The organism is Lentzea waywayandensis (genome assembly GCF_900115955.1).
Taxonomy (GTDB): Bacteria; Actinomycetota; Actinomycetes; order Mycobacteriales; family Pseudonocardiaceae; genus Lentzea; species Lentzea waywayandensis.
On record NZ_FOYL01000004.1, the window covers coordinates 282449 to 339359 of the forward strand.

53 protein-coding genes, 4 tRNA genes and 1 other RNA gene (2 of these 58 cut by a window edge) are annotated in these 56911 nt (G+C 68.4%); 18 read left to right on the forward strand and 40 right to left on the reverse strand.

The genetic code is table 11. The features are described 5' to 3' along the window. The 3 genes in view from BM417_RS17025 to BM417_RS17035 are tightly spaced (at most 42 nt apart) and all read right to left on the reverse strand, a layout consistent with a single transcriptional unit that may run on beyond the window. Nucleotides 1–405, reverse strand: the 5' end (the start) of a protein-coding gene (locus BM417_RS17025; RefSeq protein ID WP_177320469.1) for an ABC transporter permease. It extends 519 nt beyond the left edge of the window; only the first 405 of its 924 coding nucleotides appear in the window; it begins with the start codon at nt 403–405; its stop codon lies off the left edge, out of view. Between the two features lie 5 nt (nt 406–410). Continuing rightward, on the reverse strand, nt 411–1415 hold the full coding sequence (locus tag BM417_RS17030; protein WP_093594526.1) for an ABC transporter permease: 1005 nt from the start codon (nt 1413–1415) through the stop codon (nt 411–413). A 42-nt stretch (nt 1416–1457) separates the two neighbouring features. Beyond that, nucleotides 1458–3137, reverse strand: coding sequence for an ABC transporter substrate-binding protein (locus BM417_RS17035; RefSeq protein ID WP_093594529.1), 1680 nt, complete (start codon nt 3135–3137; stop codon nt 1458–1460). Between the two features lie 216 nt (nt 3138–3353). Between BM417_RS17035 and BM417_RS17040 the strand changes: the two genes are divergently transcribed. Then, complete coding sequence (locus tag BM417_RS17040) at nt 3354–6632, forward strand: AfsR/SARP family transcriptional regulator (protein WP_093594532.1); 3279 nt, start codon at nt 3354–3356, stop codon at nt 6630–6632. Here BM417_RS17040 and BM417_RS17045 read toward each other — a convergent pair. From BM417_RS17045 to BM417_RS17080, 8 genes are all read right to left on the reverse strand, one after another. After that, nucleotides 6608–7084 (reverse strand): uridine kinase family protein, encoded by a 477-nt coding sequence (locus tag BM417_RS17045; RefSeq protein ID WP_245821963.1) that lies wholly within the window; start codon nt 7082–7084, stop codon nt 6608–6610. The genes BM417_RS17040 and BM417_RS17045 overlap by 25 nt on opposite strands. A gap of 41 nt (nt 7085–7125) precedes the next feature. Then, the gene (gene recR, locus BM417_RS17050; RefSeq protein WP_093594538.1) at nt 7126–7734 is read right to left on the reverse strand and encodes a recombination mediator RecR; all 609 of its coding nucleotides are present in this window, start codon (nt 7732–7734) and stop codon (nt 7126–7128) included. A 3-nt stretch (nt 7735–7737) separates the two neighbouring features. After that, a complete protein-coding gene (locus BM417_RS17055) occupies nt 7738–8040 on the reverse strand; it encodes a YbaB/EbfC family nucleoid-associated protein (protein WP_093596082.1) in 303 nt (100 codons plus the stop codon). Between the two features lie 537 nt (nt 8041–8577). Then, the gene (locus BM417_RS17060; protein ID WP_093596084.1) at nt 8578–10632 is read right to left on the reverse strand and encodes a DNA polymerase III subunit gamma and tau; all 2055 of its coding nucleotides are present in this window, start codon (nt 10630–10632) and stop codon (nt 8578–8580) included. Between the two features lie 30 nt (nt 10633–10662). Beyond that, an RNA gene (gene ffs / locus BM417_RS17065) (signal recognition particle sRNA small type) lies at nt 10663–10759 on the reverse strand. A 188-nt stretch (nt 10760–10947) separates the two neighbouring features. Then, nucleotides 10948–11520, reverse strand: coding sequence for a maleylpyruvate isomerase family mycothiol-dependent enzyme (locus BM417_RS17070; protein WP_093594541.1), 573 nt, complete (start codon nt 11518–11520; stop codon nt 10948–10950). After that, a complete protein-coding gene (locus BM417_RS17075; protein ID WP_093594544.1) occupies nt 11517–12695 on the reverse strand; it encodes an RNA polymerase sigma factor in 1179 nt (392 codons plus the stop codon). Before BM417_RS17075 ends, BM417_RS17070 begins: the two co-directional genes overlap by 4 nt. 6 nt (nt 12696–12701) lie before the next feature. Further along, nucleotides 12702–13040, reverse strand: coding sequence for a YciI family protein (locus BM417_RS17080; RefSeq protein WP_093594547.1), 339 nt, complete (start codon nt 13038–13040; stop codon nt 12702–12704). A 130-nt stretch (nt 13041–13170) separates the two neighbouring features. Between BM417_RS17080 and BM417_RS17085 the strand changes: the two genes are divergently transcribed. From BM417_RS17085 to BM417_RS17095, 3 genes are all read left to right on the forward strand, one after another. Further along, nucleotides 13171–13255, forward strand: a tRNA-Ser gene (locus BM417_RS17085). A gap of 57 nt (nt 13256–13312) precedes the next feature. Next, nucleotides 13313–13975, forward strand: a complete 663-nt coding sequence (locus BM417_RS17090; protein ID WP_093594550.1) for a GOLPH3/VPS74 family protein — start codon at nt 13313–13315, stop codon at nt 13973–13975. Beyond that, entirely contained in the window at nt 13975–14619 is a 645-nt protein-coding gene (locus BM417_RS17095) for a GOLPH3/VPS74 family protein (protein ID WP_093594553.1), read from the forward strand. The genes BM417_RS17090 and BM417_RS17095 overlap by 1 nt, the downstream gene beginning before the upstream one ends. Nucleotides 14620–14645: 26 nt before the next feature. On the opposite strand, the gene BM417_RS17100 is transcribed toward BM417_RS17095, so the two are convergent. Then, entirely contained in the window at nt 14646–17081 is a 2436-nt protein-coding gene (locus BM417_RS17100; RefSeq protein WP_245821964.1) for an endonuclease/exonuclease/phosphatase family protein, read from the reverse strand. Nucleotides 17082–17281: 200 nt separating this feature from the next. Between BM417_RS17100 and BM417_RS17105 the strand changes: the two genes are divergently transcribed. Beyond that, nucleotides 17282–18055: a maleylpyruvate isomerase family mycothiol-dependent enzyme gene (locus tag BM417_RS17105; protein ID WP_093594556.1), complete on the forward strand. Its 774-nt coding sequence runs from the start codon at nt 17282–17284 to the stop codon at nt 18053–18055. 172 nt (nt 18056–18227) lie between these two features. On the opposite strand, the gene BM417_RS17110 is transcribed toward BM417_RS17105, so the two are convergent. The 5 genes from BM417_RS17110 to BM417_RS17130 form a co-directional block, all read right to left on the reverse strand. Beyond that, nucleotides 18228–18419: a hypothetical protein gene (locus BM417_RS17110; protein WP_093594559.1), complete on the reverse strand. Its 192-nt coding sequence runs from the start codon at nt 18417–18419 to the stop codon at nt 18228–18230. A gap of 41 nt (nt 18420–18460) precedes the next feature. After that, nucleotides 18461–19099 carry a hypothetical protein gene (locus tag BM417_RS17115; protein WP_143138679.1) on the reverse strand — a complete coding sequence of 213 codons (639 nt, stop codon included), beginning with the start codon at nt 19097–19099 and terminating at the stop codon, nt 18461–18463. Nucleotides 19100–19610: 511 nt separating this feature from the next. Further along, nucleotides 19611–19695, reverse strand: a tRNA-Ser gene (locus tag BM417_RS17120). 32 nt (nt 19696–19727) lie between these two features. After that, nucleotides 19728–20159, reverse strand: a complete 432-nt coding sequence (locus BM417_RS17125) for a nucleoside deaminase (RefSeq protein ID WP_093596089.1) — start codon at nt 20157–20159, stop codon at nt 19728–19730. 14 nt (nt 20160–20173) lie between these two features. Continuing rightward, entirely contained in the window at nt 20174–20662 is a 489-nt protein-coding gene (locus BM417_RS17130) for a tRNA adenosine deaminase-associated protein (protein ID WP_177320470.1), read from the reverse strand. A gap of 60 nt (nt 20663–20722) precedes the next feature. Between BM417_RS17130 and BM417_RS17135 the strand changes: the two genes are divergently transcribed. The 5 genes from BM417_RS17135 to BM417_RS17155 are packed head-to-tail and all read left to right on the forward strand — an operon-like array spanning nt 20723 to nt 27402. Beyond that, nucleotides 20723–21928, forward strand: a complete 1206-nt coding sequence (locus BM417_RS17135) for a M20 metallopeptidase family protein (protein ID WP_093594567.1) — start codon at nt 20723–20725, stop codon at nt 21926–21928. Between the two features lie 4 nt (nt 21929–21932). Beyond that, nucleotides 21933–22901, forward strand: coding sequence for a prephenate dehydrogenase (locus tag BM417_RS17140; RefSeq protein WP_245821965.1), 969 nt, complete (start codon nt 21933–21935; stop codon nt 22899–22901). Nucleotides 22902–22910: 9 nt separating this feature from the next. Next, entirely contained in the window at nt 22911–24455 is a 1545-nt protein-coding gene (locus BM417_RS17145; protein WP_093594570.1) for a fibronectin type III domain-containing protein, read from the forward strand. A 19-nt stretch (nt 24456–24474) separates the two neighbouring features. Next, a complete protein-coding gene (locus BM417_RS17150; protein WP_093594573.1) occupies nt 24475–26199 on the forward strand; it encodes a hypothetical protein in 1725 nt (574 codons plus the stop codon). Nucleotides 26200–26217: 18 nt separating this feature from the next. Further along, nucleotides 26218–27402 (forward strand): thiolase family protein, encoded by a 1185-nt coding sequence (locus BM417_RS17155; protein ID WP_093594576.1) that lies wholly within the window; start codon nt 26218–26220, stop codon nt 27400–27402. Here BM417_RS17155 and BM417_RS17160 read toward each other — a convergent pair. After that, a complete protein-coding gene (locus BM417_RS17160; protein WP_093594579.1) occupies nt 27399–28109 on the reverse strand; it encodes a helix-turn-helix domain-containing protein in 711 nt (236 codons plus the stop codon). The genes BM417_RS17155 and BM417_RS17160 overlap by 4 nt on opposite strands. Nucleotides 28110–28296: 187 nt before the next feature. On the opposite strand from BM417_RS17160, the gene BM417_RS17165 reads away from it, so the two are divergent. Beyond that, entirely contained in the window at nt 28297–28902 is a 606-nt protein-coding gene (locus BM417_RS17165; protein ID WP_093594581.1) for a DUF4097 family beta strand repeat-containing protein, read from the forward strand. 33 nt (nt 28903–28935) lie between these two features. Then, nucleotides 28936–31044, forward strand: a complete 2109-nt coding sequence (locus BM417_RS17170) for a S9 family peptidase (RefSeq protein ID WP_093594584.1) — start codon at nt 28936–28938, stop codon at nt 31042–31044. On the opposite strand, the gene BM417_RS17175 is transcribed toward BM417_RS17170, so the two are convergent. The 4 genes from BM417_RS17175 to BM417_RS17190 form a co-directional block, all read right to left on the reverse strand. Then, the gene (locus BM417_RS17175) at nt 31041–31202 is read right to left on the reverse strand and encodes a DUF397 domain-containing protein (protein WP_093594587.1); all 162 of its coding nucleotides are present in this window, start codon (nt 31200–31202) and stop codon (nt 31041–31043) included. The two genes, BM417_RS17170 and BM417_RS17175, sit on opposite strands and share 4 nt — an antisense overlap. A gap of 12 nt (nt 31203–31214) precedes the next feature. After that, complete coding sequence (locus tag BM417_RS17180) at nt 31215–32045, reverse strand: DUF5753 domain-containing protein (protein WP_143138680.1); 831 nt, start codon at nt 32043–32045, stop codon at nt 31215–31217. Between the two features lie 82 nt (nt 32046–32127). Then, nucleotides 32128–32769 carry a putative glycolipid-binding domain-containing protein gene (locus BM417_RS17185; protein ID WP_093594594.1) on the reverse strand — a complete coding sequence of 214 codons (642 nt, stop codon included), beginning with the start codon at nt 32767–32769 and terminating at the stop codon, nt 32128–32130. Further along, a complete protein-coding gene (locus tag BM417_RS17190; RefSeq protein ID WP_093594597.1) occupies nt 32770–32940 on the reverse strand; it encodes an antitoxin in 171 nt (56 codons plus the stop codon). A 188-nt stretch (nt 32941–33128) separates the two neighbouring features. Between BM417_RS17190 and BM417_RS17195 the strand changes: the two genes are divergently transcribed. Then, entirely contained in the window at nt 33129–34442 is a 1314-nt protein-coding gene (locus BM417_RS17195; protein ID WP_245821966.1) for a BNR-4 repeat-containing protein, read from the forward strand. Nucleotides 34443–34522: 80 nt separating this feature from the next. Here the strand turns inward: BM417_RS17195 and BM417_RS17200 are convergent, their stop codons facing one another. Together BM417_RS17200 and BM417_RS17205 are read right to left on the reverse strand one after the other, a co-directional pair. After that, a complete protein-coding gene (locus tag BM417_RS17200; protein WP_093594600.1) occupies nt 34523–35734 on the reverse strand; it encodes a thioester domain-containing protein in 1212 nt (403 codons plus the stop codon). Nucleotides 35735–36045: 311 nt separating this feature from the next. Then, on the reverse strand, nt 36046–37251 hold the full coding sequence (locus BM417_RS17205) for a DNA cytosine methyltransferase (RefSeq protein ID WP_245821967.1): 1206 nt from the start codon (nt 37249–37251) through the stop codon (nt 36046–36048). Between the two features lie 62 nt (nt 37252–37313). Between BM417_RS17205 and BM417_RS17210 the strand changes: the two genes are divergently transcribed. Next, complete coding sequence (locus BM417_RS17210; RefSeq protein ID WP_093594603.1) at nt 37314–38078, forward strand: hypothetical protein; 765 nt, start codon at nt 37314–37316, stop codon at nt 38076–38078. Nucleotides 38079–38084: 6 nt separating this feature from the next. On the opposite strand, the gene BM417_RS17215 is transcribed toward BM417_RS17210, so the two are convergent. After that, nucleotides 38085–39338, reverse strand: a complete 1254-nt coding sequence (locus BM417_RS17215; protein WP_245821968.1) for an ATP-grasp domain-containing protein — start codon at nt 39336–39338, stop codon at nt 38085–38087. An 18-nt stretch (nt 39339–39356) separates the two neighbouring features. Here BM417_RS17215 and BM417_RS49210 point away from each other — a divergent pair, with 18 nt between their 5' ends. Continuing rightward, complete coding sequence (locus tag BM417_RS49210) at nt 39357–39497, forward strand: hypothetical protein (protein ID WP_245821969.1); 141 nt, start codon at nt 39357–39359, stop codon at nt 39495–39497. A gap of 192 nt (nt 39498–39689) precedes the next feature. On the opposite strand, the gene BM417_RS17220 is transcribed toward BM417_RS49210, so the two are convergent. Then, nucleotides 39690–39899, reverse strand: a complete 210-nt coding sequence (locus BM417_RS17220) for a hypothetical protein (RefSeq protein WP_093594609.1) — start codon at nt 39897–39899, stop codon at nt 39690–39692. 78 nt (nt 39900–39977) lie between these two features. Here BM417_RS17220 and BM417_RS17225 point away from each other — a divergent pair, with 78 nt between their 5' ends. Then, nucleotides 39978–40823, forward strand: coding sequence for an NAD-dependent epimerase/dehydratase family protein (locus tag BM417_RS17225; protein ID WP_281251334.1), 846 nt, complete (start codon nt 39978–39980; stop codon nt 40821–40823). Here the strand turns inward: BM417_RS17225 and BM417_RS17230 are convergent. Continuing rightward, nucleotides 40768–41679, reverse strand: a complete 912-nt coding sequence (locus BM417_RS17230; RefSeq protein ID WP_093594615.1) for a ribonuclease Z — start codon at nt 41677–41679, stop codon at nt 40768–40770. The genes BM417_RS17225 and BM417_RS17230 overlap by 56 nt on opposite strands. 23 nt (nt 41680–41702) lie before the next feature. Between BM417_RS17230 and BM417_RS17235 the strand changes: the two genes are divergently transcribed. After that, a complete protein-coding gene (locus tag BM417_RS17235; RefSeq protein ID WP_093594618.1) occupies nt 41703–42524 on the forward strand; it encodes a serine hydrolase domain-containing protein in 822 nt (273 codons plus the stop codon). On the opposite strand, the gene BM417_RS17240 is transcribed toward BM417_RS17235, so the two are convergent. The 10 genes from BM417_RS17240 to BM417_RS17285 all read right to left on the reverse strand — a co-directional run bounded on the left by BM417_RS17240 (nt 42508) and on the right by BM417_RS17285 (nt 50599). Next, nucleotides 42508–42834 (reverse strand): hypothetical protein, encoded by a 327-nt coding sequence (locus BM417_RS17240; RefSeq protein ID WP_143138681.1) that lies wholly within the window; start codon nt 42832–42834, stop codon nt 42508–42510. The genes BM417_RS17235 and BM417_RS17240 overlap by 17 nt on opposite strands. A gap of 31 nt (nt 42835–42865) precedes the next feature. Then, the gene (locus tag BM417_RS17245; protein ID WP_093594624.1) at nt 42866–43693 is read right to left on the reverse strand and encodes an SDR family NAD(P)-dependent oxidoreductase; all 828 of its coding nucleotides are present in this window, start codon (nt 43691–43693) and stop codon (nt 42866–42868) included. Between the two features lie 144 nt (nt 43694–43837). Beyond that, nucleotides 43838–44683, reverse strand: coding sequence for an SAM-dependent methyltransferase (locus BM417_RS17250; protein ID WP_177320471.1), 846 nt, complete (start codon nt 44681–44683; stop codon nt 43838–43840). Between the two features lie 177 nt (nt 44684–44860). After that, nucleotides 44861–44933: transfer RNA gene (locus BM417_RS17255), tRNA-Arg, on the reverse strand. Nucleotides 44934–44974: 41 nt separating this feature from the next. Beyond that, nucleotides 44975–45064 (reverse strand) — tRNA-Ser (locus tag BM417_RS17260). 155 nt (nt 45065–45219) lie between these two features. Further along, nucleotides 45220–47181, reverse strand: a complete 1962-nt coding sequence (locus BM417_RS17265; RefSeq protein ID WP_093594630.1) for an acetoacetate--CoA ligase — start codon at nt 47179–47181, stop codon at nt 45220–45222. A gap of 75 nt (nt 47182–47256) precedes the next feature. Further along, complete coding sequence (locus tag BM417_RS17270) at nt 47257–48012, reverse strand: ESX secretion-associated protein EspG (RefSeq protein WP_093594633.1); 756 nt, start codon at nt 48010–48012, stop codon at nt 47257–47259. Continuing rightward, nucleotides 48009–49292 carry a PPE domain-containing protein gene (locus BM417_RS17275; RefSeq protein WP_093594636.1) on the reverse strand — a complete coding sequence of 428 codons (1284 nt, stop codon included), beginning with the start codon at nt 49290–49292 and terminating at the stop codon, nt 48009–48011. Before BM417_RS17275 ends, BM417_RS17270 begins: the two co-directional genes overlap by 4 nt. Further along, nucleotides 49289–49819 (reverse strand): hypothetical protein, encoded by a 531-nt coding sequence (locus BM417_RS17280; protein WP_143138682.1) that lies wholly within the window; start codon nt 49817–49819, stop codon nt 49289–49291. The genes BM417_RS17275 and BM417_RS17280 overlap by 4 nt, the downstream gene beginning before the upstream one ends. A 138-nt stretch (nt 49820–49957) precedes the next feature. After that, on the reverse strand, nt 49958–50599 hold the full coding sequence (locus BM417_RS17285; protein WP_093594642.1) for a dienelactone hydrolase family protein: 642 nt from the start codon (nt 50597–50599) through the stop codon (nt 49958–49960). Between the two features lie 75 nt (nt 50600–50674). Between BM417_RS17285 and hisC the strand changes: the two genes are divergently transcribed. Next, nucleotides 50675–51742 (forward strand): histidinol-phosphate transaminase, encoded by a 1068-nt coding sequence (hisC, locus tag BM417_RS17290; RefSeq protein ID WP_093594645.1) that lies wholly within the window; start codon nt 50675–50677, stop codon nt 51740–51742. Here hisC and BM417_RS17295 read toward each other — a convergent pair. The 3 genes from BM417_RS17295 to BM417_RS17310 all read right to left on the reverse strand — a co-directional run. Next, nucleotides 51732–52481 (reverse strand): sulfite exporter TauE/SafE family protein, encoded by a 750-nt coding sequence (locus BM417_RS17295; RefSeq protein ID WP_093596101.1) that lies wholly within the window; start codon nt 52479–52481, stop codon nt 51732–51734. The genes hisC and BM417_RS17295 overlap by 11 nt on opposite strands. A 119-nt stretch (nt 52482–52600) precedes the next feature. Continuing rightward, nucleotides 52601–55729 carry an SdrD B-like domain-containing protein gene (locus BM417_RS17300; protein ID WP_143138683.1) on the reverse strand — a complete coding sequence of 1043 codons (3129 nt, stop codon included), beginning with the start codon at nt 55727–55729 and terminating at the stop codon, nt 52601–52603. Nucleotides 55730–55893: 164 nt separating this feature from the next. Beyond that, a protein-coding gene (locus tag BM417_RS17310; RefSeq protein WP_143138684.1) for an SdrD B-like domain-containing protein crosses the window boundary here: on the reverse strand, nt 55894–56911 show its end. Its footprint extends 1592 nt past the window's final position; 1018 of the gene's 2610 nt are visible here — the last part of the coding sequence; the start codon falls outside the window, past its right edge; its stop codon occupies nt 55894–55896.

Here is a 56911-nt window from a genome sequence, read left to right on the forward strand (position 1 = left end):
GACCCAGCCACCGATCGCGCCCGCGAGCGTGCCCAGGATCAGGCCGCCGGTCAGGCCGATGATCGTCGCGCCGATGCCGACGATCAACGTCTGCTGCGAGCCGATCAGCAGGCGCGACAGGAAGTCGCGGCCCTGCAGGTCGCCACCGAGCGGGTGGCCCGGCTGCGCGGGCGGGATCTCGTTGCGCGCCTTGATGACCTGGTCGATCAGCATGGGGCTGGCCGGGTCGTGCGGCGCGAGCCACGGCGACAGGATCGAGATCGCGACGAAGATGCCGATGATCGTCGCGCCGATCAGGAACACCGGACTGCGCTTGAGCCGCTTCCACGCGCTGGCCGCGAGCGAGACACCCGCGGTCTCGGCGAGGCCGTCGATCTTGTCCTTCTTGGTCACTCCAAGTGCCACTGGTCTCACCTCGTCCTGATGCGCGGGTCGATGAGCGCGTACGAGAGGTCGACCAGCAGGTTGACCACGACGTAGACGCTCGTGGCCATGATGATCAACAACAGCAGCACCGGATAGTCACGCCGCTCGAACCCGATGGCGAGCGCCTCGCCGACACCGGGGAACGAGAACACCTTCTCGGTGAGCACCGCGCCGGAGAGCAGCGCGCCGGTCTGCAGGCCGATCGTCGTGACGACCGGGAGCATCGCGTTGCGCAGCACGTGCCGGCGGCGGATCACCGAGGCGGTGAGGCCCTTGGACTCGGCGGTGCGGACGAAGTCCTCGTCGAGCACGTCGAGGACGGCCGCGCGGGTGATCCGGAAGATCACCGCGAACGGGATCGTCGCCAGCGCGATGGCCGGCAGGATCAGGTGTTCCAGCGCGTTGAACGTCGCGTCCCACTCGCCGGTGATGATGCCGTCGAGGGTGAAGAACCCGGTGACGCGAGTGGCGTCGATGGCGTCCTGACGACCGCTGGACGGCAGCCCGAGCGAGGACGAGGCGACGCCCTTGAGCACGTAGGCCAGGAAGAACACCGGCACGGCGACACCGATGAGCGAACCGATGACGCTGAGGTTGTCGAACCAGCCGCCGCGGCGCTTCGCGGCCACGTAGCCGAGCGGAACGCCGACCAGGATGGCGATGACGATCGCGAAGAAGCTCAGTTCGAGCGTCGCGGGGAATCTCTGGATGAAGATGTCGAGCGCCGAGTCACCGGGCTGAACACCGGTGGAGACGCCGAAGTCACCGGACGCGGCGCGACCGAGGAACTTGAAGTACTGCAAGACGATGGGCTGATCGAGGCCGAGCTGCTTGGTGAGCTCCGCCGCCTTCTCCGGCGTAGAACGGTCTCCCAGGAGGGCCGAGACCGGCCCTCCTGGGAGTACGCGCAACCACGCGAAGAGCAGCAGCGAGAGCACCAGCACCACGCCGACCAGCTGAATCAGCCGTCGAATGGTGTAGCGGAGCACTTGAGCTACCCCGTTGTTCTCTTGTGGTGGGAGCTAGTCAGCTCAGCCCTTGGAGGCCGGGCCGAACTTCTCGTCGGTCAACGGGCTCGGGACGACACCCTTGATGTCCGACTTGAACACCAGAGCGGGCGGGGAGTGCGAGATCGGGATCGCGGGCAGGTACTCGTCCATGATCTTCTTGTTGATCTCTTCGTACAGCTTCGTGCGGTTGGCCTCGTTCGGCTCGGAGTTGGCCTTGGCCAGGTCCGCCGCGAGAGTGGCGCCCCACGGGGACACACCGGTGTTGAAGCGGTTGTCGGTGCGGCCGAAGAACGTGCCGACCCAGTTGTGCGCCGTGCCGTTGTCGCCGGTCCAGCCCAGGAGGAACAGGTCCGGGATGCTGCTGTCGACGTCGGTGAGGTAGCCACCGTTCCACGGCTTGGTGACGACCTCGATCTTGATGCCGGCGGCCTGCAGGTCACCGGAGATCGCGCCGAACAGGTCCTTCGGGGACGGCATGTACGGACGCGTGACCTCGGACGGCCAGTAGAACTTCAGCGTCAGGTCGGAGGCACCGGCCTCGGCCAGCAGCGACTTGGCCTTGGCGGCGTCGTAACCGACGGCCTTGAGGTCCTTGTTGTAGCCGTTGACGGTGTCCGGCATGAACTGCGTCGCGACCTTGGCGCCCTCGGGCAGCTGCGACTTGACCAGCTGCTCGCGGTTGATCGCGTACATCAGGGCCTGACGGACCTTGAGGTCGGCGAGCTTCGGGTTGTTCTTCTGGTTGATGCCCAGGTAGAACACGTTGAACGCCGGACGGATCGCGACGTTGAAGCCGTCGGTCTTCAGACCGGCCCAGTCAGCCGCGTTCGGCAGGTCGTAACCGTCGATGTCGCCGGCCTTGAGCGCCTGCTTGCGGGCGGTCTCGTCCGGGATGATCTTGAAGACGATCTTGTCCAGCTTGGCCTTGGTGCCGTGGTAGGTGTCGTTCTTCACCAGTTCCACGGTGTTGTTGGCCTTGTCGTACTTGCCGAACTTGAACGGGCCCGTGCCAGTCGGGTGCTCGTTCGCGTAGGCCGGGAAGGTGAACGCGTCACCGGCGGCCTGGACGTTGTCCGCGTCGTACTTCTTCAGCGCGTCGGGGCTGGAGATCGAGAACGACGTGAAGCCCAGGACCGACGGGAACTGCGAGGTGACCTCGTTCAGCTCGACCACTGCGGTCTTGGCGTCCTTGGCCGTGCAGGCCTTGAACAGCGAGGGCTTGTCCGGCGTGCTCGCGAAGCCACCGAAGTTGTCCAGCCAGTACTGGGAGACGGCGTCACTCGTGCCGGCGCCCTTCTGGTTGTACCAGCGGTTGAAGTTGAAGCACACGGCCTCGGCGTTGAAGTCCGTACCGTCGTGGAACTTCACGCCCTCCTTGAGGGAGAAGGTCCACGTCTTGCCATCTGCGCTCGGCTCGTACTTCTCTGCCAGCGCGGGCTCGACCTCGGCGGTACCCGGCTTGAAGCCGACCAGACCCTCGAACATCTGGCGGGAGACCCGGAAGGTCTCACCGTCGGTCGCGTAGAACGGGTCGAAGAGCTTCGGCGCACCGGCGGCGCCGAAAGTCAGCGTCCCGCCTTCCTTGCCGCCGCCGCCTGAGTCGCGCTGGGATTGCGCGCAACCGGACAGGGCCAGCGCACTGACGCTGAGGAAGCCGATCGCGGCAACCCAACGGCGGCGAGCCGTTACTGAGTGGACCATCAAACACCCCTTGGACAATCCGCACATCTCACGGTGTGGTCGCCGACCATAACCGTTGTACATACCCCCTCCGGGGTTACTCAGGTCACGATCCGGCCACTAGACCAGGCATTCTGATACGTCCGGCGCACGGCCGCTGACCCAACGTGAGCACGCTAGATGCGTCGAACGCTCTCCTAGGCTGTAGAAACAACAACGACACGCGGAGGAGGCCACATGAGCAGACTGGTCGAGTTCCGCGTGCTCGGCCCCCTCCAGGTCCTCCTCGACACCGAACCGCTGCTGGTCAGGGCGGGTCGGCAGCGTGCGTTGCTGGTGTCGTTGCTGCTGCGCGCGGGCACCTCGGTGTCCGTGGACGAACTCGCTGGAAACGTCTGGGGCGAGAATCCACCCGCACGTGCACGCGCGACTCTTCAGACCTATGTGATGCGTCTCAGACAGCTGCTCGGACCGTCCGTGCCGATCAAGACCGTGCCCGACGGATACCTGATCGACGTCGACGAGAAGACCATCGACCTGATGCGCTTCGAACCCCTGATCGAACAGGGCGAGCAGGAGCGCGCCGCCGGGAACCTCCAGGCCGCCTCGGCCGCGTTCGCCGCCGCGCTGGGGCTCTGGCGAGGTCCGGCCCTGGTCGACGTGCCGTCGGAGATCCTGCATCGCGACGAGGTGCCGCGGCTCGACGAACGCCGCCTGCACGTGCTGGAACGCCGTGTCGAGGTCGATCTCGAACTGGGCCGGCACGGCGAGCTGGTCGCGGAGTTGTCCCGGCTGACCAGCGAACATCCGCTGCGCGAGCGGTTCTGGGCACAGCTGATGGTGGCGCTGTACCGCTCCGGCCGGCAGAGCGAGGCCCTGGCCGCCTACCAGCGCGTGTCGCGGTTGCTGGGCGACGAGCTGGGCATCGATCCCGGCGACGAACTGCGACGCGTGCACAGCCAGGTGCTGTCCGGGTCGATCGACGCCGTGGCGAGGGTTCCCTCGGGCACGCCGGTCGCCACGAAGCCGGAACGGGTCGTTCCGTCGCAGCTCCCGGCGGACATCCCCGACTTCGTCGGCCGGGACGAGGCCGTGTCGCTGATCGTGGCGTTGCTGCGGACGGCGCAGGGTGTGCCGGTCGTCACGCTGGCCGGGCCGCCGGGTGTCGGCAAGACGGCCCTCGCCGTGCACGCGGCGCACCGGATGCGCGCCGATTTTCCGGACGGCCAGCTGTACGTCAACCTGCGCGGATACGCCCCCGGACCGCCGTTGAGCGCCGTGGACGTGCTGCCCCGGTTCCTTCGTGCGCTCGGGACCGAGCCTGACCAGGTGCCGCTGGACCAGGACGAGCAGGAGGCGATGTTCCGGTCCACGTTGACCGGCCAGCGCGTTCTGCTGCTGCTGGACAACGCTTCCTCGGCCGAGCAGATCCGTCCGCTGCTGCCGGGTTCTCCCGGGTGTGCGGTGCTCGTGACCTCGCGCGACACGTTGCGCGGTCTGGCCGTCTCGCACGCGGCGTCGAACGTGCGGCTCGACGTGCTCGACTGGCACGAGACGAAGTCGCTCCTCGCGGGCATTCTGGGTGCGGACGAGGTGGCGTCCCAAGAGGACGCCGCGTTGGAGCTGGCGGCCCTGTGCGCGCATCTGCCATTGGCTTTGCGTATCGCGGCCGCGAACCTCGTGTCGCGCCCGGAGCTGTCCATCGCGGACTACGTGGAGGAACTGCGGGCGGGCAACCGGCTCGCCGCGCTGGCCGTCGAGGGCGACGAACGGGTCGCGGTGCACGCGGCGTTCGACCTCTCCTACACGGCGTTGAAGCCCGAGCTCGCGCAGATGTTCCGCTTGCTGTCACTGGTGCCCGGTACGGACTTCACGCCGGAGATGGCGGCCGCGCTTTCGGGACTGACCACTCAGGACGCTCGCCGCCGGCTCGATCGCCTGGCGACCGCGAACCTGATCTCGAACCACGCGCCGTCCCGCTACCAGTTCCACGACCTGCTGCGCGACTACGCGGCCGAGCGCCTGGCGTTCGAGGAGGGTCGCGCGGACTCCCGTCTCTCGTTGCGGCGGCTGCTGGACTGGGCGGTGCGCTCGGTCGACAACGCCACCTCCGCGATGAAGTCGACGCTGTTCCGCTTCCCCCGTCCCGCCGCGGTGGACAGCGTGGTGCCGCGGACGTTCAGCACTTCTACCGAAGCCCTGACCTGGCTGGACGTCGAAAGGGCGAATCTGGTCGCCCTGGTGGCGCACGCCGTGGAGCGCGACCCGGAGAACTCACCGTGGCAGCTGGCGGACGCGCTGCGCGGCTACTTCTACACGCAGGGCCTCACCGCGGAATGGCGGGAGACCGCGAGGGCGGGGCTCCTGGGCGCTCGTGCGCCGCGTGACCAACTCGGCCAGCTCGCGATGCTGTCGTCGCTGGGCACGCTGTACTGGGTGACCGGGCAACACCGCAACGCCCTCGGCCACTACCTGCAGGCCATCGCCCTGCAGGAGCACATCGACCTGCCGGAGGCCGAGGCCGCCGTGCTGTCCAACGCCGGCAGCGTCTACATCGACCTCGGCGAACTCGAGCACGCCGCCGACCACCTCGAACGCGCGCTGGTGATCACCCGCCGGATCGGCGCGTTCCAGGTGCAGGCCAACGCGCTGTTCAACCTCGGCGGCGTCTACATGCAGCTCGGCCTCCTCGACCGGGCGGCGTCGACGTTCGAGGAGGCGCTGGAAGGCGGCACGCGCATCGACTCGTGGATCACCCAGGCGAACTCGATGCGCGCGCTGGGCGAGGTCTACGCGTCACGCGGTCAGCCCGAACTCGGCGCGTCGTACTTCATGCGCGCGAGCGAACTCTACGAACGTGCGGCGGCCCGCAACTTCGGCCACACCATGCACGAGGGCATGGCCATCACGCTGATCATGCGCGGCCGTTTCGAGGAGGCGGCGGTGGAGGCGTCCGCCGCCATGCAGATCGCGCGGGACCTGGAGAACGTCAAGAGCGTCTGCGACGCGCAGAACCTGCTCGGCCGCGCCCTGGAGGGTGCAGGCCGTTATGCCGAGGCGTTGGAGCAGTTCTCGGCGGCGCTGGCGATCGCGGTCGACACCGGTTACTCGTGGGGCATCTGCTCGGCGCGCCGTGGCCTGGCGTCCTCGTACCGCGCGGCCGGCCGGTACGAGGAGGCGCTGGCGATGGCCACCTCGGCACTGGTCGAGGCGGGCCGATCGCAGTTCCGCCTGGCGGAGATGGAGGTGCTGCTCGTGCTCGGGCGCACGCACCTCGACATGTCGGCTGCCTCCGAAGCCCTGGACTGCGCTCTGCGGGCCTCGACCGTCGGCGCGGCCCTGGGTCACCGCTGGGTGTTCGGGCGGGCGCTGCAACTGGCCGGCGACGCGGCCGTCGTTCTGGGTGACGCGACCGCCGCCCGTGCGCACTGGTCCACGGCGCTGGAGGTCTTCAGCGCGATCGGAACACCCGAGGCGTCCGTCGTCCAGGCTCAGTTGCTTGACGTGACAACGTAGTCAGCTCTGGCCTTGGTCTCGTCGACCGCGAACCAGCCTCTTTCGTACTGCTGCCAACGGATGAAGTGTTGTCTTTGGTGCTCGCCGTCGCGCTTCACCGCACGTTCCAGCCGTTCTTGTTCGCTTTCGTGGTCCACGAAGATGGCGAGGCTCAGGCGGGTGTTCGCCTTCCTGGCGCTGGAGAAGCCTTCCAGGATGATCGTCCCTTGTGGAGCGATGACGACCTCGTCGCCTTCTCCGATGCACGGAAACCCTTGGGACCAGTCGGTTTTCCGGTAGCGGCCTTCGCGGCCGTGCTGTACTTCTGTCAGTGCCTGCTGTAGCCGTGGCCACCACTTCGTCGTGGGGTCGTCCCACGTGGCGAAGTGGTCGGTGCTGATGAGCTGGGCGTTGAGTTCTTGGGCGAGCTGTTTCGCGAACGTGGACTTGCCCGCACCGGACGGACCGTCCACCGCGACCAGACGAGTGCCGCCCAGCCGCGGTGGAGCCGTTGCTACATGCTCCGGCGACCAGATAGCGCACGCCCCAGCGTCAGCTCGTCCGCGAACTCCAGGTCGCCGCCCATCGGCAGCCCGCTCGCGAGCCGCGTGACGGACAGCCCCGGGAAGTCCCTGAGCATCCGCACCAGGTACGTGGCCGTGGCCTCGCCCTCGGTGTTCGGGTCCGTGGCGATGATGACCTCGGAGATGTCGACACCGTCGGTCGCCGTGCCGATCCGGTTGAGCAGCTGGCGGATCCGGAGCTGGTCCGGCCCCACGCCGCTGAGCGGATCGAGCGCGCCACCCAGGACGTGGTAGCGGCCCTTGAACTCCCTGGTGCGCTCGATCGCCTGGACGTCCTTGGGCTCCTCGACCACGCAGACCAGCGCCAGGTCCCGCTTCGGGTCGCGGCAGATCCGGCAGCGGGTCTCAGCCGACACGTTGCCGCAGACGTCGCAGAAGACGACACCCTCCTTGACCTTCTGCAACGCCTGCTGAAGCCGCTCGATGTCAGCGGGCTCCGTGGCGAGAAGGTGGAAGGCGATGCGCTGCGCGCTCTTCGGGCCGACGCCCGGGAGCCTGCCCAGTTCGTCGATCAGGTCCTGTACCGGGCCCTCGTACATCTCTTAGCCGAGCAATCCGCCGAGGCCGCCCTGAGCGAGCGGGCCGAGCTTCTGCTCCACGAGCTCCTGCGCCCTGGCGTTGGCGTCCTTGATCGCGGCGATCACCAGGTCCTGAAGGGTGTCCACGTCCTCCGGGTCCACGATCTTGGGGTCGATGACGAGGTTGACCAGCTCGCCGCCGCCGGTGACGGTGGCGGTGACGAGGCCGTTGCCCGCGTTGCCGGTGACCTGCGTTTCGGCCAGCTGCTGCTGGGCTTCTGCCATCTGCTGCTGCATGTTCTGGGCCTGCTGGAGCAGGGCCTGCATGTCGAACTGACCGGGTTGCACCGCTGGTCCTCTCGGTGGGTCTTCTGGGTGTTGTCCAGCGTACGGGGGCGCGTTGGTTGGGTGATTCGTCCCCCTGTCGCGTTGGCGGGTGGCGGTTTGCGAGTTCGTAGGTGGTCACCTTGCGAGAGTCGCCTTGCGGCTGATTCCTGGGGCTCCGCCCCAGACCCCGCCAATCTGATCCAAAACCGGGGCCTACGCCGTCTGCGGGTTGATGGCACGCCTGGTGCTTTGGGCGGAGGCGCGTTGCGTAGAGGGGCGCGTTGGTGGGGTGGTTTCGTCACGAGTCGAGCCAAGAGCGGGCCACACATGAGTAGGGGTGTCAACTCGACGAAAAGCGTGTCGAGTTGACACCCCTACTCATGCGCAGCAAGAGCTGTGGCACGACTCGTGACGAAACCACCCCACCCTTAGCGCACGGTAAAGACGGCTCGCCTTCGGCGTCGCGGACGGTCAGGCTCTCGGCTTCGGCCTCGCGGGAGTGTCAGGCCCCGTCGCTAGTTGCGCCAGCGTGGGCTGTTAGGCCTTCTTCAGTGGGCGGGCGCCCAGTTCGTCGGCCAGGAGTTGGAGCATTACCGACTCCGGGTCCTTGGCCTGGACCTCGTTCACCGCGCCTGGGTCTGCCGGGCGGGCGGCCTCGGCCAGCATTGCTTCTTCGTCGTCCGGTTCCGGCGGGAGGGGGTCGTCGGGCTCCGGGGGCTCCGGCGGGGGTGGGACGTCGTCCATCGGCGGGCGCGGGGCGTGGGTTTGCTGTGGTTCTGGTTGGGGGCGCGCCTGTTGGTTCTGTGCCTGGCTTGGGCGGGTGGGGGCCGGGCGGGCCGCCTTGGCCGGGGTTGATTGCTGTGCGGCGGCGCCTGGGGTGCCGTGGGTGCAGCGGACCTGCCAGGTGCCGCCCAGTACTGAGGACAGGGCCGTGGCGATGGCCTCGGTGTTGCGGGACTCGGCCAGGCGGCGGGCCAGCGGGGCCGAGGTGTGGGTGATCGTGACCACGTTGCCGTCCACCTCGCTGACCATGGCGTTCGTCAGCATTGCCTCGGTGCTTCGGCTCGTCGCGCGGACTGCGGCCAGCAGTTCGGACCAGATTCGGCGGACCGCCGTCGCGTCCATGGCGCCGCCGGCGGACGTCGTCGCGGGCTGCGGGGGTGCGACAGGTGCCGCTGCCGGGGCTGCGGAGGCGGCGGGCGCGGGGGGCTGCACCGGAGCCGGGGTCGGAGTGGGCGCCGGGGTGGGCGCGGCGGCCGCGGCCGGTGCCGGAGTGGGGGCGGCTGCTGCGGGCTGAGTCGGGGCCGCTCGGGGCGGTTCCTGTTGCCTTGGCTGTTCGGGTGCGGCGGGCTCGGCCGGTTGCTGGGACCTGCGGGTGAAGACCGGGCCGCCCGCGGGACCGGCTGGCTCGCCGGAGGCCGCTGCGATTGCTGCCGGGGGGCGGCGTTCGAGCTGTTCCAGGCGTTGGAGAAGCGCGGCTTCCGACTGGCTCACCGACGGTAGGAGCATGCGGGAGACGAGTAGTTCCAGCAGCAGGCGGGGGGCGGTGGCGCCGCGCATGTCCACCAGGCCCGCGTGGACGATCTCGGCGTAGCGGGTCAGGGCGGCCGGGCCGATTCGTTCTGCCTGGGCCGACATGATGGCCACTTCGTCGTCCGGGGCGCTGACCAGGTTGCGTTCGGCGGCGTCCGGAACGGCGCAGAGCAGGACGAGGTCGCGGAGGCGGTCGAGGAGGTCCGAGGCGAAGCGGCGGGGGTCGTGGCCGGCGTCCACCAGGCGGTCGATGGTGCCGTAGACGGCGGCGCCGTCGCCTGCGGAGAGGCCGTCGACCACGTCGTTGATCAGGGCCGAGTCGGTGACGCCCAGGAGTGAGATGGCGCGTTCGTATTTGACGCCGTCCGCGCCTGCTCCGGAGAGGAGCTGGTCCATGACGGACTGGGTGTCGCGGGCCGAGCCGCCGCCCGCGCGGATCACCAGCGGGAAGACGGAGGGTTCTACGGCCACGCCTTCCGCGGCGCAGTTGCGTTCCAGCAGTGAGCGCATGACGCCGGGCGGGATCAGGCGGAACGGGTAGTGGTGCGTGCGCGAGCGGATGGTCGGGAGGACCTTGTCCGGCTCGGTCGTGGCGAAGATGAAGATCAGGTGCTCCGGCGGCTCCTCCACGATCTTCAGCAGGGCGTTGAAGCCCTGCGTGGTGACCATGTGCGCCTCGTCGATGATGAAGACGCGGTACTTGGACTCGGCCGGGGCGTAGAAGGCCTTGTCGCGGAGGTCGCGGGCGTCTTCGACGCCGCCGTGGGAGGCCGCGTCGAGTTCCACGACGTCGACGCTGCCGGTGCCGTTCGGCGCGAGGCCGATGCAGCTGTTGCACTCGCCGCACGGGTCGGGGGTCGGGCCCTTCACGCAGTTCAGCGAGCGGGCGAGGATGCGGGCCGACGACGTCTTGCCGCAGCCGCGCGGGCCGCTGAACAGGTACGCGTGGTTCACCCGGCCTGCCGACAAAGCGACGCGCAGCGGATCGGTCACGTGCTCCTGGCCAACGACCTCGGAGAACGTGGCCGGACGGTACTTGCGATACAGAGCGAGCGCCACGCCCGGAACAGTACCGGTGGCCACCGACACAAAAAGGGGACCCCGTGCACCCACCAGAGCCCGCTTATCCTTGCTGCCTTCCGGCCCTGGGGAGGTTCGCGAGATGTGTGCCGCACGAGGTCCTCGATCAGTGTAGCGAAGGGTCCTGATCGAACACACGTTCGAGTTGCCCACAGTGTTGTCCCCAGGTGTGGACAACCGGCCACACCCTGACCGGACACCCTCCCGCACACTGATCAACATGCGCAGAACGGGCCTCGCGCCGACCGTGATCGCGGTGGCTGCGACGGACGCGCTCGCGCAGGCATCCAGGCCCTAGATCGAACGTGTGTTCGAGTTGTCCACCGGATTGTCCCCACCTGTGGACAACTTCCGCCCCGTGGCCAGCATCAGCAGGTCAGGGGCGGGCAGGTCCGGCACTCCGGACTCGCGAAAACGCTTGCGCGCACCCCAGAACGGGCTTTTCAACACATGCTCCAACGCGGCCTGGGCCGGTTCGAGCGGCATCTCCCGGACGCGTCCCAACGGCCGTGCGATGTCCTGGCCGTGCACGAGGAAGTCGACCAACGGATCGATCGGCGCGGCCATGGGCGCACGCTTCGGCGAGCCGGCCGTCTCGCGGATCTGCGCGATCAACTCCGATCGAGTGAACTTCGCCGCGATCGCACGGGCCTTGTCGTCCTCCATGCGCTCCCAGTCGAAGCGCGCCTTCACCACGCCGGTGAGCACGTCCCGCCAGCCGGTGCGGGTCGACGTGGTCAGGTGCGCGGCCATCTCCTGCATGGTCCAGCCGGTGCACAGGGTCTCGCGCCGCCACTCGTCGTCGGTCAGGTCTTCGAGGAGGTCGGCGACGCCCAGTCGTTCCGCCTCCAGCCACTTCATGATCATGATTGCCCCTCGATGGCGGCCAGCCTGCGGCGCAGGAAGTCCTGTTCGGATTCGGTGCCCGCGAGCGCGATGGCCTCGCGGTAGGCCTGGGCGGCCTCGTCGTCACGGCCCAGGCGGTGCAGCAGGTCCGCGCGGGCCGCCCGGTACGGGTGGTAGTCGCGCAGCTTGGGAACGCCGGCGAGCTCGTCGAGCAACGCGAGCCCAGCCGCCGCCCCGTCGCACATGGCGATCGCGGCGGCCCTGTTCAGCGCGACCACCGGGGACGGGCTGAGCGTGGTCAGCACGTCGTAGAGCGCGACGATCTGCGGCCAGTCGGTGCCGGCGAAGTCCGGCGCCTCGTCGTGCAGCGCGTTGATCGCCGCCTGGACCCCGTACGGGCCGTGCCCGCCGGTCAGCGCCCGTTCCGCGAGCGCGCTGCCCTCGTCGATCAGGTCGCGGTCCCAGAGCGCGCGGTCCTGGTCCTCCAGCAGCTCGGCGCGGGTGTCGCGGCGGGCGTGGATCAGCAGCATCAACGCCAGCAGCCCCGTGACCTCGCGTTCGGGCAGCAGCCCGTGCAGGATCCTGGCCAGCCTGATGGCCTCCTCCGCGAGATCGGCGCGCTGGGCCGCGTACCCCTCGGTGAAGATCGAGTAGATGGCCTGGAGCACGCCCGGCAGGCGTTCCGGCAGCTCGTGCGGGTCCGGCACGCGGAACGGGATGCGCGCCTCCCTGATCTTCTTCTTCGCGCGCACGATCCGTTGCTGCATGGTCGTGACCGGCACCAGGTAGGCCCGCGCGACCTCCGGCGTCGTGAAGCCGGCCAGGCAGCGCAACGTCAGCGCTCCCCTGTCCTCCTCGGGCAACGCGGGGTGCGCGCACGTGAAGAACAGCTCCAGCCGCTCGTCCGGCATCGGATCGGTCGCGGGCGGATCCGCCCGGTCGACCTCCACCTGCAGCAACGCCAGCCGCGCCGCGTAGACCTGATCGCGGCGCAGGCGGTCGACGGCCTTGCGGCGCGCGGTCGTGAGCAACCACGCGCCGGGCCGGTCCGGCACCCCGTCCACCGGCCAGTGCTTCAGCGCCGCCTCGATCGCGTCGGAGGTGACCTCCTCGGCCAGGTCGAGGTCACCGAACCGCTTGACCAGCGTCGCGAGCAGCCTGCCGCGTTCCTCCCGGAACACCTGCTCGACGTTCATCGGAGCTCAGAAGTCGAACTCGGCGATCGGCCTGACCACGACGGCCCCGCCGTCGCGCGAGCCGGGGCACTTCGCGGCCCACTCCAGCGCGGCGTCGAGGTCCGGCACGTCGATGATGTCGTAGCCGCCCAGCACCTCGCGGGTCTCGGCGAACGGCCCGTCCGTGACGGTGCGCCTCCCGTCCTGTCCGACCTGGACGGTGGTCGCGGTGACCAGGTCGGCCAGCGAGTGGCCGGAGACCAGGACGCCCGCGTCCTTCATCTCCTTCTCGTAGGCGATCCAGTCCTCGACCGTGCAGCTCGCCTGCTGGTCAGAGGCCGCGTAGATCAACAGCATGTACTTCACGATTGCCCTCCTCGGTCCGGTCTTACGGGATCACGACGAGCGGGCCACCGCCAGATCGACACAGGCCTCGAACTTTTTCCGGCGACCCCCGTTTTGGGCCCCGGAACACCCGTCCGGTAAGGTTCTCGACGGAGGATTCGCATAGCGGCCTAGTGCGCACGACTGGAAATCGTGTTGGGTTCACCCCCTCACGGGTTCAAATCCCGTATCCTCCGCTCTCATCCAAAGGGCGCCGAACGCAACGTTCGGCGCCCTTCTGGCGTTGTGGGGGCATGCTGCCCGAAGACCTGATGCTGCTGTTCCTCGACGAGGAGACCGGCCGCGTGCTGATGGACACCGCGTCCATCCACACCGCCCTGGCCGGCGCCGTGCTGCTGGAGCTGGTCAGCTCCGGGCGGGTGGCGTTCGACGCCGACGGCGTGAAGCTCGCCGTCGTGGACCCGGCGCCGCTGCAGAACGAGCTCCTGCAGGAGTCACTGATCCGGTTCTACGAGCCGATGGAACCGACGCGGGCGGTGAAGAGGCTGCTCCCTCACGTGCGGGACAACGTGATGGCGCAGCTCGTGGACCAGGGTGTGCTGACACTCGAGAACACCAGGATGTTCGGGATCTTTCCCACCAAGCGCTACGTGATTCAGGACCCGCAGGCGATCAGCGACCTCCGGGACGCCATTTGCAAGGCCGCGTTGAGACGCCGGGCGCCGGACGAGCACATCGGCGCGTTGATGTCGTTGCTGTACGCGGTCAACGCCGTGTACGAGGTGTTCCACGGCGACATCGACAGGGGTGAGATCAACGCGCGGGCCGGAGAGATCGCCGACGGCGACTGGGCCGCTGAGGCCGTGGCGCTGATAATGGACACGGCATCCAGAGCGACGTCGTGGAGGATAGTGGCCTCATCGATGGCGGCCGCTTCGTTTGGAGGTTCGCGCTGATGCTGCACGAGGATCTGATGCTGCTGTTCATCAACGAGCAGAACGGAAAGCTGCGCGCCGACTCGTCGTCGGTGGAGAACGCGCTCGCCGGTGCCGTGCTCATCGAACTGGTGAACTCTGGGCGCATCGCGTTCGAGCCCAACGGCAAGAAGCTCCAGGTCGTCGATCCGACGCCGCTGAAGGACCCGGTGCTGCAGGAGTCGGTGACGCGGTTCGACAAGCCGATGAAGCCGCAGCGCGCGGTCGAGCGCATCCGGAAGCGGTTGCGGGACAACGTGGGCGCGCATTTGGAAGGCCGTGGCGTCGTGCGGGTGGAGTCGCGGAAGGTGATGGGGATCTTCCCGGCGAAGAGTTATGTGATCACCAAGGAGTCCGCGCAGAACGACGTGCGGAAGGCGGTCGGCGAAGTCGCGCACGGCTACCGGGGAGCGGATGCGCGGACCGGGTCGTTGATCACGCTGCTGTACGCGGTGAGGTCCGTGCACAAGGTGGTCGAGGGCGACAAGCGCGACATGAACAAGCGTGCCAAGGACATCGCGGCCGGCAACTGGGCGGGCGACGCCGTGCGCCGGGCGATCGAGGCGATCCAGGCCGGTGTGGGTGCCGCAACGGCAGCTGCCGCCGCCGCGTCATCGGGTGGATGACACAGCGACGGCAGCGGTGAAAGCCGTTACTTCTTGAGGCAGTCGAGAATGTCTTCCAGCGCGAACACGATCCTGTCGACGTTCGCGTCACCCGTGGACGGGCGGGCGCGGACGATCTGCGGGTCGTGGTCGCTCGCCTGGTCGGCGAACTCGGCGTTGATGTGGACCACGTCGTAGCTGAAGCGCGTGATGTTCTTGCTCATCACGAGGTGGTCGAGCGTCTGCGAGTTGCCCTCGAAGACGTAGCTGTACCGCTCGTTCGCGGGCAGCGTGTCGATCAGCGCCTTGAGGTTGCCGTCGCCGGTGAGGGCCTTGACGGCGGGCGAGAACTGGTAGTCGTTCAGGTCGCCCGCGAGCACCACGTTGGCACCCTTGTCGATCGCGCGGATCTGCTCCGTGAACGTCTTCAGCGCCGCGGCCTGCTTGGCGCGCTGCACCTCGGACGTGCGGTTCGGCGGCTGGTTGCGGCCGTGGATGGCCTCGTCGCCGCCCTTGGAGTTGAAGTGGTTCGCGACGACGAAGACCGTGCGGCCGCGGAACTTGAACTCACCGGCGAGCGGCTTGCGGCTGTTCGCCCACGCGTCGTTGAGCGGGTCGATCCGGCCCGGTGACACGGAAAGCGACGCGCGGCCGTTCTTCTTCACGACCTGGACGGGCGTCTTGAAGTCGCCGCCCGGACGGTCCACGAAGGACACTCGCTGCGGGTTGAAGAAGAAGCCGACGCGGATGTTGCCGCCGGGCTCGCCGCCGTCCTTGAGGTTCTCCGGGTCGATCTGCCGCCACTGGTAGCGCGGGCCGCCCTTGGCGAAGATCGCGTCGGAGAACTTCTGCAGCGTCTGGTCCGCCGCCACGACACCGTCGTTGGTCGCGCCGTTGTTGTCCTGGATCTCTTCCAGCACGACGACGTCCGGGCTGCGCAGGTTCGTCGTGACGCCCTCGGCGAGCCGGTCGAACTTCGTCTGCGGGTCGGACGGGTCGAGGTTCTCGACGTTGTAGGTCGCGACCGAGAGCTCGGACTCCTTCTGCTGCGCGGTGATCTCGCGCTCCAGGTTGGACGACGCGTGCTGGCCGAGGTTCAGCGCGGCAAGCGTGTAGCCGCCGAAGTTCGTGTACTCGATGGCACCGATGGTCGCGCCGGCGAACACGTCGCCGACGTTCGCGGCGGGCAGCGTGCCCACGGTCTTGATCTTCAGGCGGCCGCTGTTGGCCTGGTCGTACGCGGTGTAGGTGGTGCCGCCGCGCAGGTTCTTGTTCTGGTCGGGGTTGACCGTCACCCAGACCTCGCCGAACGTGTTGCTCGGGCCCACGACGCGGGCGTCGTCGACCTGGACGAGCGTGCCCTCGAGCGACTCGAAGTAGTCGAGGCCGTACTTCGCGGGCTCCAGCGGGAGCTGCTCGATGCTGCCGCCCGGAGCGGGCAGGTACCCCGCCGGGATGTTCTTCACGACGACCGGCGCCGGGACGGGGTTGCCCTTGGAGACCGTGATCGTGGTGGGCGCGGTGATCTCGGTGAGGGTCTGGTTGGAGCCCGTCTCACCGCCCGGCCGGTACTCCGCGATCGTGCCGCTGACCACCACGCTGTCGCCGACGGCCACGGTCGGCGCGCTGCCCGCCGTGTAGACGAAGACGCCCTCGCTGGTGCGCGGGTCGGCGTCCGGGGCCGTGTCCTGGATCCAGAAGCCGCGGTCACCCGTGGCGCGCGTGCCGGTGACGACGCCGGGGACGTTGGTGACCTTCTGGCCGACCAACGGCGAGATGCGCGAGACGCCCTGGATGTCGTGGATGCGCTTGTCGCCGGGGGTGGGGTCCTCCGGGTCGGGATCCGGGTCGCCGCCGCCCGGGGTCTCGCCCTTGGAGTTGGTCGGGGTCGGGTCGCCGACGGTGAAGTCCGCGGAGTTGTCGTCCGTGTCGGGAAGACCGGTCTTGCGCGACGCTGAGCTGGTGTTGCTCAGGGCGCCCGTCGCGGTGGCTTCGCGCACCACTGCCGTGCCGAAGCCGACGAGGTCCTTGATCCGCGTGTCGGCCGCGCAGTCGGCCGCCGTCTTGCACGTCAGCGCCGCGGTGCCGTTGACCAGCGCGATGGTGCCGCCGGTGGCGCTCATGGCGATCGTGCCGGTGGCGTCCGGGGCGGGCAGGTCGACGGTGCCGCCGGTGCCCTTGGCCTGCGCGACGAGGAACGTCTTGCCGGGCGCGATCGAGCCGGCCAGCGGGGTGACACCCCACTGCGTGCTCGCGCCGGGGGTGGCCGAGATGTACTGGACGCTGAAGCCGTCGAGCGCGACCGGGGTGGTGCCCTTGTTCGCGAGCTCGACGAAGTCCTGCTTGAGGGTGGCGCCGGAGTTGCCGCCGCCTCCGTAGACCTCGGAGATCAGCGCGTCTGTGCTGGGTGCGGCGACGGCGGGGACGGCGGCGAGCACGAGTGCCGCCACCGCTGTCCCGACGACGGGCAGGGTGGGTCTCAAAACTTCCTCCAGGGGATGCGGCGGACCGACGCATCTTTCCCCGATCGGGTGAGCTTTGGTAGCCGTTGTTACTAACGGTTAACCGGTTGGCCCATCAATGATCACTCGAACAAGTGTTCGATCATGGTGTAGGCTCCATTTCGGAACGTCGGCCGGTGGGCCCCTCCCAGGCACCGGCCGACGTCCCTACGTTCAGAGGCATGAAGATGCTGAGCTACGAGCGCCGCTGCGCCGAGATCGTCAATCAGACTTCGCTGCTGACTTCCTCCCTGGACGGCGCCGACCTGGGCATTCGGGTGCCGTCGACCCCGGACTGGACGCTGAACCAGCTGCTCCGCCACGTCGGCCACGCGCACCGCTGGGCCGACGAGATGCTCCGCGAGAGACTTCCGGAGATCGACTACTCCCGCAACGGGGCGCAGCTGCTCTCGTCGTATGTGGGTGAGCCGGCGTCCGTGCTGGTCCCCTGGTTGAACGAGGGCGCGGCCTCCCTGTCGGAGGTGCTCAGCGAGGTGGCCCCGGACGAGATGATCGCGCCGCTGGCCGGCCACCCGGGCCCGCGCGTGTGGTCACGCCGGATGACGCACGAGACGGTGCTGCACCGCTGGGACGTGGCGAACGCGCTGGGCGTGCCGTTCGAACTGGACCAGGAGGTCGCCCACGACACGCTCTCGGAGTGGACCGCGCTGGCACTGCCGTACGCGTTCATGCGCTGGCCCGCCGAGACCGCGCCGCTGGTCGGCCCCGGCCACACGGTGCACCTGCACGCGACCGACGCCGAGGCGGAGTTCGTGATCGATCTCACGGGCCCCACGCCGACGGTGCGGGAGGGCCACGAGAAGGCCGCGGTGGCGTTGCGCGGCCCGCTCGTCGAGCTGGTGCTGGCCGTGTACCGGCGCAGGCCGGTGGAAGGGCTGGAGGTGTTCGGGGACGCGGAGCTGCTCGCCCTGTTCCTGGACCGCGTACGTTTTTGACCATGGGGTCACTGAGCTACCAGGAACGCGGCTGATCGAGGGCGCGTCGCTGATCTCGGATGCGATGTCGACCGTCAATGCCCACGACATGATCGCGGTGATGCTCCCCGGCAAACCGCGACCGCGGTTTCTCCCTTGCGTCAGGGTCGGCGCAAGGGAGAAACAGCGAAGGCTATTTCCCTTGCTGGACGCTCCGCTTGCTCACTCGCCAAGCGTCCAGCGCGGACAACCCGACAGAGACGACGATCACGATCGTCAACTCCGTCCCCCCAATGTTGCCAAGCGTCGCCAAGACGAGCGAAAGAGCGACGAAGGCCAGCAAGAAAACCACAATCGCACGGAGTGCGAGCTTGACCGTGGGCACAATTCCTCCTTAGCGAAGAGGATCACTGCGGATTGTACCAGTCAGCCGATTCCGGTGCCCACTTCGATGAATCCGGGCGCCATGTCAGCCCGGAAGGTCAGCTTCACCCACGGGTATTCAGTGCTGATGCAGCCCCACTCGACAACACAGTTCTCGACCTTACCCTGATAGTAAGATTCGACCCGCCACGCAGGAGTTGCGCCCACGACGTTGGCCATCTCACCACGATAGTAGGCCGTTCCGGCCGAATCACTGATGTACGGGTACCGGTTGTGCACCGAGGTGATGGATTTGTTGAAATCCACACAGTGGTCGGCGCGCTGGTGGTACTTGTAGTAGACATTCCCGACGACGGTGTAGCTCGTCACCTGGTGGTCGTTGATCCAGCAGCTGATCGCGGCAGCACCCACCTCACCGGCAGCAGATGCCGGCGCAGGTGACGTACTCACCTCAACCGTGCGGCGTTCCGGATCAGCCACCTGCGCGGCGATTTCCGGGTACTTGAGCAACGTCTGACGCCCTTCAGGCGACAACTTTCCAGTCGCCTTGATCTCTTCCAGCACCGCAATCGCGTCCTTCGGAAGACCCTTTGCTTCCGCGGCTGCGACTCCGACGCCCCCGAGCAAAGCCAACGCCGATAACGAAGCAGCGACAGCCGATCCAACAAAGTGCTTTCGCACGAAATTCCCCCTCGGTGTTCTTCACAGCATCCGCCAGACTCGCGCTAGCGATCACGCTTTGCTGACTGCATCAGCGTGCGCGATGACGCTCACACTTTGATCACACCGTCGGTGACCGGAGTGCAACTGCTTGTCACAGCGACCACTCAGAGCTGGCGGCAGCCCATCCAGGTTTGGCCGCCTGCGGGTTTGACCCGCACACCACCACCGCGTCGACTTCGCCCGAAGTGGAAACCCAGGTGCATCAAACCGTGCGGAAAGAAGCACGGCGGCTACTGCCCGAACCGCGTCCCGTTGCGCCCTGAACGGCCGACACGAAGTCAGCAGCCGGTAAGCGGGAACAGCAGCGCGAGCGGGAGCAGGCCGCGGAGTTGTGGACGGAGACTTTGGGAGACACCGGAAGACGGCGACGGGAGGCAGCCGGGGGCTGGCGCCCGCGGCCTGGCCAGGGCAACTGCCACCAAACGTCAGAGCCCCGGTTGCCATGATCGGCAACCGGGGCTCTGAGCAGCGGTGGCGGTGGGATTTGAACCCACGGAGGCTTTCACCTCACACGCTTTCGAGGCGTGCTCCTTCGGCCGCTCGGACACGCCACCGATAAGAACAATACACAGCCCGCGCGACTGGCTTAACGCTGGGTCCGGAAGAAGCGTTCGAGCAGGTCAGCGCACTCGTGCTCCAGCACACCGCCCTGCACCTCTGGTCGATGGTTGAGCCGGCGGTCGCGCACGACGTCCCACAACGACGCCACAGCGCCGGTTTTGGGCTCCCAGGCGCCGAAGACGAGACGTGAAACACGCGCGAGCACCAGGGCGCCCGCGCACATCGTGCAGGGCTCCAACGTCACCGCGAGCGTGCAGCCGTCGAGGCGCCAGCCGTCGCCGTGCTTCGCGGCGGCTGCTCGCAGCGCCAGGATCTCGGCGTGTGCGGTCGGGTCGCCGAGTGCTTCGCGGGCGTTGCAGGCTTCGGCCAGGATCGAACCGTCCGGTGCGAAGACGACGGCGCCGATCGGGACGTCCGTGCCGGCGTTCGCGGCCGCTCGAAGGGCGGCTCGGACCATGTCCTCTGCGGAGATCACGCTTGGATCGTGTCGAGCAGCTTCGTGAGCTCGTCGATGAAGCCGATGCGTTGGGCGATCATCTGGAGCTGCTCGTCCGGGTAGAGGTCGACCTCGTCGACGATGATCTGGAGTTCGTGCGAGGGCATGCCGAGGTCGGTCAGGACGCCCAGGTCGCCTTCCGGCCAGAGTTCGTTGTCCTCCTCGTCCGGTGGTTCGACGCGGAGGAGATCGAGGACGTCGGCCGCGATGTCGTAGTCGAGGGCGGCGGCCGCGTCGGACAGCAGCAGCGCGACGCCACCCGGCACGGGACGCAGGATGATGAAGAACTCGTCGTCGACGGCGAGGAGACCGAACACAGCTCCTGTCGACCTCAGTTGGCGCAGCTCCGTGATAGCCGCGTCCAGCTCCGACAGCGCGGAGCTGTCCATCCTGCTGCACCGCCAGCGACCGTCCTCTCGGACGACCGCGACCGCGAAGCCGTTGACCGGCTCCTGCTGTGTCATGTGCACACCGTAGGGCCCAGACGACCTTCCCGGTAGCCGAGGTGGTGGCACCATCGGTAGATGAGCACAACTACGCCGGACCCCCGTCTCGCCGGATTGCTCGAAGGGGCGCGTTCGCTCCAGCCCCGCACGGTGGCGCTGCGCCGTCAGATCCACCGGCACCCTGAGCAGGGACTTCACCTCCCCAAGACGCAGGCCGCCGTCCTGCACGCGCTGGAGGGGTTGCCTGTCAAGGTCACGAAGGGCGAGTCGTCGACCTCGGTCGTGGCGGTGCTCGAGGGCGAGCGGCCGGGGCCGACGGTGCTGCTGCGCGGCGACATGGACGGCCTGCCGCTCCAGGAGGAGACGGGCCTGCCGTTCGCGTCCGAAGTGGACGGCAACATGCACGCCTGCGGCCACGACACGCACGTGGCGATGCTGGCCGCGTCCGCCCGGCTGCTGGCGGACCGGCGCGACGCTTTGAAAGGCCGCGTGCTCTTCATGTTCCAGCCGGGCGAGGAGGGCCACCACGGCGCCCGGCACATGATCGAGGAGGGCCTGCTCGACGACGGCGTGGAGAAGGCGTTCGCGCTGCACATCACGTCCACGATGAAGTCGGGCGTGGTGACGTGCCGGCCGGGGCCGATGATGGCGTCCGCGGACACGTTCCACGTGCACGTGAAGGGTCGTGGCGGTCACGGCGCGATGCCGCACAACGCGCTGGACCCGGTGCCCGCGGCAGCCGCGATGGTCGGGGCGATCCAGACGATGCTCGGTCGGCGGGTGAGCGTTCATCAGCCCGCGGTGGTGACCGTCGCGCAGATCAACGCCGGTACGACGACGAACATCATCCCCGAGGTCGCGACCCTCGACGGGACGATCAGGACGTTGTCGGAGGAGACGCGCGCGCTCGTGCACAAGGAGCTCAAGCAGGCCATCAAGCACACGGCCGCTGCTTACGGGTGCCATGCCGAGGTCAGCATCGTGCCGGGGTATCCGGTGACGGTGAACGACGACGTCGTCGGGCAGCACGTCGTGGATCTGGCGGCCACCGCGATGGGTGCCTCGTGGAGTGAGCCGATGCAGGATCCGCTGATGGGAGCCGAGGACTTCTCCTACGTGTTGCAGCGGGTTCCCGGGGCGTTGGCGTTCCTCGGGGCCTGCCCGCGAGGCATCGACCTGGAGGAGGCCGCGCCGAACCACTCGAACCGGGTGCTGTTCGACGAGGCCGCCATGGAGCACGGGGTGGCGATGTACGCGGCGTTCGCGCTGGACGCCCTCCGCTAGTTGCATGGACGCGTCGCACGGAATGATGGGCGCCGTGCGAGACGTGTGCGTGATCGGACTGGGACTGATCGGCGGCTCCGTGCTGCGGGCCGCCAAGGCTGCCGGACGCACGGTGTGGGGTGCGACGGCGAGCAAAGAGGACGCGGACAACGCGCGCGCTGAGGGCTTCGACATCGTGAGTGTGGACGAGGCCCTCAGCCGGAACCCCGAGGCGCTCGTCGTGCTCGCCGTGCCGATGCCCGCGCTGCCGGACCTGCTCCGCAAGATCCCCGCCGGCACCAGGCTCACGGACGTGACCAGCGTCAAGGGACCCGTGCACGACGCCGTGCACCGGTACGCGAAGGACGTCCGCTTCGTCGGCGGGCACCCGATGGCCGGCACCAGTCAGAGCGGGTGGGGCGCGGGATCCGAGACCCTCTTCCAGGGCGCCGCCTGGGTCGTCACGCCCGAGGAAGCCGACGACCACCTCAACGACGTCATCCAGCTCGCGCTCGACCTCGGCGCGCACGTGGTGCCGACGACGCCGGAAGAACACGACGAGGCGGTCGCGCGGATCAGCCACCTGCCGCACATCATGGCGGCGATCCTGGCGGCGGTCGGGGCGGACGGCGGACCGCTGGCCATGGCGCTCGCGGCGGGCAGTTTCGGGGACGGCACGCGGGTCGCCGGCAGCAGGCCGGAGCTCGTCAGGGCGATGTGCGAGGGGAACCGGGACGCGCTGCTGATGGCCGTGGACGACGCTCTGGGACGACTCGGTGCGGCACGGGGCTCACTCGCGTCCACCGGAGGTCTCGCGAAGACCATCGAGGCCGGGCACGAAGGCCGGAACGTGCTGGTCAACCAGCCACAGCGCACGAAAGTCACCATCGACCTGACCAAGCCGGGAGCACTCGCGGCGCTGCGGAACCTTGGGTCTCGCGGCGGACGCGTGGTTGGGCTGAACGGCAGCACCGCGCAAGCGGAAACATCGTAGGGTCGCCGAGTGGATCGACGGACGCTCGCCGGCGGACTCGGTGGACTCGCGCTCGTCGTGGCCGCCGTCGTGGTGCTCCGGGCCGGTGACGCACCGGACACCCTCAAGAAGGAAACGGCTGACGGTGTCGAGGTCGTCGCGCTCCAGGAGCCGATGAAACCCTCCAACGCCAGGGCTCAGGCGCTGGACGTGGACGCGCTGCAGATCGCGTGGAACGGCTCGGCGCCGGCCTACGAGGTGCGCTGGAACGGCAACGAGCAGCTCGTGCCCGGTCCCGAGGTCGAGCTGCCGGGGCTGAGCCCCGACACCCAGACCGAGGTCGAGATCCGGGCGGTCAGCGCGACCGGCAAGCGCAGCGAGCCGCTCAAGATCGCCGCTACGCCCAAGGACGTCTACAACGGCAAGTGGGAGGACCAGCTCGTCGGCCAGGCGGACAGGTTCGACGGCCCGGAGGCGCTCGATCCGCGGAAGTGGCGGGTCGAGGCGGAACCGGAGTGCCTGGGGCTCAAGCCGTTCGGGCAGAGCAAGCGCATCGACGTCGACTGCCCGATGGCGGCCTTCCAGAGCAACACCCCGATCCGGTTCGGAGTGCCGGCGAGTGACGGCGCGACCGGCCGGGCGATCATCAGCGTCGCGGGCGCGGTCGAGTCGAGTCACGTGCGGCTGACGTTGCTGCCGGACCCGTGGCAGTACCTGAAGGAGACCGACGCACAGCCGAAGGGCGCGGTCAGCCTCGACATCACGACGCAGGGCACGCGGATCATCGCCGACCCCGAACTTCCCCGCACCGGCAAGCAGATCGACCTCGGCGACGCGCCGATGACCGGACTGGTCGCGGGCGTGCGGCACCGCTGGGAGATGCGGGTGCTGCCGGAGGCCGTGGTCGCTCTGAGAGATGGCGTCGTCGTCGCCTACGATCCCGTCGCGATCAGGGAACGGCTGGTGCACCCGCGGATCCGCATCGACGGCGGCGGCTTCCTGGACGCGTTCGGCGTCGGGGGCGTGCCGGAACGCGTCGTGCCCACCGAGGTCATCCCGCTGGACAAGGACGTCGAACTACCGCAGGACGTCGTGGCCGCGAAGCTCGTCAAGCCGGACGCCGGCCAGGTCACGGTCTCCGACGTGCCGATCAGCCCCGGGAAGATCGCCGCCCAGGAAGCCCAGCTCGTGGTCATCCGCAAGCCCGAGAGCCGTCCCGGCACGCTCCCCCGGCTCGCGGACCGGCCCGGCGGCATCAAGACCGGCGCGCCGCGGCTGCACGTCATGCACGAGGACGGCACCAAGCCTCCGCAACCGTTGCCCGGCAACGGACGCGTCCTCATCACGGCCGAGGTCAACGCCATCGGGCACCGCGGCATCGAGCTCGAACTCGACGGCAGGCGGATCGTCGCGCTGCCCACCAACGAGCAGGGCCCCGGCGTTCCCGGCAGGCACGAGTTCTGGCTCGACACCAGGACGCTGACCCCTGCTGCGCACGCTCGGCTCAAGCTCAGCGTCCTTCCGGCGGACGGTGGCGAACCCGTTATCGCGGAAACCGTGTTCGAGCTGGGGTGAACGCCTTAGCGTGACCGCTATGAAGCGGGTCGCCTTCGTCGTCGTGGGCCTCGCGCTGGTGGCGGGCGTGATCGTCCTGCGCGACACCGGCGGGAGCGACTCGGGCCTGCCCGTCGCTCCCCCTGCGCCGACGAAGCTCAAGCCGTACGTGGCGGAGCAGGTTCTGGTGCCGAGCCCGCAGGGCCGCCCGGCCACACCGGCCAACGTCGTCGCGCGTGCGGGCCACCACAAGATCCAGCTCACCTGGACCGGCGACGCGTCCGCGTACGAGGTGCGGTGGGGCGACAAGGTCAAGCTCGTCACCCGGCCCGGCACCCAGCTCAACGGTCTGGAGAACGGCCGCCCGCAGAAGATCGACATCCGCGCGGTCGACCCGTTCGGCCAGCGTTCGCAGCCCGCCCGGACCGAGGCGACGCCGAACGCCGACAACGCCCCGTACACGTTCGTCGACCGCTTCGACTCCTCCGACGAACCCGACCTCCAGCGTTGGAGGCTCTCCAAGCGGACCGACTGCGCCCGCGCCACCAGCGGCGACGAGGACGACCACGACCGGCTCGTGATCAGCAGCAGCTGCGGCACCCGCGCGGTGACGCTGAGGTCGCGCACGCCGTTCGTCCGCGGCGACGACGAGAGCCGGCTCGTGATCGAGACCGACGCTCCTGGCACCGGCGGCAAGCTGCTGCTCGACCTCGTGCCAGGCCCGGTGAGCGTGCAGGGCGAGCCGGTGCCACCGAACACCATCCGCGCCACGATCTCCACCGACAACTCCGGCAACTCGATCGTCGAACTCGTCCCGAACGGCACGGCGCTCAAGCCCGTCCCTGCAGCGCTGCCAGGCGTGACCGTGCGCTGGGAACTCGTGCTGACCCCGGCCGGCGTCCAGGTGGTGCGCGACGGAGACGTGCTCGCCACCTCGCCGTTCGTGCCGCAGTGGCGTGAGGCGACGGCGTTGGTCGGCGTCGCGGCACTCGCGGGCGACCGGATCCGCGCCGGTGTCGACCTGATCGGCTACCGCACCGCCAAGGCCGACGCCCCGCTCGCGGGCCCGACACCGCAGGTGCGGGTGGACGGCCCGGCGAGCGCCAGCGCCACTCCCATCGCGGACGTCACCGCAGGTCAGTTGCGCATCGCCCTGATCCCGTCGCGCGAGAGCGAGCCGGTCACCGCCGTCAAGGTCAACGGCATCCAGGTACCGCTCAGGCCGGCGATCGAGGGCACGCCGTGGAAGCCCGGCGCCGAGTACCCGGCCGTCGCCGACCTGCCCAAAGAGGCCTTCACCGACAACCTGAACGTGCAGCTCGTCACGCAGGAACGCATCCAGGTCACCCACACCGACGTCGAACTGACCGGCCCGAAGAAGGAACCGCTGCGCCGGCCCGGCACACCCCTGGTGGAGGCCAAGCCGACGCTCGCCGACCCGATCCCCGAGGTCCTGGACGCGGGCGGCCAGCCGATCGAGAACGGCGCCGCCTTCAGCCGCGGCCGGGTGGTCCTGGAGGTCCGCGTCGATGCCCTCGACGTGGCGGTGGCAGGCCTCGCCGGGTTCGAGATCAGGCTCGACGGCAACCACATCGCCACGGTGCCGACGACCGCCGACGGGCCCGCCGCCGCAGGCCGGTGGCGGATTTCACTCAACACGGGGGCGATGACCGCGGGAGCGCACGCCATCGAGGTGAAGGCCTTCAGCACCGATTCAGAGGTGAGCCCCGAGACGGGCTACGTTCCTTTTTTGCTCAAGCCGTGAATGCCTCAAGATGGACGTATGGCACGCGCACTGATCATCGACGCCGCCCGCACGCCGTTCGGCAAGTACCGGGGAGGTCTCTCGGGCATCCGGGTGGACGACCTCGCGGCGCTGCCCATCGTCGACCTGCTGCGCCGCTATCCGTCGCTCGACTTGGCGCGCATCGACGACGTGCTGCTGGGTGACGCGAACGGCGCCGGCGAGGACAACCGCAACGTCGCCCGCATGGCCTCGCTGCTGGCGGGCCTGCCGGTCTCCGTGCCGGGCGTGACGCTGAACCGGCTGTGCGCCTCGGGCGGCGAGTCGATCATCCAGGGCGCGCGGGCGTTGATCACCGGCGATGCCGACCTGATCGTCGCCGGTGGCGTCGAGGGGATGTCGCGGGCGCCGTTCGTGACGGCTCGCCCGGACAAGGCCCTCCCGGATCGGTTGGAGACCGTGTCGACGGCACTCGGCTGGCGACTGGTCAACCCGCGCATGCCCAAGCACTACACCGTGCCGCTGGGCCTGGCCGCCGAGAACGTCGCCCACGAACTCGGGATCACCCGCGACCAGATGGACAGTTTCGCCCTCCGCTCGCACCGTCGCGCCGCCGCGGCGTGGGATGCCGGTGTGCACGAGGGTTTCGCGTTCCCCGTGCAGTTGCCGGACGGAACGGCGATCCGGCGCGACGAGAACGTCCGTGCCGACACCAGCCTCGAGAAGCTGGCGAAGCTGAAGCCCGCGTTCTCGGAACAGGGAACGGTGACGGCGGGCAACGCATCGCCTTTGAACGACGGCGCTCTGGCCGCTTTGCTTGGTACAGAAGCGATCGCGTCGGAGCTGGGCGTCGAACCGCTGGGTGAGGTGCTCGGGTCGGCGACCACCGGCGAGGAACCGCACCGGTTCACGATCGCGCCCGTGTCGGCGATCCGGAAACTGTTGAAGCGCCTGCACATCGAGGCCGAGCAGGTCGACCTGTGGGAGATCAACGAGGCGTTCGCCGCGATGGCCCTGTCGGTGGTGCACCACCTTCCCGAGATCGACAAGGAGAAGGTCAACGTCCACGGCGGCGCGATCGCCTACGGCCACCCGCTCGGCGCCTCGATGCCGCGCGTGATCGTCGACGTGTGCCGCCACCTGCGGCAGCGTGGCGGCGGCATCGGCATCGCGGCGGCGTGCGTGGGCGTCGGTCAGGGTGTGGCCGTGGCGGTCCGCGTCTAGCCCTTCGGGTGCAGGATGTCGCGGGCCTGCTCGGCCGCGCGGACGATGCTCTCGCTGACGAAGTCCAGGAACCGCGCGATGTTCTCCAGCCGGGTGGAGGCCGGGGTGCCGGAGCCGAGGACGCCGGACCCCTGCCGCGCGGCCTCGGCGAGCTTCGTCGTGCCGGCGGCACTCGCGATCATCGACTGGTACCAGATGTCGCCTTCGTCGACGACGTACCGCTCGCGGCGGCGTTCGTCCCGCTCGCGCCCGATCAGGCCCTGACTTTCCAGGAAGGACATGGCCTTCGAGACCGACGCCGGACTGACCTGAAGGTGTCCCACCAGTTCTGACGCGGTCAGGCTGCCGGAGTCGGTCGCGTAGAGGCTCGCCAGCGCCCTCGCCGGCATCTTCGACAGGCCCTGTCCCATGAAGATGCCCGCGAACAACTCCTCGAACTCCCGCACCGCCTCCAGGTCACGTCCGTCCGCGCGCTCGACGACCTGCCTGCGCGGCGCGGCCTGCTTGCGCCGTTGCGCACGGCGTTCCGTTGCGAGGTGGGCGATGTCCGCCTTGTACCCGGCCGGACCTCCGTTGCGCATCACCTCGCGCGTGATCGTCGAGGTGGGCCGGTCGAGATTCCTCGCGATCTCCGCGTAGGCGAGGCCGTCGGACAGGCCGATGGCGATCTGACGGCGTTCCTGCTGGGTGAGTCGACCTCCTGGCATGCCCAGACCATAGCTTTCACCTTCACCTCATTGCAACAGTCGTTGCATTAGATCTACATCCCGTTGCAACGATCTTGTGGCTTTGAGCTGCGTAAACGCACTTCCATCGCAACGAACTTGTTGCCCATATCTGGAAACGCAACGTAGCTTTTCGCTCATCAGAAACAACGAGCCACAGGAGCCCGAGATGCAGACCTTCACCACCCCCGCCCCCATCGCCGCCATCCTCGACATCCCCGCCGGGCGCGTTCAGTTCATCGCCGCCGACCGCGCCGACACCGCCGTCGAGGTCCTCCCGGCCGACGCCGCGCAGAGCCGTGACGTGAAGGCCGCCGAGAAGATCAAGGTCGACTTCGCCGACGGCGTCCTGCGCATCACCGCCGAGGCGGGCAACAAGATCCTCGGCTCGTCCGGAGCCGTCGAGGTCACCGTCCAGCTGCCCGCCGGTTCGCGGGTCGAGGCCAAGGCGGCCAGCGCCGAGTTCCGCGGCGTCGGCCGGCTCGGTGACATCGCCTTCGAGGCGGCGCAGAGCGACATCAAGATCGACGAGGCCGCGCACGTCCGCCTCGTGACGCAGGCCGGTGACGTCACGGTCGGCCGCCTCAACGGTTCCGCCGAGATCACCACCCAGAAGGGTGACATCAACGTCAGCGTCGCCGCCGGACTCTCGGCTTCCCTCGACGCCGGTACCTCGTACGGCCGCATCAACAACGCGCTGCGCAACGCCGACGCGCCGGACCTCACGATCCGCGCCACCACGTCGTACGGCGACATCACCGCCCGCAGCCTCTGACCACACGCCACTGATCCACTGGGGAGAGAGACCATGAGCACCACCGCCAACTACCAAGCCGCAGAACAACTCCTCCGCCGCCCGGCCGCCCCCGGCGAACTGGTCGTCGGCGACAAGGTCCGTCCACAGTGGATCGAAGACGGCCGCCGCTTCTGGTACCAGCTCCGCGACGGCGCCGACCGCCAGTTCGTCGTGGTCGACCCGGAGGCGGGCACCCGCACCCCGGGCTTCGACCCGATGCCGTTCGTCGCGGCACCCGGCAACCCGCTGGAGGTCTCCTCCCCCGACGGCAAGGTCGCGGTCTCGCGGCGCGGCCACGACCTGTGGGCCCGCTCGGGTGAGCGCGAGTGGGCGCTGACTTCGGACGGCGTTCCGGGCCATGGCTACGGCTACGGCCCGGACTCCATGAGCTACGGCACGCTGATGCGCAAGTTCGGCCTCCCGCACATGCCACCGGCCCTGACCTGGGCGCCTGACTCGTCCAAGGTGCTCGCCCACCGCACCGACCAGCGCAACGTCCGCCAGACCCACCTGATCGAATCGCGCCCGGCCGGCGGCGGCGCACCCGTGACCCACACCCAGCACTACGCCTACCCCGGCGACGCGGACATGCCCCTCGCCGAACTGGTCGTGTTCGACGTGGACGCGGGCACGACGGTCTTCGCCCAGTGCGAACCGCTGCTCATGCCGGAGTTCTCCCCGATCATGGCCGGCTGGGCGTGGTGGTCCGAGGACAGCACGACGGTCTACTTCCTCTCCCGTCCCCGCGACCAGCACACCCTGACCCTGAACCGGATGGACGCCTCGTCGGGCGAGGTCACCGTCGTGGTCAGCGAGACGGGCTCCAACCGAGTCGGCCCCAACCAGCTGATCTACGGCACGCCCATCGTCCGCGTGCTGGCCGACGAGGTGCTGTGGTTCTCGCAGCGCGACGGCTGGGGCCACCTCTACCGCTACGACCTGCACACCGGCGAGCTGCTCAACCAGGTCACCACGGGCCAATGGCTGGTCCGCGAGATCCTGCACGTCTCCGAAGGCGTCGTGTACTTCACCGCGTCGGGACTCGTGCCCGAGGACCCGTACCGGCGCACGGTGTGCCGCGTCGCCTTGGACGGCACCGAATTCGCCGTCGTCACCGACGACTCGCTGGACCACGTCGTCACCGTGTCGCCGAACGGCAGGTACTTCGTCGACTCAGCATCCACTGTGGACACGCCGCCGGTGACCGTGGTGCGTTCGTGGAGCGGCGAGGTGCTGGTCTCGTTGGAACAGGCCGACATCAGCCGCTTGCTCGCCACGGGCTGGACGGCCCCGGAACGCTTCCGCGTCAAGGCAGCCGACGGCACCACCGACATCTACGGCGTGCTCTACAAGCCGCGCGACTTCGACCCGTCCGCCAGCTACGCCGTGGTGGACAACGTCTACCCCGGCCCGCAGGTCAACCGCGTCGAACCGTGCTTCGACCCCGGCGGCATGGGCATGGACGCGGAACCGTTGGCAGCACTCGGTTTCGTGGCGATCGCTCTGGACGGACGCGGCACGCCGGGCCGTTCGAAGGCCTTCCACGACGTCTCGTACGGCAACCTGGCCGCCGCGGGCAGCCTGGAGGACCACGTCGCGGCACTGCACCAGCTCGCCGAGTCGAGGCCGTGGATGGATCTGGGGCGAGTCGGCGTGATGGGCCACTCCGGCGGCGGATTCGCTGCGGGACGGGCGATGCTCGCCTTCCCGGAGACCTACCGCGCCGGTGTCGCGTTGTCGGGTTCGCACGACGCCCGGTACATCGGGCTGGGCTGGGCCGAGACCGTGGACGGCCCGGACAACCCCGAGGCTTGGCTTCGCGCCTCGAACGTCGAGATCGCGGACCGGTTGGAAGGCAAGCTGCTGCTGGTCCACGGCGAGTTGGACGACACCGTGCACCCGGACCACTCGCTTCGGATGGCGGATGCGTTGATCGCCGCGGGCAAGGAGTTCGAGCTGGTGATCGTGCCGGGATCCGAGCACCTGTTCATCGACCGGATGGCTTACGTGCGCACGAAGTCCTGGGACTTCCTGGTGCGTTCGCTGATGGGGGTCGAGCCGCCGGCCTACCGTCCGGCGCCGATCGTCATCGACCCGGAGGTGCTGGGAGAAATGGTCTAGCGACCGGCTTTGACCTCGGTGAGGAACGCCGACCACGCCTTGTCCGACACGGGCAGGTGCTTGGTCGGCGCCTTGCTGTCCCGGATGCCAGCGCCACGGCCGACCTCAACGCAGTCGCTCGACGTGCCGCTGTAGCTGCTCTTCCGCCAGGCCGTCATGTACCCGTCCCCTCACATCAGCAAGCCGGTGATCAACTCCCTCGATTGTTCCCCATCCAAGGACTGGGCGACGAGTGCCTTCATCACTTCGTCGTAGGAGGTGAGGGAACTCTTGTCTTCCAGGAAGAGGTGAGAGTTGTGGCTCTCGAGGTAGACCACCGGCTCGAACTTGGGGTAGGCCAGCTTGGTGAACGAACCAGCAAGTCCGGCGTGTGTGCCGATCGAGAGCGGTACGACCCTCACAGTGATGTAGGGCCGGATCGACATGCGCAGAAGCTCGTTCAGCTGCTCGGCCATCAGTTCCGCACTACCGACCTGCAGCCGAAGTGCCTGCTCGTGGATGCAGAAGACGAACTCACGGCTACTGTGGAAGATCCCCTTTCGCCCCAGCTTGGCTGCGACGATCTCGGCCACCTGCTCGGGCTTGATCTTCGGAACCGCCCTCACGACCTCGGCGGAGTACTGCGGAAGTTGGAGCAGGCCGGGGACGAGGTCCATCGCCCACACGAAGATCTTGTCAGCCAGGCGCTCCTGGTCGATCAGCGTGCGCAACTGATTGGGCACGCCGTCTTCGTTGAACTCCAGGTAGCCCTTCTCCCGCGACTCGCGGTAGAGCGTGAGCAGGCGGCGGGCTTCATCCGGCGGGGTCTGGCAGAGGCCGAGGAGCATCGCGAGCTCGACCTCGGTGACCCCGCCCTTGCCGTTGACCAGGTCGGAGACCTTGGCCTGCTCGAAGTCGAGCAACTCGGCGATCCTGCACTGCGGCATCCCGGTTGCCTCGATGACGGCGCGGACGCCATCACCGAACGAGCGACCGACCACGCTCGAAAATCGTTTCGGCATGGTCGGAAGCTAGAACCCCAAAGCCTGCGCTTCCATCGTTTGGACACGACTCGCCACGAAGGAAGTACTTCTTGGAGCGGTTCTAAATCCGCTTCGAAATCAGCGGGTACTCGAGCACCAGGCCGTTCGGGTCGACCTTGACGTTCTGCTCGAACCCGCCGCTCTTGAACCGCACGACCGAGACGTCGTCCCCCACGGACACCGTCTTGTAGGTCTGGGTCACGGCCTTCACCGACAGGTCGGGCAGCGACACCCGAACGACGGGCAGCGCGTGCTCGCCCGGCTCGCGGTGCAGACCGAGGCGCCGGATCGGGATGGCGTTGAACAGCACGGCGAACTGGACGTCGACGTCGAGCGCGCCGTTGAACGTCTCGCGCTTGCTGCCCTGGCCGTGGTCGACCAGCCAGGCGCCGTCCTCAGTGCGCGAAAGGGAGCACTGGCGCTCCTCGAGGACCGTGGCTGTGCGCAACAACAGGCGGTTGACCTGGCCGCTCTCGCCCACGGACACCTCGAAGGAGGCGTTGAAGTGCTCGTCGGGGCCGGCGGCGACCAGGCGACCCGTCGCGCGCAGGCGCTGGTCGTTCGAGAGGAGCAGGCGTACCTGCTCCAGCCGCGGCTCGTGGATGCCCTGCCAGGTGATCATCTCGGGCCGGCGGGCAGAAGGAGAGCGGGTCTCTCCGGTGGAGGTGACCCGCCCCGCGTCAGTGGCGTTGAAGGAGTTCACTCATCCACCTGGAAGGATGTCCTTGATCTTCTCGGCTACCGAGTCGACCTGCTCTTCGTGACCGAACTTGCCTGCGACGAAGTCCGCCGCGGCGTCCACGCCCTTGTCGACCTGCTCGTGGTGCTCCTGAGCAAGGTCCATGGCCTTGTTCTTGATCTCGTCGAAGTTCATGTGGTGCTCCTTCGTCCCTGACGCAGGGTACCCGAGTAGGCCCCGCGTGTTGATAGCCAGCGATCACGCTAACTGCGCCTGGACAAGTCGGCTGGGTGACAACGAAGATGTCGCTACCGCCGCCTGGTCGGCCGCCTTCGCGGTCAGAACCAGGAGGAAGTTGCATGACACGGCTCCTGCGTGGAGTTATGTCCGCAGTGCTGCTGTTGCCGCTCGTCGCGGTTCCCTCGGCCAACGCCACGGCCGATGTTCAGGGGAAAGCGAAGTTCACGGTGACGACCACGGCCACGAGCGTCGCGGCCCGCAGTGACCGGCGTCCGGTCGCCGGTGGGGTCTACGACAAGAAGGCCGGCAAGACGTTCATCTCGTGGGCGGGTCAGTACGAGGACAGCTACGTCCAGACGTACGACCACCGCAAGTCCACCTGGTCCACGCCCAACCGGGTCGCGGACGGTGACTCCGACTCGCACAACTACCCGACCATGGTCCAGGCCAGGGACGGGCACCTGCTGGTCTTCCGCGGGATGCACAACATCGAGCTGCGCATGTCCCGTTCGCCGCAGCCCAACTCGGCTGACGGCGTCTGGGAAGAGACGCTGATCTCGAAGAACGCGGCCACCTACCCGATGCCGTTCGTCACACGCGACGGCACGATCTACGTCTTCTACCGCGAGACGACCCGCGACCTCGACAAGGTCACCCCCACGGACACCCGGCCGATGCTCTACGTGATGTCCAAGGACAACGGCAAGACGTGGAAGACCTCCACGGACCTGACCGGGGACCGGTTCGCGATCGGCTCGACCTCCCGCGCGGACAACATGAACGAGATCTACATCGGTCAGCTGCGTCTGGAGGACAACGGCCGCGTGCGGATCGTGTACACGCTCGCGGGTGGTGGCACGGAAGGACATCTGCACGACCGGTACCACCGCAACATGTACTACACGTGGTTCGACCCGAAGAACCGGCACTTCTACTCGGCGTCCGGCCAGGATCTGGGCACCCAGATCGACGACGCCGACCAGGAGACGCACCTCAAGGTCGCGGAGACCCCGCTGACCCTGCCGAACGGCGTGAAGTCCCCCGACTACATCCAGCAGGTGGGCACGACGCTCGGCAAGCCGTTCCTGTTGTGGTTCATGGGAGACCCGGACAAGGGCCCGCTGCGCAACTACCTGTCCACTTGGAACGGTCGCGGCTGGGAGACCAAGGAGGTCGCACGGGGACTGCGCACCCGTGAGATCGAGAAGGTCGACCTGTTCACATGGCGGGTGTACGCGACCGAGGACGGCAAGCCGAACGTGAACACCTACCTGGTGCGGTTCGGTCGTTTCTGGACGCCGGAGACCGTCATCCCGACGGCCAAGCCGGTGCAGCGCGTCGAGATCGTGGAGAACTTCCGCGACCCGGCCCGCGCGATCTTCTCGGGGGCTTCTTCCGCCCGGGACGTCGCGATCGCTGACGGCGACATCTACGTGGCGGGCGTCAGCCGCCGGTAACACCTTCTGAGAACAGGCAAACGCCCCCTGCTCCGGCGCGGAACCAGGGGGCGTTCGTCTTGGGGGCGGGCTACCTCAGATCAGGCGCCGGCCTTCTTGCGACGGACCACGAACAGCGCACCGACACCGGCGCCGACGAGGACCAGACCGCCGAGCAGCGGCCACAGGATCGAGGCACCGGTCGAGGCCAGGTCGTCCTCGCCGCCACCCGGAGCCGGGTTGGCCGGGGTGGTGGAGGTGGTCGGAGTGGTGGTCTCCGGCGTCGTGGTGGTCGTGGTGGCGGTCGTCGTGGTCGTGGTGGGCACGGCCCCGACCTTCCAGTCGGCCTTGGCCTCCTTCTCGACCTTGGCCTTCTGCGGCTGCGCGACGACGAGCGACTGCGCCTTGTCGTCCTGCTTCTTGTTGTGCGCCACGAAGAGGCGACCGATCGCGATCTCGGCCTGCGCCGAGAGCTTGAACGTGGCGCTGCCGTCCGGCGCGTTCGCCGGGACGTTCACGAAGAACTCGGAGACCTTCTCACCGGTGCCCTGAACGGCGAGCTCGTCGCCCTTCTTCTGCACGGCGAGCGGGTTGCCGGCGGCGTCGGTGACGGTGACGCCCTCGGGGAGGTTCGCGGTGAGCTTGACCTCGGAGGCCGTGGTCGTGACCTTGAACGGGCCGATCTTCTCGCCGGACTTGCCGGACTTGGACGCCGGGTCGATCTCCAGCGTCGGCTTCGGCTGGTCCTTGATCTCGTTCGCCGCGGCGTCCTTGATCAGGCGCTCGTAGAGCTTCACGACGTCGGCGTCGGTCTTGTCCGAGTTGAGCTGCGCGTCATCGGAGAAGTGCCAGATCGCGGCCTGCGTGGCGGCGATCGTCTCCTCCTTGTTGAACTGGTCGCCGAACGCCTTCTTGACGTCGGCCATGCTCTTGCCGGGGTAGGAGTTCTGGAGGATCCAGAGGACCTTGCCGGCGTTCTGCGGGAACTTCGACTTGGGGTTCGGGTGCGTGCCCCACGTCGCCTCCTTGAGGACGTCGCCGTCCTCGAGCGGGGTCGGCAGCTCGACGCAGTACGTGAGGACGGTGGAGCGGTCCTTGTCGTCCTCGATGCGGAGCTTGATGATCGAAGTGTCCTGCTTGAGCTCGTTCGGGTCGTTGATGTTGCCGACCGGCAGCAGGACGACGTCGAGACCCTTCTCCTGACCACCGCGGTCCGGCGTGATCGTGACATCGGCGTGGGCCGGGAGGGCAGAGAAGGCGAGGGCGGCGGTGGCGCCGAGCAGCGCGGTGCCGATCCTGAACCGGGAAGCCATGGGTCTCCTTGCTCGCTGAAATTAGCCCGAACGCGGCGGGAAGTCAGTCATCCGTCGGGACGGTCGGCACGTCGTCATCGACACTGAACCGACAGGAAGCGAGCGGGACGTTATCCGATGGGGTGACACACGTATGGGTGAGGTATGGCGAGCACCCAACACCGGGCGTGAGCAGCGAAAACATACTCACGGTGTCCACAGTGGATAGGCCCGCGATGCATTCATTCCGTCAGGTGACGTTAAATTCGTTGCCGAACAGTTATCAATAGCGGCGTCCCGCTACGGATGATCACCCCGGTCGGTTCAGCGACCTACGCCACCATTTCGGTAACTTCTGCCGGACGAATGTCGCCGGGGCGCAGCGAAGTGCCGCGCAGGCACATCTCCTTGGGCTCCGGGCGGCGGCCGGTGAGAATCCAGCGGGTCAGTCCGGCCAGCTGGTACGCGATCAGCGGCGGAACAGCGTCTCCGACGTGCCGATACGCGTTCCCGAGAATCGAGACGTCGAAGCGGAACTGGCGCGGGAACCCTTGCAGGAGTGCCATCTCGCGGACCGTGCAGAGGCGGTGCTGGACGGGGTGGGCATAACGCCCGTTGCCGACGTGGCCGCATTCCCGCTTGATGGTGCGGGCCGGTTCGTCCCACCACAACCGGCCGTAGACATCGGGGTGCGAACCCCAGTTCTGCTGTTCGACGATCTTGCGTTGTGCAGGATTCAACAACTCCGCGGTCTCCGGTGAACGGAGCAGATCCGCCCACGATCCACCGTTCGCGGGAATTGCACGCATTCTTTCGAGACTGCGGTCCTGGGAAAAGGTCGGCGACACGTGAATGGGGTCTTCCAGGTCCGCCACCCCGGCCGCGACGACCGGGAGCTTGCTGATCGCGCGCCGGACCGTGATGGCGGACGGGCGGATGACCCGGCCCGCCCAGAGGTCGTCCAGCGTCAGCAACGGCAGGCCGCCGTCCACGGCGACCATCAGCGTCCGCTCGCGCAGCTGCGGCAGGCCGAACCTCGACAGCATGTGCGTGCCGCCCCAGACCGAGTACCCGAGCCGGGTGAGCTCCTCGGCGAGGCTGTCGAAGTGGTGGCGCTGCTTGCCTTTGACGAGCTCGCGGGCGTTCTCCATCAGCACGACCTTCGGGCGCAGCTCCTCCGCGTACACCGCGATGCGGCCGACGAGGGAGTTGCGCGGGTCGTCGCGCAGGTGGTTCTGCGAGGTGATGCGGCTGAAGCCCGAACACGGCGGGCACGCCAGCAGGACGTCCAGTTCGCCGCGCTTGAGGCCCCAGACCTCGCGCAACGCCGCCGGCGAGACCCTCGCGAGGTCGACCTCCAACGGGTCGACGCCGATGTTCGCGCGGTAGGTGTCGTTGCAGCGCAACGAACCCAACTTCGAACTCGGCTTGCCGATCTGCGCGTCGGCGGCACCGACGACCCGGAAGTCGCGGTGGGCGTGGAAGCCGAAGCTCATGCCGCCCGCACCCGAGAAGATGTCGGCCACCGAGAAGGACACGGCGAGATCGTACGGGCGAGGCGCCGAGGACCTTTCCGTGACATCCCGTACCTTTCCGGCCTATGGAGCTGCCGCGCGCCTGGCAACGGCCTGACCCGTTGCGCGGACTCGACAGGATTTCCTGGACCGAGGTCTACGACGGCCGGGGTGGCGCCGGTCGCGTGCCCCGTCTGCTGCGCTCCCTGATGGACCCCAGTGCGGACGTGCGCCTGGATGCGCTCTCATCGCTCGCTGACCGGCTGCTGACCGACGACACGGTGTCCGAGGCCTCGTTCTGCACCGTGCCGTTCCTGGTGGAGCTGGGGGCGTCCTACAAGGTCGCCGGCGACGTGCGGGACCGGGTGATCTTCCTGCTGGCCGCCATGGCGTTGGCGGGCAAGGGCTTCACCGAGGACGGACGCCGCACGCACCGCAGGTGGAACGCTCTCGGCCGCGAACTGCCTCGCACGGCCCCGGACTGGCTGACGCAGACCCGGCACGCCGTCGCCCAGGGCGCGCCGAAGATCTTCGAGGCGCTCGCGTCCGAACGGGTCGCGTGCCTGGTGGCGCTGGCCTGCGCGGTGCCGGAGAAGCTGCCCGCGTTCGTGCACGGGCTGATCACGGACATGATCGACCTGCCGGGCGAGGAGATGCTCGCGGACGCGGCCGAGATCGGGGTGGCGCTGCTGAAGGGCTCGCCCGAGTTACTGGGTGTGGACCTGCCGCAGCCGAAGGTGCTGGGCGAGGGGCTGGTGCGTCCGGTGCACCAGCCACCCGAGGTCGCCGCCGCTCTGATGGGCTACCAGTTCGCCCTCGTCTCCGCGTACGGGGACGAGGGCGCCTGGTGAACGTGCTTACGCGGTGACGGCCTCTTCGATGGCCTGCTCGACCTGAGCCTCGTCCTCGACCGCGATGGCGGGTTCCAGGGCACCGAGGCCCGTCCCCCACTCCTGGTCAGCAAGCGCGAACGCCGCGACCGTCAGCGCCGCCACGGGGGCGCCCACGGGCATGTTCTCGCGGTGCAGATCAAGGTCGAGGCGTCCGCCGATCGGCGACGGGCTCAGCCGCAACGTCGCGTGCGCGGCCTCCTCGGAGTGCGCGAGCCGGCACGCCCAGCCGGTGAAGATCACGCGGCGTTCGTCGACCTCGGTCGGCTGCACGGCGCGCACGTTGGCGCCCACGGCACCGGCCCGGTGGTTGTCCGCGGCCTGGAGCACGAGTTCCTCGAACTCCATCGAGGAGATGCCCAGGTCCCAACCGGCGACCAGGGCGACCTGCACGAGTGCGAGCGGCAGCGTCGGGACGGCGTCCTCGAAGCACACCATCGCGCCGCCGTAGCGGGTGTTGATCTCGGTCGGCAGGAAGCCGTCCTCGGTCGCGATGCCGTCCAGCGTGAACGTGCCGCGGTAGCCGACGGTCTCGCGCAGGTGCTCGCCGACGCGGCGGGCCAGGTTGCGCATCTCGTCGCGGATCCACACGGGCGGGTCGTAGTACGACGCGCAGCCCGCGTAGAGGAACTTGGCCTGGCACTGGCGGCGCGGCACGACCATCTCGATCGGGCGCAGCACCGCGGTGCCGTCCGGGAAGACGATGCCGTGCACGCTGACCGGAATGCCTTCCAGGAACGGCATCACGCGCACCTGGTCGCACTTGGGCGCGAGCACGTCGAAGGCTTCCTTGGCCTCCTCGTACGACCGCACGCGGCGCACGAAGTTGGCGCCGCCGTTGATCGCGGGGCCGTCACCGGACCAGACGACGCCCGCGCCGCGGTCCAGGATCTCCGAGGCGCCCCAGAGACGTTCGAAGTCGAGGTCGAACACCATCGCGGGCGCGCGGCGAGCGGACAGCTCGTCCCACAGCGCGTCGATGGTGGTCTTGTTCTCCAGCGCGACCCACTCGGGCTCACGCGCGTTGAGCACCGGACGGCCCTGGAACGAGCTGATCTCGTTGTAGGGCGTGCTGATCACGACCGCTTCGCTGCCGGGGTCGAAGTCGCGCAGGATCGCCTTGACCTCGTTGCCCGGCTTCGTCAGCAGCTTGCCCAGACGGCGCTGCTCGACGGCGACCAGGCTGCCCTTGATGCCCAGCGACACCCAGCGGGCGATCACGGAATCATGAAGCGGGGCATGATCGTCGGTATCCAGCACGAGCGTATGGCGAGCGCCGAGCGTATGCAGCTCATGCGCGCGCTTTGCCAGACGCGTGCCACCGGCCAGAACTACCAGCCGGTCACCGAACAACCTGCCGAGGCGCTCGTTGAGCGCTGAGAGGACATGATTCATCGCCGAAAACTCGCTTAAGAGAAGCGGAGGACGTGACCGGCGATCGCCGGGTGACGCGTAGCGTAGAGCCACCCGGTATGTGTGTCGAAGCACGGTCCGGCAACGGCCGGATGAATCTTGCGACGGGCCCGTCGGCGCGGGCCCGGCAAGGTGTGGATCAGCTGCTGGGCAGGGTGCTCACAGAGAGCGGGCCGCGTCCCGAAGGACCTGGTCAACGCGGTTGAGGAAGCTGCGCCTGGGGTTGATCGACGGCAGCGGTGCAGTGAGCTCTGCGGGACCGGGCGCGGGTGCGGCTCCCACGATCTCGGCCACGTTGCGCAGGAACTCCTGCCGCTTGAACTCGTGCACGGCGTGATCGTGCAGAAGTCCGGCGATGCTTGTGTGCACAGCGCGATGGGGGTAACTCACTCGTGTGTTATCGGCGCAGTACCCGTCGACCTTTAGGGTCAACTTGTGCGAGTTCTAGTGACCGGTGCCACTGGGTACGTCGGCAGGGCTGTGGTGCGTGAGCTGCGAGTTCATGGTCATGAACCCGTTTCGTCCCGTCAGCGCCTGTCAGAGCCGTTCGAGTTGGCCGATGTGGACGCCGTCATCCACCTGGCCGCCGTCGCTCGCGTCCGGGAATCTTTTCTTGATCCACTCCCGTACTACGAGACGAACGTGGGCGGGACGCTGAATCTGCTCAAAGCCCTGAAGGGGCAACGATTCCTGCTCGCGTCGACTGGCACGGTGTACCGGCCTTCGGATGCCGTCCTGACCGAGGAATCGGTCAGGGAACCTTCCTCTCCGTACGCCGCCTCCAAGGCCGCCGCGGAGGACCTCGTGGCGTGGGCAGCGCAGTCCGGGCAGATCGGTGCGACCACTCTCCGTTTGTTCAACGTCGCTGGAGGTGGTGACACGGACACCAGTCGGGTGATCACCCGGGCTGTGGCGTGCGCCGCCGGAACAGTGCCTGGGATGGAGGTCTACGGCGACGGCGGGGCCGTGCGCGACTTCGTGCACGTACGCGACGTTGCTGCTGCCTTCGTCGTGGCTTTGGAGGCTTGCTCCGTCGGCACGTCGGCGGTCTACAACGTCGGGGCGACCGCCGCTTCCGTACGGGACGTGCTGGACACCGTTGCCGACGTGACCGGACGGGCTGTGGACGTGACCTGGAAGCCCGCGAACGCCGGGGAGATTCGATCACTGCGGGCCGACTCGTCACGGCTGCGTGCGTTGGGCTGGGAGCCGCGTTCGTCGGCGTTGGCGGAGATCGTCAGGGACCAGTGGCTCGCTTCGGCACCGGCACCCGGTCCAGGTCCTTCGCGATGACGATCTCGCCGTCGAACTCGGCGGCCGCCTCGGCGTGGAACTCGGCGGGATCCTCGTAGCGCTGGGAGAAGTGCGTGAGGACGAGCTTGCGGACCCGGCAGTCCTGGGCGACGCGGGCGGCCTGCTGGGCGGTGAGGTGGCCGTGGTCGCCGGCCAGCTTGGTGTCGCGGGCGAGGTAGGTCGACTCGATCACCAGCATGTCGGCGTTGTCGGCGAGCTCGAAGACGTTGTCGCAGAGCCTCGTGTCCATGACGAACGCGAACCGCTGGCCTTTGCGGGGTTCGCTGACGTCCTCGAGCCTGATGCCGTCGAGCTCGCCCTGGGCCTGGAGCGTGCGCACCTGCGGGCCCTGGATGCCGTGCTCCCTGAGCTTCTCGGGGAGCATGCGGTGGCCGTCCGGTTCGATCAGCCGGTAGCCGACGCTGTCGATGCCGTGGTCGAGGCGGTAGGCCTCCAGCGTGCCGAACTTCCCGTTGGCGATCTCGCCGTCTTCTTCGACGGGTACTTCCTTGATGTCCGCGGCGTCGTAGAAGGCGCTGGCGTAGCGGAGGCGTTCGAAGAAGTGGGCGCCCGACTTCGGGTAGTGCGCGTGGACGGTGTGCGGGACGCGGTCCAGGGACAGTCGCTGGACGATGCCGGGGACGCCCAGGCAGTGGTCGCCGTGGAAGTGCGTGATGCAGATCCGGGTGATGTCGCTCGCAGCGGCGCCGGAGCGCAGGAGCTGCCGTTGGCTGCCGTCGCCCGGGTCGAAGAGGAAGCCTTCGCCGTCCCACCTGAGCAGATAGCCGTTGTGGTTGCGCTGGCGTGTGGGAACCTGGCTGGCCGTTCCCAGGACGATCAGTTCCCGGACTGTCACACCCTGACGTTAACGTCTGTCCCATGCGGAGCGTGGAAGTGGCGGCGTCGTGGCCTGTCGAGAACGTGGCGGTGGCCGTGGTGGCCCCTGACGGCGTGGTCGGCTCGTTGGGCGATCAACAGCGCGTGTTCCCGCTCGCGTCGGTGACGAAGCTGCTGACCTCGTACGCCGTGCTGGTGGCCGTCGAGGAGGGCGCGGTCGAGTGGGACCAGCCGGCCGGCCCCGAGGGCTCGACCGTGCGGCATCTGATCGCGCACACCGCGGGTTACGCGTTCGACAAGGCCGAGGTGCAGGCCGCCCCCGGCACCCGCCGGATCTATTCGAACGCCGGGTTCGACGTGCTGGCTTCTTTTGTGGGTTCGGCGTGCGAGATGCCGTTCGCGACCTATTTGCACGAGGCTGTTTTCGCGCCGCTGGGGATGAATTCTTCCGCTCTGGTCGGCTCGGCCGGGGCCGGTGCCGAGTCCAGCGCCGCTGACCTGGCGTTGTTCGCCTCGGAGCTGTTGTCGCCGCGGCTGGTCTCCGCTGAGCTGGTGCGCGAGGCGACTTCGGTCGTGTTTCCCGGCCTGAACGGCGTGCTGCCCGGTTATGGCATGCAGAAGCCGAACGACTGGGGGCTCGGCTTCGAAATCCGCGACTCGAAGTCGCCGCACTGGACCGGGACTTCTTTTTCCGCGCGCACTTTCGGCCATTTCGGGCAGTCCGGCACGTTCCTGTGGGTCGACCCGGAGATCTCGTCGGCCTGCGTCGCGTTGACGGACCTGCGTTTCGGGCCGTGGGCGGTCGAGGCGTGGACGCCGTTCTCCGACGGCGTCCGCGCGGAACTGGTCAGTCGGCGAGCCTGAGCGCGAGCTGCCGGAGGATCTCCTGCACGTCGGCTTCCTCGTAGTCGTTCTCGTAGGCCTGCGCGACGCCGTGGAAGGCGTAGAGCAGCCCTGCGGTGAACCAGCCGAACTGCGACAGCACCTGGTCCATCGCCTGCTTGAGGGCCTGCTGACCGGCCTCGTTCAGCTCGCCGTCGACCTTGACCTCGTAGCTGAACACGCCCTCCTGCAACGACTTGAGCGCCATGCGCAGGTAGTCGTTGGATCCGGCGCCGTCGTAGGTGAGCGTCAGGACGCCGAGCGCCCGCTGCATGATCTCCCGCTGCTCCACGCCGCCACTCTGCCTGTTGATCAGGCGTGCGTCACCTTCCGACACCCCAACGGACCCAGGCGGGGTCCTCGGGTTCGAGCTGCTGCTCGAAGGCCTCGGCGATCGTGTCGACGTCCCACCGGGTGTTCTCGAGGACGGGTTCCTTCGGCGACGTCTGCCCCATGACGTGCAGCCGCCCGTTGGCGAACCGGATGAGCTGCCCGGTGACCTTCGCCGCGAGGTCGCTCAGCAGGTACGTGACCAGCGGCGCGATCGTCTCCGGCGGCCCGCTCGGCTTGGCCGGGGTGTCGGCCGCGGCCATGCGCGTCCAGGCGACCGGGCACACGGCGTTGACCCTGATGCCGCGCTCGTGAAGTTCCGCCGCCGCCCCGGCCGTGATGCTCGCCACCGCCCCTTTGGAGGCGCTGTAGGTGAGAGCCGTCGGCTGACCGACCATCGCGACCGAGCCGAGGTTGACGATCGACCCGCCGCGCATGCTCCGGACCGCGGCGTTGGTGCAGTAGAGGGTGCCGAGCACGTTGATCTCGATGAGCTCGCGCATGCTCCGCGGGTCGTCCTGGCCGATCTCGGCCTGGTAGCGGATGCCGGCGTTGTTGACGAGCCCGTCGATCCGGCCGAACGCCGCCGTACAGGTGTCGACCATGGCCTCGGCCTGATCGGAATCGGAGACGCTTCCGGCGCTGACGACGGCCTTGCCGCCCTGGAGCGTGATGAGGTCGGCGACCTGCCTGGCGAGCGGCTCGTTCACGTCGTTGATCACCACCGCGGCCCCCTCGGCCGCCGCGTGGGTGGCGAACGCCCGCCCCAAGCCCTGCCCGGCACCGGTGATGACCACGGCCTTGCCCGCCAGTATCGCCATGCTTCGAGTGTGGCCATGCGGGGCGCGGGCCGCCCGCCACGTCGGCGAATGGCCACTGCCCGCGCCGAACGGCGTACGTGAAGCGGCGACCGGTCGTCGTAGTCGCGGGCCCGGCACACCTGAGCGTGCCGGGCCTGTCAGTCGTCAGCCAGGTTTGCGCGCGACCCACCGCGCGACCGAGAACACCCCGGCGGCACGAGCGGCGTCGAGCACGCGCTTCCCGTCGTGGATCACGGAGTCGTTCTCACCGGCCGTGTACTCACCCCAGCCCTGACCGTCGTCCGGCGGCGTGCTGCCCCAGCACTCGACGTCCGGGTAGAGATCCTCCGCGGCCTCGATGATGAACCCGGACGCCGACATCATCTCGCGGTACTCGTCCAGCGTCCCGAGCTCCGGGATGGAGATGACCTCCTGCACCGGCCCGATGAACGGCGCGATCTGCTCCTCGGTCTGATACTCCCCGAACGGCCGCCGAATCCAGTCGACCCCGACCAGACAAGCGCCGGGCTTGAGCACCCGGAACGCGGCGGCGAAGAACGCGGCCTTCTCCGGCAGGTGACACACCGACTCGTAGAAGCTGACCATGTCCAGCGACCCGTCGGGCCACGCGATCAGCGACTTGTAGTCCTCGTCCCCCACGGTCAGAAACGCGGCCCGCCCACTCATCCCTTGCTCGGCCGCGTACTTGCGCGCCTGCGCGGAGAGCCACTCGTTGTTGGAGATGCCGACGACGTTCGCACCGGAGACCGAGGCCGTGTAGACCGCAGTGCCCCCGACGCCGCTGCCGAAGTCCAGCCCGGTCCCGCCAGGACGCAGGCCCGCGGCGTCGATCTGCTTGCGTGCCAACGCCTTCGCCGCGTCCTCGGGCGACAGACCGGCCCGTTCGGCCTCCAGGTCCCCGTGGTGCCAGAACTGCCCCATGAGCGCGTGGTAGGCGGGTCCTGCGTGGTCGTAGTACTCGCGGACCTGTTGCTCGACAGTGGTGTTCACCAAACCCGGCCTTTCGTGATCAGAGCTAGTCCGGCCACAGAATCGCCGGTGCAGGGAGGCCCGCACCGGCGAATCCCAACGTAGTGTCCGCTCGTCGGCGTTGTCCACGATCCCGGTCCACAGCCAGGAATGCGTCAGGGCCCCTGTGGAAACTTCTCCACAGGGGCCCTGAGTCAGTGCGCTCGGCAGGATTCGAACCTGCAACCTTCTGATCCGTAGTCAGATGCTCTATCCGTTGAGCTACGAGCGCGTGTATTCAATTATAACCGATCCCCTAGAGGCTCGGCCTTGCGGAGGCTCCGGGATTTGAACCCGGGATGGGGGGTTACCCCAAACCGCATTAGCAGTGCGGCGCCATAGACCAGACTAGGCGAAGCCTCCCGGGACCATCCTCGGCCACGGGACATAGGTTACACAGGTCGTCATCCGAGTTGCAAAACGCCCCCCTCCTAGCCTGGAACCTGCTGGTCAGAGCATGTTCAGAGGGTCGGAGAGGGGCGTTAAACGCCTGGTCACCGCGAACGGAGTGACCTAGATCATTCCGCGGCCAGTTCCAGGAACGGTTGGAGGGACTCGGGATTGCGGAGCGCGCCTCGGCTGACGGCTCGATCCGGGTCCATGCCGGCGAGGATCTTCTTGACCGGGACCTCGCACTTCTTGCCGTTCAGGGTCCTCGGGATCTCGGCCACCGCCACGAAACGGTTCGGGACGTGGCGGGGTGAGAGGGACGCACGCAATTCTCGGCGTAGCAACGGTTCCACGTCGGCCAGCGGCACGCCGTCCAACACCACGAAGCAGAGCAGTTCGCCCTCGGTGACGCCGGAGGTGTCGATCACCAGGGAGTCGACGATGCCGTCGATCGACTCGACCACGCGGTAGAACTCCGAGGTGCCCATGCGGACGCCGCCTCGGTTCAGGGTCGAGTCGGAGCGGCCGTAGATCACGGCCGAACCCCGTGGGGTGATGCGGATCCAGTCGCCGTGGCGCCAGATTCCCGGATATGTGTCGAAGTACGCGTCGCGCAGCTTCGAGCCGTCCTCGTCGCCCCAGAAGAAGATCGGCATGGACGGCATCGGCTTGGTGATCACGAGTTCGCCGACCTCGTTGTCCAACGCGACGCCGGCCTCGTCGTAGGCGAAGACCGCGGCGCCCAGGGAGCGGCAGGAGAGTTCGCCGAGCCAGACCGGGCGGTCCGGGGACGCTGCCACGAACGCGGTGCAGACGTCGGTGCCGCCGGAGACCGAGGCGATCTGGACGTCCTTGCCGACTGCGGAGGCGATCCAGCGGAAGCCCTCCGGGGTGAGGGGCGCGCCGGTCGAGCCGACGACGCGCAGGCCCGTCAGGTCGTAGCGGGACGACGGGTCGAGGCCCTCCTTCAGGCACGACTGGACGTACGGGGCCGAGGTGCCGAAGTAGGTGACCCGGTGTTGTTCGGCCAAGTGCCACAACGTGTTCAGCGACGGGTACGCCGGGCTGCCGTCGTACAGGACGATGGTGGTGCCGACCATGAGGGCGCCCACCAGGTAGTTCCACATCATCCAGCCGGTGGTGGTGAACCAGAAGAAGCGGTCGCCGGGGCCGAGGTCGCTGTGCAGGCCGAGCATCTTCAGGTGTTCCAGCACGATGCCGCCGTGGCCCTGGACGATGCCCTTGGGCAGGCCTGTGGTGCCGGACGAGTAGAGCACCCAGAGCGGGTGGTCGAACGGCACCGGCGTGAACTCCAGCGCCGCGCCCTCGTGCTCGGAGAGCAGTTCGGAGAACGACAGCGTGTCCGGCAGAGAGGCGCCGTTGTCCAGGTAGTCGATCAGGACCGTGGCGCGCAGGCCGGGCAGTTGCGCGCGGATCTCCTCGACCACCGGGCGGCAGTCGAACGACCGTCCGTTGTAGACGTAGCCGGAGACCGCGACGAACACCGCGGGCTCGATCTGGGTGAAGCGGTCGGCGACGGCCCTGGCGCCGAAGTCCGGGGAGCAGGACGACCACGTGGCGCCGAGCGAGGCGGCCGCCAGGAAGGCGATGAGAGCTTCGGGGGCGTTCGGGACGAGCGCCACCACCCGGTCGCCCTCGGAGACGCCCAGAGAGGCCAACGCGGCCCGGAAAGCGGCCACGCGCGTGCGCAGGGCACGGAACGTCAAAGAAGAGGCGACGCCGTCTTCGCGATGGAAGATCACGGCGAGGTCGTCGTCGGCACCGCGACGCAGCGCGTGCTCGGCGTAGTTCAGCGTCGCGCCGGGGAACCACTCGGCGCCGGGCATCTCCGTGGACCCCAGCACGCGTTCAGGAGCTGAGTGGAACCGGACGTCGAAGTACGAAGCTATGGCGCCCCAGAACCCCTCGAGGTCCGAGACTGACCACTCCCACAGCGACTCGTAGTCGGGGAAGTCGTGTCCCTCGCTTGTAGGAGTAGGCGCAGTCTTGAGCCACGTCCGGAAAGCGGACATCCCGTTGTCCCTTGTGGGGTCCGGGCGCCACAGCAGTTCGACGTCGGTGTCGGTCATGCCCCATGTCTAACTGAGGCACAACCGAACGTCCATGTGTGATTGGCGGACTTGCGGTAGCCCACCGGTGTGGAACTATCCCGCCGCGATCAGTTCGTCGACGGCGCTGGTCAGGCGGGAGGCGTCGGCGGGGGCCAGCACCAGCCAGCCGTCCTGCTTGCGCAGGAGGTAGCGGCCCTCGCGCGTGTCGAGCCACGAGACCGAACGGCCGGTCGGGCGGGGCACGCCGTCGCGGTTGCGGGCGGTCAGGCCCAGTTCGCCGCCGCCGATGCGGGACGTGACGATGCGCATCAGGTTGCGCGCCTCGGGCTCGCGGATGCCGACGCCGCGCAGGACGTCCAGGAAGGCTTCCTTGCCTTCCTGCTCGCCCGCCTGACCTGCACGGACGTAGTCGTCCCAGCGCACGTTCACGGAACGGCCGGTACCCGGCGCGAGGCCTGGCAACGATGACACCGTGGCCGAGGCCAGCGACGTCGGGTGGAACGGGTACAGGTGCACCTCGCCGTTCACGCGGGCGGCGAAGGAGCCTCCCCAGCCCGCGCACGCGATGCCGCGCGCCAGTTCGGTGCCCTTGAAGTACGCGATCTCCAACGCACGGTCGAACTCGCCGAGGCCGCTGACCAACGCGCGGAGGTCGGGATCCGGGCGCTGCACAGTGCCCAACCGGCGAGCCTGCAACGTCTGCGAGCTTGCTTCGACGAGACGCTGCCGCGCCGCTCGGGTGGCCCCGAAGTGGGGCGTGCCGAGCGGCACGACGCGGTCCTCGCCGTGCACGGCTTGCCACAGCAGGAAGAACTCCTGCGAGCTCACCGTGAACTGGCGTTCTCTCACTGACCGATCACCGGCGGGGCCGCCTTGCGGTCCAGGCCGAAGACGTTGTCGTCCTCTTCCAGGTAGCTCGCCGTCTTGTGTTCCTTCGAGTCGTTCTGGCCGCCGCCCGCCGCGGGGGCACCGGCCATCGGCGCGCCGCCCATCGCGAGCGGGTTCTGGAACGCCTTGGTCGTGTTGCCCGGCGTCGCCGAGGCAGCAGCCGCGGCACCGCCGGCGCCACCACCACGCGAGCCCTCGCTCACGCCGGCCGAACCACCCGCGGACGCGGCTGCGCCACCAGCGCCACCGCCACCGGAGCCCTGGTTGCCGGTGTTGGAACCGAACGGGCGAGCCATGCCGCCGCCGAAGCCACCGAACCCTCCGGCGCCACCACGGCCGCCCGCACCGCCACCGCTTCCGCCGCGCGAGGACGCGTTCGTGGTGCCGCGGTTCTGGTTCTGCGTACCGGCCGCGACAGGACCACCGGCGCCACCGGCCGTGGTGCCGTCCGCCCCCGTGTGCGAGCGGTTGGTGAGATCCGGGCCGGTCGGCGTCGGGTTGATCGGGTTCACCGGAGGCGTGAACTGCGAGGGCACGGTCTGGTCGACCGCGGCCGAGTTGCGCTGGAACGCCGCCATCACGTCCGCCGCGAGGCGGTGCGAGGCGTCGTTGGCCGCGAGGGTGTCGACGGGGCTGCTGCCGACGGTCTCGAAGCCCGCGAACGCGCTGGGGTTCTTGGCGACCAGGCCCACGTCCCGCAGGCTCGACGCACTGAACCCGTCGATCTGGTCGACCATCACGAGCCGGTCCTGAGGGCTCAGGATCGGCGTGGGCAGCTTCGTCTCCGCGGGCACCGGCGCCGCGGGCGCCTGGGGAGGCGGCGGCATCGCGGCACGCGCGGCCTCGACGTTGCTGGTCTCGGTCGTGATCGCGGCCGACACCTTCGTCGCGTAGTTCGCGGTGTCGTCGACCCAGTTGGTGACCTCGGTCAGGCCGTCGCGCGCGAGCCGGGCGGAGTCGCTGTCCCAGCCGACGGCCGAGTCCTCGACCGCCTTGAGCAGGCTCGTCCGCACACCGGCGATGTCCTCGCCGATCTTCTGCCAGTTCGTGGCCGCCGCCTGGGCACCGGCGAGGTTCACGCCCGTGTGCACCATGTTGTAGAGCTGCTCGTGCGTGTACGTCATCCAGTCGACCGGCTCGTGCAGGTCGCTGCGGTCGTACTTGTCATCGTCATCGTGGTGGTTCGACGACTTGTTGTCCTTGTCGCCGTTGCCCTTGTTGTCGTGCGATCCGTGACTCACCAGGACCCCCCGGCGTTCTTCATCGACTTCTCGGCTTCTTCGTCGGCCTCGCGGATGGTGTCGCGGTTGCGGCTCAGGGCGTTGCTGATGTCGTCGAGGACCTTGAACAGGTCCAGCAACGCCTTGGCGGCGCCTGAGTCCTCACCGACGGCCAGGTCGGAGAACCGCGCGCTGATCGCCTTGGCGACCGGGTTCTCCCCCAGCTGCAACGGTGTGGCCAGTTGGTCGGTCGCGCGCTTCCACAGGTCCATCACCTGGTCCCGGGCCGCGTCGACGGCCTTGATCAACGCGTCCGCGGCGTCGACGTCGAGCGTCAGCTTCCCGCTGTCCGCCGCCGCGTCGAGTTTGGCCGCGGCGTTGCTCGCCTCCGCCTTGTCCGCCAGCAAGCCCTGTTGGAGAACAGGTTTCGCCGCCGCCAGCTGTTCAGCCGTGATCGGCGCGGTGACCGACGTCGTGACGTCGGGTGTCACCGGCGGGGTGCCCGCGCCAGTCGTTCCGGTGGTCCCTGTCCCAGTTCCTTCAGCCATCCGTCATAACCCCCTGCACTGCATATAACTCGTCACCGCAGCACTGGGCGTTACTCACTGCTACACCCAGTCAGCCGTCCGAAGCACTCCTTAGATGTACCCGGACGACGGTTCGGTTCCAATCCGCCGTAAAGACCCTTACCTCATGTGAGCGTCGAACCAGTTCAACGCACGAACCCACGCTTCGTCACTCGAAACGTTGAAACGGACCAGATCGGACGCGGTTTCGGAGCTGATCACAGCATCGCGAAGCTTGCTCACTTCTTCCGAGTCCTCGTCGCTGAAGATTCCAAGCCACGGGCACGTGAGGTCGCCGGCCACGTCCACCAGCGCGGGAAGGCCGTCCGAGAGCGGCTCGAGGATGCCGGGCGCCTGCACGGTGACGGCCGCGCCGATCGTGCGGCTCGCGGCGACCACCATGGCGACGGTGCCACCGATGTCGAACCCGACGACGCCCATCCGGTCAGCGCTCACACCCTGCTGGCCCAGCCAGACGAACGCGACGTCGGTGTCCGCGAGCAGCCGGTCCCCGGAGAGCTTGCTGACCTGTTCCCGGATGTCGTCGCCGTGCACGCGGTCCTCGTTGTAGAGGTGCGGCGCGATCGCGAGCCAGCCCTCGTCGGCAAGGCTGCTGACGAGCGTGCGCACGCCCGCGGTGATACCGCGGGCCTCGTGCAGCACCACGAGTCCGCCCCGCACGGCGGAGTCGGGTTCGGCGATCGTCACCCGCAGCTCACGGCCGTCGGTGAGGGAAAGCGTCTCGATGCGGGTACTGGTCATCGTCCTACCCTTCCACGACGGGGTGAACTCCAGTCAACGTGACCAATCGGACGGAGCAATGCGAGGATCGGGGACATGACCGTGCGAACTCGTGCTGACCTGGCGTCCCTGCCGTCCTACGTGCCCGGCAGGACCATCCCCGGCGCCATCAAGCTCGCGAGCAACGAGGTGTCCGCCGGACCGTTGCCGAGCGTCGTCAAAGCGATCTCCGAAGCGGCCGCCGGCATCAACAGGTACCCCGACTCGGGCTCCGTCGAACTCACCGGGCGGCTGGCCGACAAACTCGGCGTCCCCGCCGACCACCTGGCGATCGGCTGCGGCTCGGTGACCCTGTGCCAGCAGCTCGTCCAGGCCACCTGCGCCGACGGCGACGAGGTGCTGTTCGCGTGGAGGTCGTTCGAGGCCTACCCGATCGTCTCGCACGTGGCGGGCGCGAAGCAGATCCGCGTGCCGTTGAACTCGGAGCACACGCACGACCTGGACGCGATGCTCGCGGCGATCACGCCGAACACGCGGATGCTCTTCGTCTGCAACCCGAACAACCCGACCGGCACCGCGCTGCGCACCGAGGAGATCGAGGCGTTCATCGCGAAGGTGCCGCGCGACGTGCTCGTGGTGCTCGACGAGGCCTACAAGGAGTTCGTCGACGACGCGCACGTCCCGGACGGCGTCGAGCTCGCGAAGCAGCAGTGGGCCGCGGGCCACAACAACGTCGCCGTGCTGCGGACGTTCTCCAAGGCGTACGGCCTCGCCGGCCTGCGGATCGGCTACGCGGTCGCACCGCCGGTCGTCGCCGACGTGCTGCGCAAGGTCTACGTGCCGTTCTCCGTGAACGCCCTGGCGCAGGTGGCCGCGATGGCCTCGCTGGACGCCGAGGACGAGCTGATGGTCCGCTGCCGCGCGATCGTGGCCGAACGGGGCCGCGTGCGCGGCGAACTGCTCGCGATGGGCTTCGAGGTGCCGGAGACGCAGGCGAACTTCGTGTGGCTGCCACTGGGCGAGCGCACGGCCGCGTTCAACGAGCACTGCCTGGCGCACAAGGTCGTCGTGCGCGCCTTCGTCGGTGAGGGTGCCCGCGTGACGATCGGCGAGCCGGACGAGAACGACGCCTTCCTGGCCGCAGCTCGCACGTTCACTTCATGAGCAACTGAACGATCGCCGCGACTCCCACCACCACGATGACGCCGCGCAACACGGCGGGTGGGAGTTTGCGGCCGACCTTGGCGCCGATCTGGCCACCGACGACGGACCCGACGGCCAGCAGCAGCACGGCCAGCCACGCCACGTCGGCGATGAAGATGAACATGACGCCCGCGACGAGGTTCACGAACGCGGTCAGCACGTTCTTCAGCGCGTTCATCCGCTGCAGGTGCTCGCTCACGAGCACGCCCATGATCCCCATGACCAGCACGCCCTGCGCGGCACCGAAGTAGCCGCCGTAGATGCCCGCGGCGAACACGCCGAACCACAGCAACACGCCGCCATCGTTCTCGCTGCGCCGATGCGCGAGTTTGCGGTTGAGCCACGGCTGGATCACCACGAGGACCAGCGCGATCACGATCAGCACCGGCACGATCGCGGTGAACGCCTCGGCAGGCAACGTGACCAGCAGGATCGCGCCGAGGATGCCGCCGAGGATCGACGCGGGCAACAGCCGCTTGATGCGGTCCGACTGCCCCTTGAGCTCCTCGCGGTAACCCCACGCGCCGGACAGCGAGCCCGGCACGAGACCGAGGCTGTTGGACACGTTCGCCACCACCGGCGGGTAGCCGACAGCGAGCAGCACCGGGAACGTCACCAGCGTGCCACTGCCCACGACGGTGTTGATGCCGCCTGCGAACACACCCGCGATCACCACCGCGATTGCTTCCCAGACCGTCATGTCCACCCCCGTACCCACTGGTTAGCGACGCTAACACTCCACTCGGGACGGCGAAGTGTGGCGCTGATGACAACAGGCCCGGCACTCAGAGTGAGTGCCGGGCCTGCTGGGGTGTTCGGTCAGACGACCTGGCGGCGTCGACCGATCAGGCTGGCGCCGAAGCCGAAGGCCACGAGCAGCGCGCCGAGCAGGCCGAGGCCCAGCACGGACGCACCGGTCTTGGCCAGTACCTCAGCCGTACCTGCACCGGCACCACCGGACGCACCTGGCGTGACCGGCGTGACCGTGCCGGGCGTCTGGTCCTCGGGCAGCGGGTAGCCGGGGTCCTCGACCTCGGGTCCGGGCACCAGGTGGAAGAGCTGCACCCAGGACTGGCCGCCGGCCCGCACGAGGAACCACGGGTTCATCCGGCGGATCTCGACCTTCCACGGACCGGGAACGATCAGGTCGTAGCGGCCGACCGGCAGCTGCGAGACGCCGAAGTTGCCGTCGGCGTCGGTGATCGTGCGCGCGGCGACCTTCTTCGTGCCGGCCTCGACCACGACGACAGTCGTCGCGGGCTTCGGGACGTCACCGTTCGCGCCGTCCGTCACCAGCTTGCCGAAGGCGTCGGCACGCAGGCCGGGCACCTTGAGGTCGTCGTGGGCTCGGGCGGCACCGGGGTCCGACGAGTCGGGGGCGAAGTGGCAGCCGAGGGTGGCGTACCCGATGGACGCCGCCTCCGTCGGCAGCGGACCGGTGACCCGGAACGTGCGCTTCTCACCGTTCGGGACCGACACACCGCCGCCGTCCCACGCGAGGCCACCCCAGCCGGAGCCGGTGTTGTAGATCTCGCCGGGCTCGCCGGCGCCGCTGCACAGCGCGTTCACGACCGGCATGTCCGCGCCGGTCTGGTTCTCCAGCGTGATCACGGCCTCGTAGTTCTCGTCGGCCCGGTACTCGTCCTTCGTGAAGTTCAGCGTCGCGAAGAACTTGTCGGACAGCGGACGCTCCGCCCCGATCTCCAGCACCGCCTCCGCGTTGGCACTCACGGTCAGCCTGTCGGACCCCGGCCGGACCCAGCCGTCGGGGTACGAGGCGTACACGCTGTACAGGCCGACCGGGAAGTCCTTGAACGCCACGCGGCCGGACTCGTCGGTCGTGGCCTCCGCCCACTTGCTCGGCCGGTTGCCACCGCTGATGTAGACCTTGACGTTCGGGAGCGCCTGCTCGTCCGCGTCCTTGCGACCGTTCTTGTTGGCGTCGCCGTACAGCACGACCGCGGCGTCACCGTTCAGGTATGTGACCGTGGTGGTCGCCAGCGCGGAGTTGTTGGCAGGGCCGTGGTCCACCGGCGTGGAGACCTCGAGCGGGAGCGACACCTTGTTGTCGTTGCCGGACAGGTACGGCGCCGTGCCGACGACGGTGATCTCCCGGCTCTCCCCCGGCCAGAGGAACACCTTCTTGGTCTCGTCGGCGATGTCGCCGAGCTGCGACCGGTCGAAATCGAGCACGTTCCTGACGTCGGGGGTCTGCCTGACGCGCAGGCTGACCTGGGCCTCGTGCCCGGTGCCGATGTTCTTCACCGTGATGTTGGCGCGCATCGGCTCGGCGATGTCGTAGGAGTCCTTGTCGAACTTCACGCTGACGGTGAGGTCCGGGCGGTGGCTGACGTCGGGCACGTCGACGTCGCTCGGCACGACCTTGAGATCACGCGTGGTCGTCTTGTCGGCGACGATGTCGACGAGGAACTCGTTGCCGTCCTGCGGCTTCCACTTGCCGGCGACCTGAATGAGGACCTTGCCGGGGTTGAGGCTGTAGATCCTCAGGTTGCCGTCCTGGTCGGCCGCGATGACGTCCTTGAGCGATCGGCGCGTGACCGGGTCGAGCACGTTGATGGCGGCGCCGCGGAGCGGCTCACCGGTCTCGGCGTTGACGACCTTGCCGGAGTAGTCGCCGTGCAGGCCGGTCACCGTCGCGCGAACGTTGCCCACCCAAACGGAACCGCTGGTGCTGCGGCCGGTGTTGCCGAAGAAGCAGTTGGCGTAGATCCACGGGTAGTCCAGCTTCGGCATGTCCGTGGTGACGGACACCGTCGTCTCACCGCCGGCCGGCACGGTGACGCCGGGGCCGTCCGGGCGCAACGCCGAGAAGTTGTCGCTGTTGAGGTACTCCGGGCCGTAGCCGCTGCAGACCGCGACGACCCGCTCGATCGGCTGGGCGCCGGAGTTCTTCAGCGTGATGGTCAGCTCGGGCTTCTCACTGACGTGGTACGACGACTTGCCGAACGACATGGTCGCCGTCAGCGAGTCACGGACCGGGGCGACCACGGGCAGCGCGAACTGCGTGGTCTTGTCGGCCTCCACCACGAAGTCGGTGAAACCGGGCTTCGCCGCACGCCTGTCGTTGTCGACGCTCACGACGCTGTACTTGCCGGCGACGACGCTCCACATGGTGTACGCGCCGTTGGCGTCGGTGAAGCCCCAGTTGCTCCCGGCCGGCGAACCGCCCTGGACCCGGAAGCTGATGTTCGGCAGGCCCTCGCCCTGGTCGTAGGCACCGTTGTTGTTCGTGTCGGTGTAGACCACACCGGACACGGAGCCCTTGTACTGGCGCACCGGGATGTGCAGGTCCTTGCCGTTGTCACCCGGCGTCGGGTCGGCGCTGCCGTCGATGGTCGCGCGGAACTGGAACGACACCGAGTCGGAGGTCGGCGACGTCGGCCTGAGCACGACCCGGAAGACCTTCTCCGCGCCCGGCGCGAGCGTCGGACGGCTGCTCAGCTCGTTCGCACCGCTGAACAACCACGCCTGCGAGGTCTCGTAGCCGAACCGGATGTTCACCGCGGGCACGTCACCCTTGTTCTTCACGGTGAGGGTGAGTCCGATGTCCTCGGCGGCCGCGAACTCGGCCTTGTCGGGGGTCACGGTCACGGCCAGGTCGGGACGCTGCTCGTCAGCGCGGGCGATGACCGGCGGGGCGTCCTTCTTCTCGTCCTCCGGCTTGGTGTCCGGAGTGGACGGAGGAGTGCCCGGCTCGCTCGGCGGCGTGCTGGGCGGAGTGGAGGGTTCGCTCGGCGGCGTGCTCGGCGGCGTGCTCGGCTCGCTCGGCGGCGTGCTCGGCTCGCTGGGCGGAGTGGACGGCTCGCTCGGCGGCGTGCTCGGTTCGGTCGTCTGCGTCGGTTCGACGGTCGACGTCGGTGTTTCCGGCTCCTGCGCCTGCGCACCGCTGGTAGCGGTGCCGAACGCGAGGATTGCGGCGGTGGTCAAGGCCCCGATTCTGAGCAGGGCGCGGCTGACCGATCTCTCGGACACTAGGAATCCCCCAAAGACCCCGTAGGAATGGCCTGTCTGAGCATCAAGCCCCCGCACGTGCCCACCAGACTCGGGCAAACTACCGGATCGAGGGCATTTCAGGGAACCGGTTCCGCGTCTCAAGATGTCCTGCGGCGGCCGGCGGCACGAGCGCCGAAGCCGAACGCCACCAGGAGCACGGCGATCACGCCGAGTCCGAGCACACTGGCCCCGGTCCTGGCGAGCGCCTTGCTCCCGCCGGAGTGCTGCTCGGCGGGTGGCGTGGCGCGCGGGGCTGGCACGACGAAGAAGTCGCGTTGCACGACCTCGTCGAGCCTGACGTCCACGTGGCCGGCTTCGCCCTCGAACGTCCACGGCCCGTCGATCCCCGCCCAGAACTCACCGGTCGGCACCCGGTCGAACCGCACGGTCCCGTCGGCGTCGGAGAGCGTGTCGGCGACCTGCAGGCCGTACTCCTTGTCGGTGAGCAGCAGGACCCGGACGCCTGCGAGAGCCTCGCCGGGATCGACGACCCCGTTGTGGTTGAGGTCGTGCGCGACCCTGCCCTGCACGGCACCGAGCCCGACGAGAACGTCTGCGACGTCAAGTGCCCACGGCCCGTCGTGGTTGAACGTGGCGTTCGGCGCGAACGAGCAGCCCACGGCCACCTGCTGCCTGAAACGCGCGTAGTCGGGCACCGGCTCGGTGACGGTGATGGTCTTCGACTCCCCAGGAACGAGCGTCACCCCGGCGGCCTCCTTGCGGAGCTCGCCCCAGCCCTCGGGCATGGGCCCGCGGACACCACCGAGCTGGTCCTGGTGGCGAAGCGGGTTGCAGCCTGCCTGGACCCCACGGATCTCGCGGTGGGTGATGTTCTTCAGCGTGATCGTGATCTTGGCGATCTCCCCGACCATGTAGGTGTCCTTGTCCAGCACCATCGTGGCTTCGATCAACTCGCTGTACGGGCGATCGGCGCGCACGGTCACATGGGCGGGTGCCGATGGTTCCACCCAGGTGATTGGACCGGGGTTGACCTCGTCGTGCACCAGCCATCCGCCGGGCACCGTGTAGCTGATCCAGTACCGGCCGGACGAGACGTCCTTGAAGGTGAAACCGCCGTTGGCGTCCGTGGTGGCCGTCAAATAGCCGTGCGTCGCA

Coding starts and splice junctions, on each gene's coding strand:
- BM417_RS17035 (WP_093594529.1), bottom strand. CDS start 3,137: ATGGTCCACTCAGTAACGGCTCGCCGCCGTTGGGTTGCCGCGATCGGC.
- BM417_RS17040 (WP_093594532.1), top strand. CDS start 3,354: ATGAGCAGACTGGTCGAGTTCCGCGTGCTCGGCCCCCTCCAGGTCCTC.
- recR (WP_093594538.1), bottom strand. CDS start 7,734: ATGTACGAGGGCCCGGTACAGGACCTGATCGACGAACTGGGCAGGCTC.
- BM417_RS17055 (WP_093596082.1), bottom strand. CDS start 8,040: ATGCAGGCCCTGCTCCAGCAGGCCCAGAACATGCAGCAGCAGATGGCA.
- BM417_RS17070 (WP_093594541.1), bottom strand. CDS start 11,520: ATGATCATGAAGTGGCTGGAGGCGGAACGACTGGGCGTCGCCGACCTC.
- BM417_RS17075 (WP_093594544.1), bottom strand. CDS start 12,695: ATGAACGTCGAGCAGGTGTTCCGGGAGGAACGCGGCAGGCTGCTCGCG.
- BM417_RS17090 (WP_093594550.1), top strand. CDS start 13,313: ATGCTGCCCGAAGACCTGATGCTGCTGTTCCTCGACGAGGAGACCGGC.
- BM417_RS17095 (WP_093594553.1), top strand. CDS start 13,975: ATGCTGCACGAGGATCTGATGCTGCTGTTCATCAACGAGCAGAACGGA.
- BM417_RS17105 (WP_093594556.1), top strand. CDS start 17,282: ATGAAGATGCTGAGCTACGAGCGCCGCTGCGCCGAGATCGTCAATCAG.
- BM417_RS17125 (WP_093596089.1), bottom strand. CDS start 20,159: ATGGTCCGAGCCGCCCTTCGAGCGGCCGCGAACGCCGGCACGGACGTC.
- BM417_RS17130 (WP_177320470.1), bottom strand. CDS start 20,662: ATGACACAGCAGGAGCCGGTCAACGGCTTCGCGGTCGCGGTCGTCCGA.
- BM417_RS17135 (WP_093594567.1), top strand. CDS start 20,723: ATGAGCACAACTACGCCGGACCCCCGTCTCGCCGGATTGCTCGAAGGG.
- BM417_RS17140 (WP_245821965.1), top strand. CDS start 21,933: ATGGACGCGTCGCACGGAATGATGGGCGCCGTGCGAGACGTGTGCGTG.
- BM417_RS17150 (WP_093594573.1), top strand. CDS start 24,475: ATGAAGCGGGTCGCCTTCGTCGTCGTGGGCCTCGCGCTGGTGGCGGGC.
- BM417_RS17155 (WP_093594576.1), top strand. CDS start 26,218: ATGGCACGCGCACTGATCATCGACGCCGCCCGCACGCCGTTCGGCAAG.
- BM417_RS17160 (WP_093594579.1), bottom strand. CDS start 28,109: ATGCCAGGAGGTCGACTCACCCAGCAGGAACGCCGTCAGATCGCCATC.
- BM417_RS17165 (WP_093594581.1), top strand. CDS start 28,297: ATGCAGACCTTCACCACCCCCGCCCCCATCGCCGCCATCCTCGACATC.
- BM417_RS17170 (WP_093594584.1), top strand. CDS start 28,936: ATGAGCACCACCGCCAACTACCAAGCCGCAGAACAACTCCTCCGCCGC.
- BM417_RS17175 (WP_093594587.1), bottom strand. CDS start 31,202: ATGACGGCCTGGCGGAAGAGCAGCTACAGCGGCACGTCGAGCGACTGC.
- BM417_RS17180 (WP_143138680.1), bottom strand. CDS start 32,045: ATGCCGAAACGATTTTCGAGCGTGGTCGGTCGCTCGTTCGGTGATGGC.
- BM417_RS17190 (WP_093594597.1), bottom strand. CDS start 32,940: ATGAACTTCGACGAGATCAAGAACAAGGCCATGGACCTTGCTCAGGAG.
- BM417_RS17195 (WP_245821966.1), top strand. CDS start 33,129: ATGTCCGCAGTGCTGCTGTTGCCGCTCGTCGCGGTTCCCTCGGCCAAC.
- BM417_RS17200 (WP_093594600.1), bottom strand. CDS start 35,734: ATGGCTTCCCGGTTCAGGATCGGCACCGCGCTGCTCGGCGCCACCGCC.
- BM417_RS17210 (WP_093594603.1), top strand. CDS start 37,314: ATGGAGCTGCCGCGCGCCTGGCAACGGCCTGACCCGTTGCGCGGACTC.
- BM417_RS49210 (WP_245821969.1), top strand. CDS start 39,357: ATGATCGTCGGTATCCAGCACGAGCGTATGGCGAGCGCCGAGCGTATG.
- BM417_RS17235 (WP_093594618.1), top strand. CDS start 41,703: ATGCGGAGCGTGGAAGTGGCGGCGTCGTGGCCTGTCGAGAACGTGGCG.
- BM417_RS17245 (WP_093594624.1), bottom strand. CDS start 43,693: ATGGCGATACTGGCGGGCAAGGCCGTGGTCATCACCGGTGCCGGGCAG.
- BM417_RS17265 (WP_093594630.1), bottom strand. CDS start 47,181: ATGACCGACACCGACGTCGAACTGCTGTGGCGCCCGGACCCCACAAGG.
- BM417_RS17280 (WP_143138682.1), bottom strand. CDS start 49,819: ATGGCTGAAGGAACTGGGACAGGGACCACCGGAACGACTGGCGCGGGC.
- BM417_RS17285 (WP_093594642.1), bottom strand. CDS start 50,599: ATGACCAGTACCCGCATCGAGACGCTTTCCCTCACCGACGGCCGTGAG.
- hisC (WP_093594645.1), top strand. CDS start 50,675: ATGACCGTGCGAACTCGTGCTGACCTGGCGTCCCTGCCGTCCTACGTG.
- BM417_RS17295 (WP_093596101.1), bottom strand. CDS start 52,481: ATGACGGTCTGGGAAGCAATCGCGGTGGTGATCGCGGGTGTGTTCGCA.